Below are 56516 nucleotides of genomic sequence, written 5' to 3'. Positions count from 1 at the left end.
GGCGTGGCGCAGGGTTCACGAACTGCTCAGAACTGGTCCCCGGGTGGAGGTTTGCTTTGCGACTTCTCTTGGTAGTGTTCTGTTTGCAACAGGTGCAAGTTCCAGCAGGTCTGACGCCCGCGGAGTTTGTGATCCAACGGCGTTTCTTCTTAGTGGTCCACCACGGGTCGGAGCGACGTGTCACCCGCATCTGCTGCGGAGTCGTCGAAGTGACGGCTTCTCGTTCTGACAAGGAGTACCAGCACCATGGCTCAAGGCACTGTGAAGTGGTTCAACGCCGAGAAGGGCTTCGGCTTCATCGCGCAGGAGGACGGCGGCGACGACGTCTTCGTGCACTACTCGGCCATCCAGACCCAGGGCTACAAGTCCCTCGACGAGAACCAGAAGGTCGAGTTCGACGTCACCCAGGGTCCGAAGGGTCCGCAGGCGGAGAACGTCCGCGCGGTCTGACCTCTGGTCGGCACCTGTCTCGACAGGGCTTTGCGCACGAGGCTCCATCCCTCACGGGGTGGGGCCTCGTGTCCGTTCCGGACCGTGACGGTTCCGGACCGTGACGGTTCCGGACCGTGGTCGTTTCAGGGGAGGCCCCTGACAAGAATTGGTGAGAACCCGGCAGAATGGCGGCGCCCGGTTTGGTGGCGTCACCAAGCGGGGAAGGAGCAGCGGATGGAGCAAGGCCCGCTCGATCCCGACAACGCCGAAGGAGAGGGACTCGTGCGCGATCAGTTCGACGTCACGCTCGAGGACTCTGACCTGCTCGGCGAGGTGGAGCTCACCACCAACCTGATCATCGCCGCCAGCGAGTCCGAGGACCACCTGAGCGAGGACCAGATCGACACGATCCTCGGGGTCCACGAGGACTGAGCCCACGATCGTGGCCGCAGGCCCCCGCGCTCTCGGAGCGCGGGGGCCTGCGGCCGTTTCCGGGCCGACCGGCGAGCGAGCCTCGCCCATACCCCATAGGGGTATGTTGGAGGTATGGACCACGGACCCCACCAGCACGGGTACATCCAGAACAAGGACGACCACCTCAAGCGCCTGCGCCGCATCGAGGGCCAGGCGCGCGGCCTGCAGCGCATGGTCGAGGAGGAGCAGTACTGCATCGACATCCTCACCCAGGTCGCGGCGATGACGAAGGCGCTCCAGGCGGTCTCGGTGAGCCTGCTCGAGGAGCACCTGAACCACTGCGTCGTCGACGCCGCCCGCCAGGGCGACGACGAGGCCCGGGAGAAGGTCGGCGAGGCCGTCGACGCCATCCGCCGCCTGGTCCGGTCCTGAACCCCACTTTCCCAGAGGAGCACCCGACATGAGCGAGACCACCACCTGGACCGTCACCGGCATGACCTGCGGGCACTGTGAGGCGTCGGTGCGTGAGGAGATCTCCGAGATCCCCGGCGTCACCGCCGTCGAGGCCCACCACCAGACCGGTGAGGTCGTCGTCACCAGCGACGCGCCGCTCGACCGGGACGCCGTCGCGGCCGCGGTCGAGGAAGCCGGCTACGCGCTGACATGAGCACCCCGGTCCGCATCGGCGCCTTCGTCGCCGTGCTCGCGGTCGTCTTCGGGCTCGCGCTCGGCGTCGGCCGTGCGGTCGGCCCCTGGGAGGACACCGAGCCCGCCGAGTCGGCCGGGCACGGGCACGCCGAGGACGAGGCCGGAGCCGCTGACCATGGGGACGAGCACGGGAGCGGCGACCCCGCGGGCGCAGCGGCCGCGGTCGCCGGGCTTGCGGTGAGCGCCGACGGGCACACCCTGGTGCTCGCCGACCCGGTCACCACGCCCGGTCGCCAGCAGTTGGCCTTCACGGTGGCCGACGCCGACGGCGCGCCGGTGACGGCGTACGACGAGGCGCACGAGCGCGACCTGCACCTGATCGTGCTGCGCCGCGACCTGACCGGCTTCCAGCACGTCCACCCGCGGCTGCGTGCGGACGGCACCTGGACGGTCCCGGTGGACCTGACCACCGGCGCCTGGCGGGTGCTCGCCGACTTCACCCCGACCGGCGGCGGACCGCTGGTCCTCGGCGCCGACCTGCTGGTCGGCGGCGACTACGACCCCACGCCGCTCGGCGCCGACGCACGCAGCGACCGCGTCGACGGCTACGAGGTGACCCTGGACGGCGCGCTGCCGGTCGGTCGCGAGGCCCCGGTGACCCTCACGGTCTCCCGCGACGGCGAGGGCGTGCGCGACCTCCAGCCCTACCTCGGCGCGCACGGGCACCTGGTGGTGCTGCGCGAGGGCGACCTCGGCTACCTGCACGCGCACCCGGTCGACGTCGAGGACGCCGGGTCGGGCATCACGTTCGACACGACCTTCCCGAGCGCGGGCCGCTACCGCCTCTTCCTGGACTTCAAGCACGCCGGCGTCGTGCGCACCGCGGTGTTCACGGTGAGCGTCGGCACGGAAGGAGGACCCGATGGCCAGTCCCACGACGACTCCGGGCACGGGCACTGAGCGGTCGACCGACACCGAGCTGGCGATCACCGGCATGACGTGCGCGTCGTGCGCGAACCGCATCGAGCGCAAGCTCAACAAGCTCGACGGGGTCACCGCGACGGTCAACTACGCCACCGAGAAGGCGCGGGTCACGCACCCGCCCTCGGTGGGGACCGACGTGCTGCTCTCGACCGTCGAGGCCGCCGGCTACTCCGCCACCGTGCCGCAGGCCGCCTCGCGCGGCGCCGGTGCGGACGCGGCGAGCGAGGACCCCGCCGACCGCGAGCTCGACGCGCTGCGGCAGCGGCTGATCGTCTCGGCGCTGCTCACCGTCCCGGTGGTGGCGCTGGCGATGGTGCCGGCCTGGCAGTTCGACGGCTGGCAGTGGATCTCGCTGACCCTCGCCTCCCCGGTCGCGGTGTGGGGCGCGTGGCCCTTCCACCGCGCCGCCTGGGCCAACCTGCGGCACGGCTCGACCACGATGGACACCCTGGTCTCGGTCGGCGTGATCGCGGCGTACACCTGGTCGGTGGTCGCACTGGTGTGGGGCAGCGCGGGGGAGATCGGGATGACCCACCCGTTCCGGATCGCCGTCGAGCGCACCGACGGGATGGGCAACATCTACCTCGAGGCCGCCACCGGGGTCACCACGTTCCTGCTCGCCGGCCGCTGGTTCGAGAAGCGCTCCAAGCGTCGCGCCGGGGCCGCGCTGCGCGCCCTGCTCGACCTGGGCGCCAAGGACGTCGCCGTACTGCGTGGCGCCCCCGGCGCCGAGACCGAGGTGCGGGTGCCGGCCGAGGAACTGGCCGTCGGCACCCGGTTCGTGGTGCGCCCCGGCGAGAAGCTCGCCACCGACGGCGTCGTGGAGTCCGGCACCTCCGCCGTCGACGCCTCGATGCTCACCGGCGAGCCGGTGCCGGTCGAGGTCGGCCCCGGCGACGAGGTCGTCGGCGGCTGCGTCAACGCCGGCGGGCGCCTCGTCGTGCGCGCCACCCGGGTCGGCAGCGACACCCAGCTGGCCCAGATGGCGCGGCTGGTCGAGGAGGCGCAGGCCGGCAAGGCGTCCGTGCAGCGGCTCGCCGACCGGGTCTCCGGGGTCTTCGTGCCGGTCGTGATCGCGCTCGCGGTGGGCACCCTCGGCTTCTGGCTCGGCACCGGCGTCCAGACCTCCGCCGCCTTCACCGCCGCCGTGGCGGTGCTGATCATCGCCTGCCCCTGCGCGCTCGGGCTGGCCACACCGACCGCGCTGCTGGTCGGCACCGGACGCGGCGCCCAGCTCGGGATCCTGATCCGGGGGCCGGAGGTGCTGGAGTCCACCCGTCAGGTCGACACCGTCGTCCTCGACAAGACCGGCACCGTCACCACCGGCGTGATGGCGCTGGTCGACGTGGTCGCCGACGGCGCCACGCCGGAAGAGGTACGCCGCCGCGCGGCGGCGCTCGAGTCGGGCTCGGAGCACCCGATCGCGAAGGCCGTGGTGGCCGGCGCCGAGGCGCCGCTGCCGGCGGTCGAGGGGTTCGCCAACGTGCCGGGCCTCGGGGTCAGCGGCACCGTCGAGGGCTGCGAGGTCCTCGTCGGTCGACCGGCGCTGCTCGCCGAGCGCGGTCTCGAGGTGCCCGCCGTCCTGGCGGCCGCGCTCGACGAGGCCCGCGGCGCCGGGCGCACCCCGGTCGTCGTCGGCTGGGAGGGCCGCGCCCGCGGGGTGCTGGTCGTCTCCGACACCGTGAAGGAGACCTCCGCCGAGGCGGTCGCCGAGCTGCGCCGCCTGGGGCTGCGCCCGCTGCTGCTCACCGGCGACAACGAGCAGAGCGCCCGCACGGTCGCCGACGCCGTCGGGATCGAGGACGTGGTCGCCGACGTGTTGCCGGCCGACAAGGTCGACGTCGTACGCCGCCTGCAGGAGCAGGGCCGGGTCGTGGCGATGGTCGGCGACGGCGTCAACGACGCGGCCGCGCTGGCCCAGGCCGACCTCGGCATCGCGATGGGCACCGGCACCGACATCGCCATCGAGGCCAGCGACCTGACCCTGGTGCGCGGCGACCTGCGCGTCGCGGCCGACGCCGTCCGGCTCTCGCGGCGCACCCTGGGCACCATCCGGGGCAACCTGTTCTGGGCGTTCGGCTACAACGTCGCCGCGCTGCCGCTGGCCGCGGCGGGGCTGCTCACGCCAATGCTCGCGGGGGCGGCGATGGCGCTGTCGTCGGTGTTCGTGGTCTCCAACAGCCTGCGGCTGCGGCGCTTCACGTAGGGCGCGGTACCGGCCCGGGGCGGTAGGGCGGTCAGCAGGTCGCGAAGAGGACCGGGCCGGTGCTGAGGTCGGAGAAGACCGCGGCGCCGTCCACGGGGTCGAGGGCGAGCCGCACCAGGGTGCCGTCGGCGCTCACCTCGCCGAGGTCGAAGCGCTCGGCGAAGGTGCCGCCCTGGCCCGGCGCCGGCCCCGCAGCGAGGACGGCGCGGGCGTCGGCGTTGCGCCGGGCGCGCTCGTCGTCCTCGAACGACATCGCCACCACCACGTCGCGCCCGGGGCGCACCGCCATCGCGAACGCGCGCACCGGGCTGATCCCGCCGGCCTCCTCGACCAGCCGGTCGGCGCTGGCCTGGTCGATCTCGTCGGCCTGGCTCATCGCCAGCGCCGTGCAGGTGTGCCGTCCGGTGTAGACCGCGGCGGTGAGCGCGTCCCCGGCGGCGTCGGCCACGTCGTCGACCTCCTCGGGGGCGCCGAGGTCGCTGGCGAGCACCGCCTCCAGGTGGGCGGCGCTGTCGCTGGTGCGCACCACCCCGGCGTCGGCGTCGAGCGCGACGTACTGGAGCACGGGGGAGCCGGGCTCGCCGGTCTCCGCGGAGATCCGCGCGACCAGCTCCTCCCCGCCGCGCCACACGCCGTCCTCCTCGCCGGGCCGCTCGTAGCCGAGCCCGGCGAGCCGGTCGGCGAGCTCGTCGACGTCGGTGTCCTCACCCAGGGCCGCCACCACCAGCACGCCGTCCTCGGCCTGCGCGAGCAGCTCCCAGTCGAGGTCGGCGGGGGACCAGCCGTAGTCGGCGCGCAGCAGCTCGGCGGACTCCTCGAGCGCCGAGGCGGCGGTCAGGTCGGCGTCGTAGCCGTCGTCGAGCAGCGTGCGCAGCGCCCGGGCCGAGGAGTCCTGCGGCACGTCGAGCGCGCGGCGTACGCCTGCCCAGTCGGTGAAGGAGTAGCGCTCGGCGGGGGCGGCGAGGTCGAGGGCGCGGGCCAGGTCGCTGCGGTGCGCGTCGCGCCACCACCGCACACCCACGACGGCGAGCGTGGCCACCACGAGCACGGCGACGACCCCGAGCACCATCCATCGCCTGCGCACGCGCCGACCCTAGCGAGCCGGGGAGGATGGGCGGGTGCTCCACACGGGATCCCCCACACTGGATCCATGGTGCAGCCTCGCGAGGTGTTCTCGGCCGGCGTCGTCGTGTTCCGCCCCGGGCGGCAGGTGCTGCTCGTGCATCGCGCCCGCTACGACGACTGGTCCTTCCCCAAGGGCAAGCTCGACCCCGGCGAGCACCGCACCGTCGCCGCGGTCCGCGAGGTGGAGGAGGAGACCGGCCTGCGGGTGCGGCTGGGTGTGCCGCTGGGCCGGCAGCGCTACCCGATCGCGGGCGGGCGCACCAAGGTCGTGGACTACTGGTGCGGGCGGGTGCTCGGCGACGACGACGTGAGCAGCTATGAGCGCAACGAGGAGATCGACGACGTCGCGTGGTGCGGGATCGACGAGGCGCTGGACAGGCTGACCTACCCCTTCGACCGCGACACGCTGCGCGAGGCAACCCCGAAGCGGCAGCGCACCGAGGCGCTCGTGGTGCTGCGCCACGCCCTCTCCCGGCCCCGCAAGACCTGGCACGAGGTCGACACCGCCCGCCCGCTGACCGACGAGGGGCGTCACCAGGCCGCCGCGCTGGTGCCGCTCCTCGCGGCGTACGACGTGCGCGAGGTGGTGAGCTCGAGCGCGACCCGCTGCGTCGAGACCGTCGCGCCGTACGCCGCCGCGCGCGGCGTCATCGGCGGCGACCCGTGGCTGCTCGACGCGCTCACCGAGGAGGAGGCCACCGCGGAGGGGGTCGCCCGCGCGGTCGACGACCTGGTCTCGCTCGTCGGTGAGCGGCGGGTGGGCGCGGTGCTGTGCACGCACCGCCCGGTGCTGCCGCTGGTCTTCGACCGCCTCGGCGTACCCGACCCCCGGCTGGCGAAGGGCGCGATGCTCGTGGCGCACCTGCGCCACGGCCGGGTGGTCGCCACCGAGGAGCTGCCCTGACCCCTGGCCCGGGGCTCCAGACCTCCCCGGGCCTGCCGAGTGTGACCGACCTGCCGGTCGCCGTTCACCCGTCGTTCACCAACGGCCCAGGGTCCGGACACCTCGACTGCCTAGCGTCGTCGACGTCAACAGTCGAGGAATCAGGAGTCACGGAGTGAACCGAACTTCTCTGCGCCGGGCGCTCGTGCCGGGTGCTGCAGCTCTGGCGATCGCGCTCAGCGGGTGTGCGGCCGCCAACGACACGGGGGCCTCCACCTCCGAGTCGGACCTGGCCGGCAACCTCGCCGGCGGCGGGGCCTCCTCCCAGGAGGCCGCGCAGGCCGCCTGGATGGCCGGCTTCTCGGTCGCGCACCCCGACGTGACCGTCACCTACGACCCGATCGGCTCCGGCGGAGGTCGCGAGAACTTCATCTCCGGCGCCTTCCCCTTCGCGGGCTCCGACGCCTACCTCACCGACGACGAGGGCGAGCTCCGCGCCGCGACCGAGCGCTGCAACGGCACCGCCCCGATCGAGATCCCCAACTACGTCTCGCCGATCGCGGTGATCTACAACCTCGAGGGCGTCGACGACCTCAAGCTCTCCCCGGAGACCCTCGCCGGCATCTTCGCCGGCACCATCACCTCCTGGAACGACAAGGCGATCGCCGCCGACAACCCCGGCGCCGACCTGCCGAAGGCGGCCATCAACGCGGTGCACCGCTCGGACGAGTCCGGCACCACCGAGAACTTCACCGACTACCTCGACGCCGTCGCACCGAAGGTGTGGACCGAGGGCCCGCTCGAGGTCTGGCCCGCGCAGTACGGCGGCGAGGCCGCGCAGGGCACTGCGGGCGTGGTCTCCGCGGTCAAGGAGGGCACGAACTCCATCGGCTACGCCGACGCCAGCCAGGCCCAGGGCCTCGACGTCGCCCAGGTCAAGGTCGGCGGTGACTTCGTCGGCCCCACCGAGGAGGCGGCGGCGCGGATCCTGGAGGTCTCCCCGCGGGTGGAGGGCCGCGACCCCAACTCGGTGGTCTTCGACCTCGACCACACGACCGACGAGGCCGGGACCTACCCGATCGTGCTGGTCTCCTACCTCCTGGCCTGCGACAACTACGACAGCGACGAGGCCGACGCCGGCGAGCTGACCAAGGCCTACCTCGAGTACGTCCTCAGCGACGAGGGCCAGCAGCAGGGCGCCGAGGAGGCCGGCTCGGCGCCGCTCGCCGAGGGCCTGCGCAAGGAGGTCACCGCGATCGTCGACGGCATCACCGTCGGCTGATCGCTCAGCGTCCTCGCTCGAGGGTCCGCGCCTGACGGGCACGGACCCTCGGGTGCGTGAACCACACGAGTCACTCCAGCACCACAGCAGCCAGACAAGAAGGGCACCAGGTGTCGACCACCCCCACGCGCACCCCCACGCGCACCCCCTCACGGGCGTCCTCGGGGACCTCCACGCGTCGCGGTGACGCGGTGTTCGCGGGCCTGGCCCGCGGCGCGGGCCTGCTCATCGTCCTCGCGCTCGCCGGCGTCGCGATCTTCCTCATCGTCGAGGGCGCCCCCGCGCTGGGCGCCGATCAGGACCAGCTCTACGGCAAGGAGAGCCTGACCCTCTACGTCTGGCCGCTGCTCTACGGCACCCTGCTCGCGGCGCTGCTGGCGATCCTGATCGCGGCCCCGCTCGCGATCGGCCTGGCGCTGGTGATCTCCCACTACGCGCCGCGCCGCATCGCCCGCAGCCTCGGCTACCTCGTGGACCTGCTCGCCGCGGTGCCCTCGGTGGTGTTCGGCCTGTGGGGCATCCAGGTGCTGGCGCCGACGATCTTCCCGGCGTACCAGTGGCTGGCCGACCACCTCGGCTTCCTGCCGTTCTTCGAGGGACCGGCGACCACCGGGCGCACGATCCTCACCGCCGCGATCGTGCTCGCGGTGATGGCGCTGCCGATCATCACCGCGATCTGCCGCGAGGTGTTCCTCCAGACCCCGCGGATGCACGAGGAGGCGGCGCTCGCCCTCGGCGCGACCCGCTGGGAGATGATCCGGATGACGGTCTTCCCCTACGCCCGCTCCGGCATCATCTCCGGGATCATGCTCGGCCTCGGGCGCGCGCTCGGCGAGACGATGGCCGTCGCGATGGTGCTCTCGGTCAGCGGCGCGGTCACGGTCAACCTGATCTCCTCGCAGAACCCCTCCACGATCGCGGCCAACATCGCGCTCAACTTCGGCAACGCCTCCGGCATGAAGATCAACGTGCTGATCTTCAGCGGGCTGGTGCTGTTCGTCGTCTCGTTCATCGTCAACTTCCTCGGTCGCTGGGTCGCCGCCCGTGGCCAGGTGAAGGGCTGAGCCGCCATGACCGACACCCTGACCCCGGTGCAGGACGAGCAGGGCTCGCTCCCGTTCCAGGCGCCGCAGCTCCCGTCGTACGCGCCGCTGCTGGCGGGCCTGATCTGCTTCGGCGCCGCCGGGCTCGCGGGGCTGTTCCTCGGCTGGGGACTGGTCGCCGTCGTGCTGGTCGGGTGGGTGCTGCTCGTGCTCGGCCTGCCGGCGTGGTCCTCGGTCGTCGAGGGCGGCCGCAAGGCCACCGACCGGCTGGTGACCACCGTCGCCTGGTCGGTCTTCGCGCTCGCGATGGTGCCGCTGGTGAGCCTGGTCTATGAGGTGGTCAGCCGCGGGTACGGCGTGCTGTCCGCGCAGTTCTTCACCTACGACATGCGCGGTGTGCTCGGTGAGGGCGGTGGCATCTACCACGCGCTGATGGGCACGCTGATCATCACCGCGATGGCCACGATCATCTCGGTGCCGATCGGCGTCCTCGCCGCCGTCTACCTGGTCGAGTACGGCGCGAAGAGCCGGCTGGCGCGGATGATCACGTTCCTGGTGGACGTGATGACCGGCATCCCCTCGATCGTGGCCGGCCTGTTCGCGTTCGCGCTGTTCACGATGATCTTCGGGCCCGGGGTGCGCTTCGGCATCGGCGGCGCGGTCGCCCTGTCGGTGCTGATGGTGCCGACGGTGGTGCGCTCGACCGAGGAGATGCTCAAGCTGGTGCCGGCCGAGCTCCGCGAGGCGTCGTACGCCCTGGGCGTGCCGAAGTGGCGCACGATCGTCAAGGTCGTGCTGCCCACCGCGCTGGGCGGCATCGCCACCGGCGTCACGCTGGCGATCGCGCGCGTCGCCGGCGAGACCGCGCCGCTGCTGATCATCGTCGGCAGCACCACCGCGCTGAACCTCAACCCGTTCGACGGGCGGATGGCGACGCTGCCGGTCTTCATCTACAGCTCGGTGACGACCGGCGGCAAGTACAACCTCGAGCAGCTCGACCGGGCCTGGGGCGCCGCGCTGGTGCTCGTCGCGATCGTGATGCTGCTCAACCTGCTGGCCCGTGCGATCGGCGCACTGTTCGCGCCCAAGACCGGCCGCTGACCCCCGTTCTTCGACACTGATCCAAGGAACCCACTGATGGCCAAGAGCATCGACGTCTCGGACCTGAACATCTACTACGGCGACTTCCTCGCCGTGCAGGGCGTCAACATGACGATCCGGGCCCGCGCGGTCACCGCCTTCATCGGCCCCTCCGGCTGCGGCAAGTCGACCTTCCTGCGCTCGCTGAACCGGATGCACGAGGTGATCCCGGGCGCCCGCGTGGAGGGCAAGGTGATGGTCGACGGGCAGTCGCTCTACGACCCCGGCGTCGACCCCGTCGCCGTACGCCGCCAGATCGGGATGGTCTTCCAGCGGCCCAACCCGTTCCCGACGATGTCGATCTATGACAACGTCCTGGCCGGCAACAAGCTGAACTCCAAGCGGATGAAGAAGGCCGAGGCCGACGAGATCGTCGAGCGCTCGCTGCGCGGCGCCAACCTGTGGAACGAGGTCAAGGACCGCCTCGCCAAGCCCGGCATGGGCCTCTCCGGCGGTCAGCAGCAGCGCCTGTGCATCGCCCGCGCCATCGCCGTCGAGCCGCAGATCCTGCTGATGGACGAGCCCTGCTCCGCCCTCGACCCGATCTCCACCTCCGCCGTCGAGGACCTGATCCACGAGCTCAAGTCCGACTACACGATCGTCATCGTCACCCACAACATGCAGCAGGCCGCCCGCGTCTCCGACGACACCGGCTTCTTCAACCTCAAGGGCGCCGGCCAGCCCGGCCACCTGGTGGAGTTCAACCCCACCAAGAAGATGTTCACCAACCCCGACAACGAGTCGACCGAGGCGTACATCTCGGGTCGGTTCGGGTGAGGTGGGTCGGGGGCTCGTCGGGCGACGTGAGGGGATAGTCCGCCACACCAGGGTCGTCTTTCGCCCGATTCACGACCCTGGTGTGTCGGACTATCGCCTGGGGGCGACTCCGAGCCACTAGTCGTCCCCACCCCGCCCTCCCGGTCGTACGCCGGGGGAGCCTGTGGGCGAGGCGCCCGGGAGGGGCCGCGCCGGACGCAGGCTCGGCGGGTGCGGCGAGTCGAGCGAGCAGGTCCCGGTGTCCACCCGGGCCACCCCGAGGTGGTGGTCCCGGTGCCGATCGACCCCACCGGGCGGGCCGGCCCGACGCGCGGGCAGGCCCGCGGGCCGCGCTGGCGGCGTACCTCGGCGGGGATGTACGTGCCCGCCGACGTGGACAGCGGCCGGGTCGAGCAGCGGATCGTCGAGGCCGCGGCCGTGCTCGGGCCCCACGGAGCGGTCACGGGGTGGGCGGCGCTCCGTTGGGCAGGAGCCCGGTGGTTCGACGGGAGCGACGGCCGGCCGGTGGTGCTCGCGACCCACGTCAACCTCCGCCCGGATCCTCGCTGGGTCCCGTGCAAGGAGGGGATCGACCCACGCGACCACGACCGGGTCGACGGGCTGCCGGTCACCACCGCCGTGCGCTCGGCGTGCTTCGAGGCGCGCCACGCCCCGGACGTCGCCGCCGCGGTCGTGGCGCTCGACATGGCGGCGTACTCCGACCTGGTCTCGTTGGAGGAATGTCGGGTCTACACCCAGTGGCGCCTGCGCACCTGGACCGGGGTTCCCCAGCTGCGCGCGGCGCTGGCGCTGGCCGATGAGAACTCGTGGGCGCCCACCGAGTCGGCGATGCGCCTGGTGTGGACCGACGCCGGCGGGATGCCCCGCCCGCGTTGCAACCGCCCGGTCTTCGACCTCGACGGGCGCCACCTCGGCACCCCTGACCTGCTCGACGCGGAGCTCGGGGTCGTGGGGGAGTACGACGGCAAGGACCACCTCTCCAGCGCCAGGCGGGCCAGTGACCTGGCGCGCGAGGAGAGGTTCCGCGCCCACGGGCTCGAGCCGGTGACGATGGTGGGGGCCGATCTGGCCAACCCGGCCGCGTTCGTGCTCCGGCTGCGCGCGGCGTACCAGCGCGCCTCGCGGCGGCCGGGGTCCGAACGCCGGTGGACCCTGGCGCGTCCGCCGTGGTGGATCCCGACCGAGACGGTCGCGCAGCGGCGCGCGCTCACCCCCTGGGACCGGGAACGGTTGCTGCGGCACCGGCGCCCCGAGGGATAGTCCGACACAGGAGGGTCGTGAAAACCGGGATTCACGACCCTCATGTGTCGGACTATCCGGATCGCGCCGGCCACACCCCCCCACAAACACACAAGGACCGCCGGTCACCCGACGGTCCTTGTGTGTCAGCAGCTCTCTCAGAGGAGAGCGAGCCTCACGGCAGCTGGAAGACGTACTTGCAGATCCAGTAGAGCACCGCGGCGACGGCGCCGGCCATCGGGAAGGTGAGCACCCAGGCGGCGACGATGGAGCGGGCGACGCCCCAGCGGACGGCGGAGAAGCGCTTGGTGGCGCCGGCACCCATCACCGCGGAGGTGATCGTGTGGGTGGTGGAGATGGGGGCCTCGAAGGCGAACGCGGTGGTGTAGAGGACACCGGCGGCGATCGTCTCGGAGGCGAAGCCGCGGGCTGGGTCGAGGTGGATGATGCGGCGCCCGAGGGTGCGCATGATCCGCCAGCCACCGGCCCAGGTGCCGGCCGAGATGGCGGCCGCCGCGGCGAGGATGACCCACAGCGGCAGGGGGTCGCCGGCGGTGGCGTAGCCACCGGTGAGCAGCGCCAGGAAGATGACACCCATCGTCTTCTGGGCGTCCTGCAGACCGTGGCCCAGCGCCATCGCGGCCGCGGAGACGGTCTGGGCGATGCGGAACCCGCGCTGCGTGCGGTGCGGGTTGCGGCGCCGGAAGACCCACATGATGCCGAGCATGAAGGCGAACGCGGCCATGAAGCCGAAGATCGGCGAGGCGATCATCGGGAGCAGGACCTTGTCGACGATCGCGCTCCACTTGACGTACGACCCGGAGGCCAGCGCAGCGCCGACCAGGCCGCCGATGAGGGCGTGGGAGGACGAGGAGGGCAGGCCGTAGTACCAGGTCACCAGGTTCCAGGTGATCGCACCGAGCAGGCCGGCCATCACGATGACCAGGCCGTGTGAGTTCGCTGAGACGGAGATGACTCCGGCGACGGTGTTGGCGATCTCCTGGCCCAGGAAGGCGCCGACGAAGTTCATGACCGCGGCCATGCCGAGCGCGACCCGAGGGGTCAGCGCGCGCGTCGAGACGGATGTGGCGATCGCGTTGGCGGCGTCGTGGAACCCGTTGGTGTAGTCGAAGACCAAGGCGACGACGACGACCGCGATGACCAGCGCGAGGGTTGCGGACACGCGCTCAGGACTCCTTGACGGCGATCTGCTCCACCGTGTTGGCGACCTTCTCGAAGGCGTCGATCGCTTCCTCGAGGGACTCGATGATGTCCTTGAGCTTGAGTACGTCGATCGTCTTGTACTCGCCGCTGAACAGGTGGGCCAGGATCCGGCGGTGGTTCTTGTCTCCGGTGTTCTCGAGGCGGTTGATCTCGATCCAGTAGTCCGACAGGGACCCCGGGTCGGTCAGCTTCGGCATCGCCTGGGCGGTGAGCTCGGCGCACCGCTGGAGCACCTCGACCTGCTCGGAGACCCGCGGCGGGAGCTCGTGGACCTCGTAGAGCAGGATCATGTCGACGACCTCGTCCATCAGGTCCATGACGTCGTCGAGGGCCGAGCCGAGGGAGTAGATGTCCTCCCGGTCGAACGGCGTGACGAAGGTGCTGTTGACCTTCTTGAACAGCGAGTGCGTGGTCTCGTCGGCGGCGTGCTCGGCGTCGCGCATCTTCTGCGCCACCGCCTCGCGCTCGTCGCCCGCGGACAGCATCTGCGCGAGCAGATCGGCGCCGGTGACGAGGTGGGTGGCCGACTCGGTGAAGAGGTCGTAGAACGCATTGTCGACGGGGCGGAATCGCAAACCCACGGAATACTCCTGGAGAGGCGGAGAAGGTCGGACTCATGCTAGGGGGTCGCTGGCCCGCGCTTGCAAACCAGACCCCCCGGATGCGCGGCCCAGGGGACCGTCTGCTCTCATCCCGTCGTACGTCGGGCGCGGCGACGCGTGATCAGCGTCTCCTGCAGGTGCCGGCTCCCGGCGTTGTGGGTCCACTCCCCGTCGGGTCCCAGCTCCCACCCCGAGGCGTCCGGGGCGAACGCGAGGTCGAAGATCTCCCCGACGCTCGCGATTGCGTCCGCGCGCGGCAGGCGCACCAGCACCTCGACGCGCCGGTCCAGGTTGCGGTGCATCATGTCGGCCGAGCCGATCCAGGCGACCGGCTCGCCGCCGTTCTCGAAGAGGAAGACCCGGCTGTGCTCGAGGAACCGGCCCAGCACCGAGCGCACCTCGATGGTCTCCGACAGCCCGGGTACGCCGGGGCGCAGCGCGCAGATGCCCCGGACCAGCAGCTGCACCGGTACGCCGGCCTGGGAGGCGAGGTAGAGCGCGTCGATGATCGCCTCGTCGACCACCGAGTTGGCCTTGAACCGGATGCGGGCCGGGCGCCCCTCGCGGTGGTGGGCGATCTCGCGGTGGATCTGCTCGATCAGCCCGCTGCGCACGCTGTCGGGGGCGACCAGCAGCTCGTCGTACGACGCGTTGCGCGACCAGCCGGAGAGGTTGTTGAACAGGTGCGCGACGTCCTCGCCGATGGTCTCGTCGGTGGTGAGCAGCCCGAGGTCCTCGTAGGTGCGTGAGGTCTTGGGGTTGTAGTTGCCGGTGCCGATGTGGGTGTAGCGCCGGATGCCGTCGGGCTCCTCGCGCACCACCATCGCCAGCTTGCAGTGCGTCTTGAGCCCCACCAGCCCGTAGACGACGTGGCAGCCGGCCTGCTCGAGCTGGCGGGCCCAGCGGATGTTGGCCTCCTCGTCGAAGCGGGCCTTGATCTCCACGATCACCAGCACCTGCTTGCCGGCCTCCGCCGCGTCGACGAGGGCGTCGATGATCGGGGAGTCGCCGGAGGTGCGATACAGCGTCTGCTTGATCGCCAGCACGTGCGGGTCGGCGGCGGCCTGCTCGAGGAAGCGCTGCACCGAGGTCGCGAACGAGTCGTACGGGTGGTGCAGCAGTACGTCGCGGCGCCGCAGCGACTTGAACACGTCGACCGGCGCGGCCGACTCCACCTCGGCGAGGTAGGGGTGGGTGGTGGGCACGAACGCGGGATACTTCAGCTCCTCGCGGCCCAGGTCGGCGATGCCGTGCAGCCCGCGCAGGTCCAGCGGGCCGGGCAGCCGGACCACCTCCTGCTCGGAGACGCCGAGCTCGGTGACCAGCAGCGCGAGCACCGACGGCGAGATCGTCTCCTCGACCTCCAGGCGCACCGGCGGGCCGAAGCGGCGGCGCAGCAGCTCCTTCTCCAGGGCGGCGAGGAGGTTCTCGGCGTCGTCCTCCTCGACCTCGAGGTCCTCGTTGCGGGTGACGCGGAAGGTGTGCACCTCCAGCACGTCCATGCCCGGGAACAGCCGCTTGAGGTGCTCGCGGATGACGTCCTCCAGCGGCACGAAGCGCTGGTTGCCGAGCGGCACGAAGCGGGCGAAGATCGGCGGCACCTTGACCCGGGCGAAGTGCTGCTTGCCGGTCTTGGGGTTGCGGATCAGCACCGCGAGGTTGAGCGAGAGCCCGGAGATGTAGGGGAACGGGTGCGCCGGGTCGACGGCCAGCGGGGTGAGCACCGGGAAGATGCGCTCCTTGAACAGCCGCTTGCAGGCGCGCTGCTCCTCGCGGTCGAGGTCGTCCCAGCGCACCAGCTGGATGCCCTCCTCGGCGAGCTCGGGCACCACCTGCTCGCGGAACACCCGGGCCTGGCGCAGCGACAGCTCGCGGGCGGTCTGCCAGATCGCCTCGAGGGTCTCGCGCGGCATCATCCCCGACGCCGCGCGGACCGCGAGGCCGGCGGCGATGCGCCGCTTGAGCCCGGCGACGCGGACCATGAAGAACTCATCGAGGTTGCTGGTGAAGATCGCCAGGAACCGGGTCCGCTCCAGCAGCGGCAGCGAGGGGTCCTCGGCGAGCTCGAGCACCCGCTGGTTGAACTTCAGCCAGCTCAGCTCGCGGTCCAGGAACCGGTCGTCGAAGCCCCTGACCGCCGCGATCGCGTCGGGGGCGGGCTCGTACGGCGGCTCGACGTCGAACGGCTCCTCCGGCGGGACGTCGGCGGGCGCGGACGGCGAGAGCTCGGCGGACATGGGTCGAGTGTGGCACCGCTGGGGGAACACGGGGAGTCCAACAGACGACCGGAACCTTGCCGCGGCGGCGATACCCGTGGGTAGGTTGCCGCTGTGACCCGCGACACGACCACGCCGTTCCTGCTCGATCCGCCGGCCCGTCCGGCCCGGTCAGTACGCCGCGGCGCCCGCGCCCGGCTGACGCCGCTGCTGGCCCGGGCGGAGGCCGCCGCCTTCGCCGGGGCGCTCAACCTGCCCCCGCGGGTGCAGCGGGTGCTGGCCGGGAGGCCGGTGGTGCGCGAGGGCCAGACGCTCGCGGTGGACACCCAGTTGATGCTGCGGCTCCAGCAGCTGGCGCGCGAGCCGGCCGCGGAGTCGCTGCCGGTGGCGGCCGGGCGCCGCGCCATCGTGCGCCAGTCCCGGCTGGCCGGCGGTCGGCCAGGCGTCGGCGGCGTACGCGACCTGCGGCTGGGGGATGCCGGGGACCCCGCCGCGCTGCGGGCGCGGCTCTACACCCCGACCGCGCACCCGTCGCTGACCCGGCAGGGCTGGGCGCCGGGCACCCCGGGTGCGCTGAGCCCGCTGCTGGTCTTCTTCCACGGCGGCGGCTTCATCTACGGCGACCTGGAGTCCCACGACGCGTCGTGCCGGCTGCTCGCCGAGCACTCCGGGGTGAGGGTGCTGGCGGTGGACTACCGGCTGGCGCCGGAGGAGCCGTTCCCCGCGGCGTACGACGACTGCGTGGCGGCGTACCGCTGGGTGGTCGAGCACGCCGCCGACCCGGCCGCCGGCCTCGACGTGGACCTGACCCGGATCGCCGTGGGCGGCGACTCGGCCGGCGGCAACCTGGCCGCGGCGGTGGCGATCGTGGCCGCGCGCGAGGGGCTGCCGCTGGCCTTCCAGCTGCTGGTCTACCCGATGGCCGACGCGGAGGGGCGGCTGGCGAGCCGGCGGACCTTCGGCTCGGGGTTCTTCCTGAGCACGGAGTTCATGGACCTGGCGACCGCCAGCTATCTCCCCGACCCCGCGACCCGCGCCGACCCGCGGATCTCGCTGCTGCACGCCGACCTGCCCGCCGGGCTCGCCCCGGCCTACGTCGCCACCGCCGGCTTCGACCCGCTGCGCGACGAGGGCGAGGCGTACGCCGCGCGCCTGGCCGCCGCCGGCGTACCCGTGGAGACCCGCCGCTTCCCCGACCAGATCCACGGGTTCTTCAACGTCGTCGGCGCCGGGCGCACCGCCCGCGCCGCGCACCGCGAGATCGCCGGGGTGCTGCGGGAGGCCCTGCGCTGAGCCCCGTGAGGGGAGAGGCAACTACCCGCCGCCGGGGGCAGAACGACCGCCCTCAGCGCCCCTCGTCGAGCAACCGCGCGAGGTAGACGCCGTACCCGCTCTTGGTGAGCTCGGCCGCGCGGGCGGCGAGCTGGTCGTCGTCGATCAGGCCCATCCGCCAGGCGACCTCCTCGGGTGCGCCGATCTTCTGGCCCTGCCGGTGCTCGATCGCGCGCACGAAGTCGCTGGCGTTGGCGAGGTCGTCGAAGGTGCCGGTGTCCAGCCACGCGGCACCGCGGGGGAGCACCTCGACGTGCAGGCGCCCCTGCTCGAGGTAGCGCCGGTTGAGGTCGGTGATCTCGAGCTCGCCGCGCTCGGAGGGCTTGAGGTCGCGGGCCAGGTCGACCACGCCGGCGTCGTAGAAGTACAGCCCCGGCACCGCGTAGTTGCTGCGCGGGTGCGCGGGCTTCTCCTCCAGGGAGAGCGCCAGCCCGGCGTCGTCGAACTCCACCACGCCGTACGCCGTGGGGTCGGCGACCCGGTAGCCGAAGACCACGGCGCCGTCGACGTCGTGGAAGCGGCGCAGCCGGGTGCCGAGGCCCTCGCCGTAGAAGAGGTTGTCGCCCAGCACCATCCCGACCGGCTCGGAGCCGATGTGCCGCTCGCCGATCATGAACGCCTGGGCGAGGCCGTCGGGGCTGGGCTGGACCGCCCAGGAGATCTCGATCCCGAACTGCGAGCCGTCGCCGAGCAGCCGCCGGAAGAGGTCGGCCTCGTGCGGCGTGGTGATCACCAGGACCTCGCGGATCCCGGCCAGCATCAGCGTCGAGAGCGGGTAGTAGATCATCGGCTTGTCATAGACCGGCAGCAGCTGCTTGCTGACGCCGAGCGTGATGGGGTGCAGCCTGGAGCCGGTCCCGCCGGCGAGGATGATGCCGCGCATGGAGCGAACTGTAGGCACGACCGGGACCTCGGTGCCTAGCATCGAGCACATGAACCGCATCCTCGTGACCGGTGGCGCCGGATTCATCGGCTCCAACTTCGTGCATCACCTCGTCGCCCGGACCGACGCGCGGGTCACCGTGCTGGACCGGCTGACCTACGCCGCCAGCCGCGAGGCGATCGACGCGCTGCCGTCGGACCGGGTCTCGCTGGTGGTCGGCGACGTGGCCGACGGGGCGGTCGTCGACCCGCTCGTCGCCGAGCACGACGCGGTGGTCCACTTCGCCGCGGAGTCCCACAACGACAACTCGCTGGCCGACCCCTCGCCGTTCATCCACACCAACCTGGTCGGCACCTTCACCCTGCTCGAGGCGGTCCGCAAGGCCGGGACCCGGCTCCACCACGTCTCCACCGACGAGGTGTACGGCGACCTCGCGCTCGACGACCCGCAGCGCTTCACCGAGGCCACGGCGTACAACCCCTCCAGCCCGTACTCCGCCACCAAGGCCGGCTCGGACCACCTGGTGCGGGCGTGGGTGCGCAGCTTCGGGGTGCAGGCGACGATCTCCAACTGCTCCAACAACTACGGGCCCTGGCAGCACGTCGAGAAGTTCATCCCGCGCCAGATCACCAACGTGCTCGCCGGCGGCCGGCCCAAGGTGTACGGCGCGGGGCTCAACGTGCGCGACTGGATCCACGCCGAGGACCACTCCGCCGCCGTGTGGACGATCCTCACCCGCGGGCGCATCGGCGAGACCTACCTGATCGGCGCCGACGGGGAGCGCACCAACCTGGAGGTCGTGCGCGCGATCCTGCGCCAGCTCGGGCGCCCGGAGGACGACTTCGACCTGGTGACCGACCGCGCCGGGCACGACCTGCGCTACGCGATCGACTCCACCAAGCTGCGCACCGAGCTCGGCTGGGCGCCGGCGTACGCCGACTTCGAGGCCGGGCTCGCCGCCACCGTCGAGTGGTACGCCGCGCACGAGGACTGGTGGCGCCCCCACAAGGGCGCGGTCGAGAGCGCCTACGCGGCGAAGGGCCAGTGACGGTGACGGAGCCTGTCGCGACCCTTCGCGTGGAGGAGACCGCGATCCCCGGCCTCCTCGTGGTGCAGCTGCCCGTGCACGCCGACTCCCGCGGCTGGTTCAAGGAGAACTGGCAGCGCGAGAAGATGACCGCCCTCGGGCTGCCCGACTTCGGGCCGGTGCAGAACAACATCTCCTTCAACGCCCGGCGCGGCGCCACCCGCGGCATCCACGCCGAGCCCTGGGACAAGCTGGTCTCGGTGGCCACCGGACGGGTCTTCGGCGCGTGGGTGGACCTGCGGGCGGGCGACAGCCTCGGCACCGTGGTCCACCTCGAGGTCGGTCCCGGCACCGCGGTGTTCGTCCCGCGCGGGGTCGGCAACTCCTACCAGGCGCTCGAGGACGCGACGGCGTACTCCTACCTGGTCAACGAGCACTGGCGCCCCGGCACGACCTACCCCGCCGTCGCGCTCGACGACCCGGCGCTCGCGATCCCGTGGCCGGTGCCGCTCGCCGAGGCCGACGTCTCCGAGAAGGACCGGCACAACCCCACCCTCGACGCCGTGGAGCCGATGGCCGGGCGGCGCACGCTGGTGCTCGGCGGGCACGGCCAGCTCGGGCAGGCGCTCGCGGAGGCGTTCCCGGGCAGCCACGTCGTGGGCCGCGACGAGCTCGACGTGACCGACCCCGAGGCGCTGGCCGCCTGGCCGTGGGGGGAGTACGACGTGGTGATCAACGCCGCCGCCTGGACCGGCGTCGACGACGCCGAGACGCCGGACGGGCGGGCCGGGGCGTGGGCGGCGAACGCCCAGGCGCCCGCCGCGCTGGCCCGGGTGGCCACCGAGCACCGGCTGACGCTGGTGCACTACTCCTCCGACTACGTCTTCGACGGCACCCGCGAGGTGCACACCGAGGACGAGCCGCTGAGCCCGCTCGGCGTCTACGGGCAGACCAAGGCCGCGGGCGACGTCGCGGTCGCGACCACCCCGCGGCACTACCTGCTGCGCACCTCGTGGGTGGTCGGCGCCGGCGGCAACTTCGTGCGGACGATGCAGTCGCTGGCCGCCCGGGGCGTCTCGCCGAGCGTGGTCGACGACCAGATCGGCCGGCTGACGTTCACCGACGAGCTCGCGCGCGCCACCCGGCACCTGCTCGACGTCGGCGCGGCGTACGGCACCTATCACGTCAGCAACGCCGGCGACCCGCTGTCGTGGGCGGGGCTCGCGCGGGCGGTCTTCGCGCTCAGCGGTCGCTCGGGCGACGACGTGACGCCGGTGAGCACCGAGGAGTACGCCGCGGGCAAGGCGATGGCGCCCCGCCCGCGCCACAGCGTGCTCGACCTGACCCGGATCCGCGCCACCGGCTTCGAGCCGGAGGACCAGCTGGTCGCGCTGCGGCGCTACTGCGCGGAGTCTCCGGGCTGAGGCGTGCCGGTGACGGAGTAGGTAGTTCGTGACGCGAGGGACTGTGGACAACGCTCTCCACAGTCCCCAACGTCACGAACTACCCGAGATCTCAGACCTCCGGGCGCCACCGGCGCAGGAGCGCGGTGAACTCGACCGGGTCGACCATCTTCGCGTCGATGACCAGCGGCGGCATCGCGGGACGCTCCAAGCGGGCCTCCCAGCCGGGCTCGCCGGGGGTGCCGGCGAGGGTGACGCGGGTGCGCTCGTCGGTGAGGTCGACATGGTGGTGCTCGCCGTCGGCGCGGACCTCGACGAGGCCGTTGCCGATCCGCACGAAGCGGCGCGAGGTCAGCACCCGCACGCCGAGCACCAGCAGGAGGAGCGCGAGGACGCCGCCGATCACCGCGAGGTCGTTGGCGACCCGACCGTCGACCACGAGGTACGCCGTCGCGCCGGCCGCGGCGAGCGCGAGCAGCACCAGCAGCCAGCCGAACACGGCGCCGCGGCGGCGTCGGTAGCGCACCGGCTTCTCCGCGGGCGCGTCGTCCGGGCGCGAGACGATCGGGGCCTCAGGAGTCGCGGGCGCGGGCGCCGCGTGGCGCGGGGCCCCGCCGAGCAGCTGCTCGCGGGCCTCGGCCAGCTCGACGGCCAGGGCGGCCGCGCGCTCCTCGGCGGCGATCCGGTCCTCGAGGGCGTACTCGGCGAGCTCGGCCTGGTGGCGCACCGAGGACTCGACGGCCTGCCGGTCGATGGCGCGCGCCTCGGCGGCGTCCTCGACCTCGGCGCGCAGCCGGGCGTGCTCGGCGGCGTCGCGCTCGGCGGCCTCGCGGGCGGCGAGCGCGGCGGCGAGCTCCTCGGTGCGTGCGGCGAGCTGCTCCTCGGCGCGCTGGCGGGCCTCGGTGGCCTGGGCGGCGAGCTCGGCGTGCGCCTGGGCCTCCTGCTCGGCGGCGACCCGGGCCACGACGGCCGCGGTCGCGACCTCCTCGGCCTCGAGCCGCGCGGCGTGGGCTGCCTCGAGGTCGGCGGCCAGCGCGCGGGCGGACTCCTCCGCGGCGGTCCGGGACTCATGGGCGAGCCGAGCGGTCTCGCTCGCCTGCTCGGCGGCGGCGTGGGCGGCGCTCTCGCCGGCCGCGGCCTGCCCGGCCAGGGTGGCCTGGGCGGTGGCGGCGGCCTCGGCCTCGGTGCGGGCGACCAGTGCGGCCGCGGCCTGCTCGGCGGCGCTGGCGGCGTCCTCCTCGGCGGCGAGCCGCGCGGCGTGCGCCTCCTCGGCGGCCCGCGCCTGGGCCCGGGCGGCCTCGTCGGCGAGGGTGCGGGCGGCGAAGGCCTCCTCGGCGGCGCGCTCGGCCACCGCGCGGGCGTCGTACGCCGCCTGGGCGAGTCGGGCGTGCTCCGCGGCGGCGGTCTCGGCCGTCTGGCGGGCCTCGGCCTCGGCGCGGGCGAGCGCGCCGGCGGCGGCGGACTCGGTGTGCGCGGCGTGCTCGGCGGCGGCCGCACGTCCGGCGAGCGCGGCCTGCTCGGCGGCCGCCTGCTCGGCGGCGCGGCGGGCCTCGTGGGCCTGGGCGGCGTCCACCGCGGCGGCGCCGGCTGCCTGCTCGGCGGCGGTGCGCGCGGCGTGCGCCTCCTGGGCCAGGCGTGCGTGCTCGGTGGCGGCCTCGTCGGCGGCGGTGCGGGCGGCCGCCTGCTCGGCGGCCTTCGCCTCGGCCGCCTCGCGGGCGGCGGCCTGCTCGGCCGCGGCGGTCTCGGCGACCTGGCGCTCCCGGGCGGTGGCCGCGGTGCGGGCGAGGTGCTCCTCGGTGGCGGTGGCCGCGCTCGCCACGGCGGCGCGCAGCGCCTCCTCGGCGGTGGTGCGCTCGCCCTGGGCCTGGGCGGCGACGCTGGCCTGCTCGGCGGCGGCCTGCTCGGCCTCGCCGCGGGCGGTGTGGGCCGCCTCGGCCGCGGCGGCGGCCTCGCGGGCGGCCTCCTCGGCCCGGGTGCGGGCCTCGAGGGCGGCCCGGGCGGCGTCGGTCTGCTCGCGCGCGACCTGCTCGGCGCGCTCGCGCGCCTCCTCGGCCCGCTGGGCGGCGGCCTCGGCCTGCTCGTGCAGCGCGGCGGCCGCGGCGGCGGCCTCGGCCTGGGCGCGGGCGGCCTGCTCGGCCTGCTCGCGCAGCCGGGCGGCCTCGGTGCCGGCCGTCTCAGCGGCGGTGCGCTCGTCGGTGGCAGCGGCGGCGGCCTGCTCGGCGGCGGCGCGTGCCGCGAACGCCTCCTCGACGGCGGCCGCGCGCTCGGTGAGCGTTCGGTCGGCCGCCTCGCGGGCCGCGATCGCCTCGCGGGCGGCGTCCTCGGCGACCAGCCGCTCGGCGCTCGCCTCCGCGGCGGCCAGCTCGGCGGAGCGGCGCAGCGCGGTGGCCTGCTCGGCGGCGGCCTGGGCCTCGCCGAGCCGGGCGGCGTACTCCTCGGGGCTGAGGAGCGGAGCCGGGGGTGGGGTGGGCTCGGGGGGCACGGTGGCCCGGTCGCGACGCCGCCAGCGGCGCCCGCCGGTCTGGTCGGATTCGTCGAGTGAGGTGGCCGCGTTCATCGGCGCTGAGCGTAGTCGAGCCCCGCCGCCGGGGGCCCACTGGTCGAGCCGGTGGGCCGACCTCAGCCGCGCCGGTACTGCACGTGCGTGTCCACGTCGTCGTGGCGGAAGCCGAGACGGGAGTAGACGGCGATGGCGGGGGCGTTGTCGGACTCGACGTAGAGCAGCACCTCGCGCACCCCGGCGTCGGTGAGGTGGTGCAGGCCGGCGAGGGTGAGCAGGGAGCCGAGTCCGCGTCCCTGCGCGGCCGGGTCGATGCCCACGACGTAGACCTCGCCGAGCTCGGGGGAGTGGCGCTTGGTCCAGTGGAAGCCGAGCAGCCGGTCCGAGCCGGCCTCGGTGGCGACCAGCAGCCCCGCGGGGTCGAACCAGTCCGCGCGCATCCGCTCCTCGAGCTCCGCGGCGTCCATCGCGCCCTGCTCGGGGTGGGCGGCGAAGGCGGCGGCGTTGACGCGCACCACCTCCTCGGCGTCCTGCGGCCGGTAGCCGCGCACCTCGATCCCGGCCGGCACCGTCAGCGCCGGCAGCGGGTCGCTCGCGTCGCGGCGCATCACCCACAGGTCCCGCACCCGCTCGAAGTCGTACGCCGCGGCGAGCGCGGCCGCCCCGGGGTGGTTGCCGTGCGACCAGGCGAGCAGCTGCGCGGGGCCGGCGGCCTCGGTGTTGGCGAGGACGTGCTCGAGGAGTGCCCGCCCGACCCCGCGGCGGCGGGCGGTCGGGCGCACGACCAGGCTCAGGTCGGCGCCGACCAGCAGCGCGAAGCCGTCCTCGCTCTCCCAGGCCCGCACCCGCTCGTGGTGGGCGAGCGCCCGCCAGGTCGCCTCGTCCAGCGGCGCGGCGCCGTCCGCCTCCTCCGCCTCGTGGGCGATCTGCTCGATGCTCATGCCCCCACCCTGTCACGCGGCCTGGAGCGGCCAGTCCCACCGTGCGATGCCGGTCACGAGGGCCCGGTCACCGGCCGATAGGGTCGCGGGGGCCTATCCCCTGTACCGATGCTTGGAGTGCCCGCGTGGAGTTGCGTGACTACCTGAGGCTGCTTCGGCGGCGCTGGCTGATGATCCTGTCCGTCACGGCGGTGGTGCTGGCGGCGGCGGCGACGTTGACGTTCACCGCGACGCCGCAGTACCAGTCCTCGGCGCAGCTCTTCGTCTCCACCTCCAGCCAGAGCGGTGGCAGCGACGCCTACCAGGGCGCGCTGTTCTCCGGGCAGCGGGTGACCTCCTACGCCCAGCAGGTCAACACGACCCAGCTGGCCGACTCGGTGATCGCCGACCTCGACCTCGACCTCACCGCCGCTGAGCTCACGGGCAAGGTGTCGGCCTCGGTGCTGCCCGAGACCGTGATGGTCAAGATCACCGCGACCGACCCGGAGCCCGCGCTGGCCCAGGCGATCGCGCAGTCCTACGCCGAGCAGCTCTCCGCCTGGATCGAGGAGATCGAGACGATCGGCGGACGCACCCCGATCCGCGCCAGCCTCTCCGACGCGGCGTCCCTGCCGAGCGACCCGTCCTCGCCGCAGCCGGTGCGCAACCTGGGCCTCGGCCTGGTGCTCGGCCTGCTGCTGGGTGTCGGCCTGGCGCTGCTGCGCGAGCTGCTCGACACCAGCGTCAAGGACCCGGCCGAGGCCACCACGCTCACCGCGGCGCCGATGCTCGGCTCGATCGCCTACGACGCCGCGGCCCGCACCGAGCCGCTGATCACCTCGCTGCCCACGACGGCGCCGCGCGCCGAGGCGTTCCGGGTGATCCGCACCAACCTGCAGTTCCTCGAGGTCGACCACGCCGAGAAGGTCGTGGTCGTGACCTCGGCGCTGCCCAACGAGGGCAAGACCAGCACCTCGCTCAACCTGGCGCTGTCGCTGGCCCAGGCCGGCAAGAAGACGCTCCTCATCGAGGGTGACCTGCGCCGCCCCAAGGCCAGTGCCGCGCTCGGCCTCGACCACGCCGTCGGCGTCACCACCGTGCTGGTCGGCAAGGTCAGCCTCGAGGAGGCGATCCAGAAGCACCCGGGCACCGACCTGAGGGTGCTCAGCGCCGGGGCGATCCCCCCGAACCCGGCCGAGCTGCTCCAGTCGCACGCGATGACCGAGCTGCTGGCCAAGATCCGCAACGACTTCGACGTCGTGATCATCGACGCCCCGCCGCTGCTCCCGGTCACCGACGCGGCCCTGCTGGCCTCGCACGCCGACGGCGCGCTGCTCGTGGTCCGCTACGGCTCCACCACCCGCGACCAGCTCGCGCAGTCGGTCGAGCGGCTCGCCAGCGTCGACGCCAAGGCGCTGGGCCTGGTCATGAACATGGTGCCCGCGCGGCGCAGCGGCAGCTACGGCTACGGGTACGGCTACGGCTACGCACCCGAGACCGCCGACGCCGGCAAGCACCAGAAGGCCTGACACCCTCGCGGGTGCGTCCTCAGCGAGGGCGCACCCCGAGCAGCGCGGCCGCGCCGGCGCCGTCGACCGGCTCGCGCTGGGCCAGGCGCCCCAGCGCGACCGCGCGCTCGACGAGCTGGGCGTTGGAGGTCACCGGCACGCCGGGGGCGTAGGACAGCACGTCCTCCATGCCGACCCGCAGGTGCCCGCCCATCGACAGGGCGCCCAGCGCGACCGGCAGCGTCGAGCGGCCCACCCCGGTGGCCGACCAGCTGGTCACCTCGGGCGGCAGCATCCCGACCGCCGCGACCAGCGCAGGTGCGGTGCCGGGCATCCCGCCGGGCACGCCCATCACCAGGTCGCAGTGCACCCGCCCGCCGTACGGCAGGCCCTCGGTGTCGAGCAGCCGGCGCAGCGCGGCGACCTGGCCGAGGTCGAAGAGCTCGAACTCCGGCACCACCTCGCGCTCCCGGCTGAGCCGGTAGAGCTCGCGCACGAACGGCCAGGGGTTGAGGAACACCTCGTCGCCGAAGTTCACGGTGCCCATCGTCAGGCTGCACGAGTCGGGTGCGGCGTCGAGCACCCGCAGCCGGTCCTCGAGCGGGTCGTGCACCGAGCCGCCGGTGGAGAGCTGCACGACCAGGCCGGTGCTCTCGCGCAGCGCGGTCACGGTTTCGGTGAGCCGGCCGAGGTCGAGGGTGGGGCGGTGCTCGTCGTCGCGGATGTGCACGTGCACCATCGCAGCGCCCGCGACCTCGCAGGCCTTGGCGGCGACGACCAGCTCCTCCAGCGTCGTGGGGAGCTGAGGGACGTCGCCCTTGGCCGTCTCGGCGCCGGTGGGGGCGACGGTGACGAGGAGAGCGTTGCGGGGGAGCGGGCGGGAGTCCGGGGCGGCCGTCATCCCGGCATGCTGCCAGAGACCGGGGTGCGAGAACATGCATCCGTGCGAGCGGTGATCCAGCGTGTCCTGCGGGCGAGCGTGCGGGTGGTCGACGACGAGAGCGTCGACCCGGTCGGCGAGGTGGTCGGCGAGCTCGCCGGGCCCGGGCTGCTGGTCTATCTCGGCGTCACCCACGACGACGACGCGCGGGACGTCGCGTGGACGGCGCGCAAGGTCTGGGACCTGCGGCTGCTGCGCGAGGAGCGCTCCGCCTCCGACGTCCGCGCCCCGGTGCTCGTGGTCAGCCAGTTCACGCTGTACGGCGACGCCCGCAAGGGTCGGCGCCCCACCTGGCAGGCGGCCGCGCCCGGCCCGGTCAGCGAACCGCTGTACGACGCGTTCTGCGCCGAGCTCCAGCGCCTCGGCGCCCACGTCGAGTGCGGCGTCTTCGGCGCCGACATGCGGGTCGAGTCGGTCAACGACGGCCCGATCACCCTGGTCCTGGACAGCCCCCGGCCGCAGTAGGCGCGGACGTCAGTAGACGAGCGCCTGCACCCCGTCGCGCAGCGCCTCCTCGGCGAACACCGCCGCACCCGCGATCCGCACCCCGTCGGCGACGTCCGCCGCGGTGATCCCACGCCGGGTGGCGCACTGGGTGCACACGGTCACCGCCCCGCCACCCAGCACCACCTCGAGCAGCGTCGCCACCGGCGTCGCGTGCTTCAGCCCGAGGTCGAGCCCTCGGTCGGGTACGGCTGCCCACACGGCATCGCCGGTCAGCCACAACGATACTTCAGCCCCCGCCGCGACGGCGGCACCGGCGACCGTGAAGGCTTGGTTGGACCGCTCGGGGTCGTCGGTGCCGCAGGTGACCTTGATGAGAGCGGGGCGAGGCATGTTCGGAGGCTATCTTCCGATGCGGGATTCGAACCCCTTGCGCGACGTGGTGGGCCGCCTATTGACAGATGATTGTGCTGCTATCCCGGCCGTGTGCGTCTTGCAGATCGAGCGGTTTGTTGTGGCGGGTGAGCCGCGGGGGCATGTGACGCGATCGCCAGCGGTGCTTCGCGGGCGGCCCAGCGGGGCGGCCAGCGTCCCGGTACCCTCCGGATCGTGAGCAAGCCGGCGCGCCAAGTCATCGATCCCTCCCCACTGGTGACCCGACTGTGGGGGACCTTCTTGATCCTGGCTCTTTCGGGAGGCATCGCGGCGGGATGGGCTCACTTCAGTTCCCGAGTCGACGAGACTGTCGGCGCCTCAAGCGCGATAAGGGCCCCGAAGGGGCCGTGCGATCACGATCCTGTGGCCGCCGTGCCTGACCTCCGCGATGGCGACGTGGTCGCCGCGGCGATCGGCGATTCCTTCATGTACGGGCAGGGTGCTGAACGGCCTAGCGGTGGGTACATCGACCAAGTTGCCGATGCTGTCGCCTGGGACTTCAGTCCATTCCCGAATCGCGGGGCGGGCTACGTGCATTACGGCATGGATCGCAAGGGCTGGGACTACGGATTGATGGCCGAGCGGAAGGTCGTGCCACTCAATCCGGACGTCGTTTTCATCCAGGGGAGCCCCAATGATCTCCCCGAGCCCGGCGTTGAGGATCGGGCTCACCAGGTGTTCCGCTACCTCGCGCGTGAGCTTCCGGACGCCGCAATCGTCGTGCTGGGGCCGATCCCCGCGCCTGACGTTCGGCCGGAACTCGAGCGCCTGAACGGGGAGATCCGCGACGGGGCAGCTTGCGCCGGTGTGCACTTCATCGACGCGTTCGACCGCGGCTGGAGCATTGAGCACCGTCCAGACGGTGACGTGCACCCCACGCAGCGCGGTCACGATCGACTCGCGCAGGAAGTCCTATCCGGTCTCCGCGACTTCGCTGCGTGAGGCCGGGCGACGCCGGCTCCCGGCCGAGCGTGTCCAACGTTCAGGCGTCAGGGCGCGGTCGCGGGCTGCGGTAGCGTACACGGGTGCTGGAACGGGGAGATGGGTCGCCAAGCGCGGCAAAGCGAGTCGGGGCTTACGCGGCTTACGGCTTGGGTTCCGTCCTACTTGTGTACGTCGCCCTGCTGGGCGATCAGCCTGCTGCCGGCGTGGTCGGACTAGTACTAGCTGTGCTGCTCTTCCGCGATTGGCGTGTGTGGGCGACGCTCGCCGCCGCGACCCTGCCGTTCGCTGCCCCTCTGGTGGTCTCGGCTGGCGGTCTCGGGCTGGCGCTGTGCGACATCTTCGCGGTGCTTGCCCTGGCGTCGTACTACAGCCAAGGCAAGCACCGCGACTTGCCGTGGCGGCCGCTCGCGGCGGTGGCCGTGCCGGTCGCCGGGGCGGCGGTGTACTTCATCGTCGCTGGGCTCCAGGTTGTCGGCGTGCATCCGTCCATCCATACCGCGCTGACGCTGGTCCAGCGCATCGAGCTGGTCGTGGTGTGGCTGGTCTTGGGCGCCGTGATTTACCAGGGCAAGGCCTTGCGGCCCGTGCTGATTGTCTACGTCGCCGGATCGCTCCTGCTGGCCTTGGCTTGGTACGCCGCACCCGGCAGCACTGGGGTGCTCGGCGTGCAGAAGAACCCGGCGGGGTCGGTCATCGTGGTTGCGATTCTGATCGCCCTTATTATGTGGAAGTCCACTTGGCGGCTGGTGCCGGTCGTGATTCTTGTCGGCGGGCTGGCGTGCACCGGCAGCCGGGGTTCGATGGTCAGCCTCGCTGTCGCGGCCCTCGTGCTGCTGGCGCTCGGTCGCTCGCTGAAGACGAGCGTCATCGCTCTCGCTGGCATGGGGGCCGCAGCCTGGGCAGCGCTCGCCTTCCTCCCGGCCGCAATGGTAGACCGCATCCTGAACCGCAGCAGCGAGGGCCGATACAACGCAGACCTGCGAGACGTGTTCGTCGAAGACGCATTGACGCAGTGGTCACACCACCAGTGGACCGGTGTCGGGATCGGCGAGTACCAGCAGTACTTCTCGGCCATCATCCGAGTTCCTACCACCGACCCGCACAACGTGTACGCCCTAGCGCTGGTCGAGGGCGGGTGGCCACTGCTGCTCGGATTCCTCTTCCTCATGGGCGTGACGATGGTGTGGCTGGTTCGCCATTTCCGAGTGTCTCCGCTGATCGTTCTCGCGATCTGCGCGAGCGCCGCCACCTTTGTGCACGCCTACATCGACGTGTACTGGGTGCGCGGGACGCCCTCCCTGGCCTGGCTGTTGGTCGGCATCGCAGGTGGCGCAATCGCCGCGAGCATGTCGGCCGAGCTGGAGCCCAAGCCCGAGCACGAGCCAGTCCAGATAGGCCGACCTGCGACGCCTATGCGGCGGTGACCTGCCTCCATCCAGGGCAACCCCAGTACCATCCGTCGTTGCGTTGCGTTGCGTTGCGCTCGTAGGTCGTGGCGTCGATGGCGCGAAACGACTGGTGACTGCGCTCGTGGTGCGTGCCAGCGTTCACCCGCGTGGTTGTCGGCACACCCGCCTTGCCGGACGGTCCCTGCTAGTTGGGGCTGGGGCGCTAGGCGGATCGTGGTGCCGTAAGCGTAGGTCGTCATCGGCTCATGGGGCGGGTGGCGCTATCGGTGCCGATGGTGTGCGTAGTCGGCGGCACGGACAAGGGGCGCCCCACGCCGTGGCGCGCGTGTCGCGTCGCGTGAAGCCGAGGTTCGTCTCGGATCGGCTGACGACGACCGCGCCGGCGCCGGTCTCGGGAAGCCGCGGGCGCTGCCGAAGACGTGGCGGGGGTGATCTTGCCCTGCGCGAAGGCCTGCGGCTTTGGTCGTGACGATGACGGTGGCGACCGCCAGTTGGGCGGTTATGCCGAGGTCCGGACCCTTGGCGGTGCCGTCCGCGTCGACTGCGTATCCAGCGCAGCTCACAAGGTCGCCGGAGTCAACGACGTTGCCGGCTCGGTCCACCTCCTCGGCGCTTGAGGCGGTGATCGGGATGTGGAGGCTCTGGATGTAGTCGATGACCTCGACCAGCAGTTGCCGCGCGCTCGCTCCGAAGGATGTTGCGGAGTGGACAAGGACGACCAGCAGTTCCTTGGCGACTACGCCCCCGTTGATGGCGGCGAGGCTGCTGCTGTCCCGACCTCGATGCGCTTGATCACTAGTCGCCGATTGGCGCGACGGGGGAGCCAACGCCGCCGAGGACCTACTTGTAGCGCAGGGATCGCGCCGTCGCCCGGCGAGCGCGCTGGACTCCCCGTTGAGCGCCCGGAGCGCCCGGATGTGGTCGGGCGGGTCAGACCCTCGACCACGGGCGCGACAAGCGAACTGCGCATCTCGGTGCCGATCAGCGCGTGGTCGGTGGAGTTGAGGTTGGCGTGGGTCTTGGGGGTGGTTGTCGATCTCGTAACCGGCGTCGCGCAGACTGCGGATCTCACTCGACGTCGTGCGAGAGCGGACGCCGACTTCGCTGGTGACGATGCCAAACGTTCCCTTGATTCCGGCCGCGTCGAGGGTGGGCTTCACCAGCGTGAGGTGGGTCTTGTCCCCGTCATCGAAGGAGAACACCGCCAGGGGCCCGCTCGTCACCAAGTGGCACAAACTAGTGCAGATCACGACGTGCGCGAGCGGTCCCAGAACGAGGTAGCACGATCAGGCGGCGTCCCTCCCTAGACTGGACCCCATGCCCTTCGAGATCCCCCAGAACCTCCACCCCGACTGCGGCCCGATCGCGTGGCTGCTCGGCACGTGGCAGGGCAACGGGCACGGCGACTACCCCTCGATCGAGAAGTTCCAGTTCGGCCAGGAGCTGATCTTCACCCACGACGGGCGCCCGTTCTTCCACTACATGTCCCGCGCCTGGATCATCGACGAGAACGGCGAGAAGGTCCGCGACGCCGCCCTTGAGAGCGGGTTCCTGCGCGCCCAGCCCGGCGGCAAGGTCGAGTTCGTGCTCAGCCACAACACCGGCATCTCGGAGATCTGGTACGGCCAGGCCGAGGGCGGCAAGCTCGAGCTGCACACCGCCGGCGTGGCCTTCACCGAGACCGCCAAGGAGGTCACCGCCGGGCACCGCATGTACGGCAACGTCGAGGGCGACCTGCTCTACGCCTACGACATGGCCGCCACCGGCCACGAGCTCCAGCCCCACCTGTGGGCGCGGCTCAAGCGTGCGTGAGGACGAGGGTGCCGTGACCGAGGAGCTGCGCGACCGGCTGCGGGGGAAGGGCTACCGGCTCACCCCGCAGCGCGAGCTGATCCTGCGCGCGGTGGAAAAGCTGCGCCACGCCACCCCCGACGAGGTGTACGCCGAGGTGCAGGCCTCCTCCAGCGCGGTCAACCGCTCCACGGTCTACCGCACCCTTGAGGTGCTCGAGGAGCTCGGTCTGGTGCGCCACGCGCACATCACCGACCGGGCGCCGACCTACCACGCGGTCGGCGACCACGAGCACTTCCACCTGGTCTGCCGGAATTGCCAGGGCGTCACCTCGGTTGACCCCCACGTGATCGCCCCCGCGATCGAGGCGCTGCGCACCAGCCACGGCTTCGCGCCCGACGTGGGCCACCTGACCGTCTTCGGCACCTGCGCCGCCTGCCAGTCCACCTCGGAGGACACCCCGTGACCAGCCCCCGCCCCGCCAGCCCGCTGCTCGCCCTGCCCGGGGCGGTCGCCGGCAACGGCCCCGACGCCCCGGTCGCCGCCCACTACGGCAGCCTCTACGGCGAGCAGCGCACCCTCGAGGCCGGGGAGGGGTTCGTGGATCTCTCCCACCGCGACGTGATCCGGATCAGCGGTCCCGACCGGCTCACCTGGCTGCACTCGCTGACCACCCAGTTCCTCGAGGGCCTGGCCCCGGGCCGGTGGACCGGCGCGCTGATCCTCAGCCCCCAGGGCCACATCGAGCACGGCTTCGTCGGCGTCGACGACGGCGAGGCGTTCACCGCCCACACCGAGCCCGGCGCCGGCGCCGCCCTGGCCGGGTTCCTCGACCGGATGCGCTTCATGATGCGCGTCGAGGTCGCCGGCGTCAGCGAGGAGCTCGCGGTGACCTGGCGCCCGAGCCGCGCCGGCGACGACGCCGGCTGGTACGACGCCTACGAGCTCGTCCCGCGCGAGCAGCTCATGGCCTACGCCGAGGCGGCCGGGCCGGCCGCTGGCACCTGGGCCTTCGAGGCGCTGCGGATCGCGCGCGGCGAGCCGCGGGTCGGCGTCGACACCGACGCGCGCACCATCCCCAACGAGGTCGGGCTGATCGGGCCGGCGGTGCACCTGGAGAAGGGCTGCTACCGCGGCCAGGAGACGGTGGCCCGGGTGCACACGCTCGGTCGTCCGCCGCGGCGCCTGACGCTGCTGCACCTCGACGGCTCCGAGAACGTGCTCCCCGAGGTCGGCGCCGACCTCACCAACGACGACGGCAAGGTCGTGGGGCGGGTCGGCAGCTCGGCGCGGCACCACGAGCTCGGCCCGATCGCGCTCGCGCTGGTCAAGCGCAACGTGCCGCTCGACGCCCAGCTGCTCGCCGGCGGGCTCGCCGCCGCGCAGGAGGTCATCGTGGACCCCGAGGTGGGCCTGCACGTCCGCCCGCTGCGCTGAGCTCAGGCAGGGTCACCCGGGGGAGTCAGCCGGGGGAGTCGAGCGGAGCCGGTCGAGCGCGTCCTCAAGGTCGGTGCGGTGCGGGATCCAGCCGCGGGCGAGCTCGGCGGCGAACATCTCCGTGAGTGCGGCGAGCTCGTCGGTGGTCACCAGTCGCTCGACCGTGAACGGCTCCGGCGTGCTGTGGGTCAGCGCCATTGGTCCCCTCCCCGGGTCCGGTTGCCAAGACGCCCCGCCTGGCGTACAGGCGGGGCGTCACCCACGTCGCTACCTCAGAAGGCCCTCCAGCGACGTGAGGGTGCGGCGGTCCCAGTAGACCCCCGCCATGTGAGGTCGGTCATACCCCAAATGGGGTATCTCTTCGCGCAGGACGGCGAACAAGCCACGCAGGGAGGGAGGTCCGACTAGACCCGCTCGTCGACCGCCTCCGCCGGCACCGCCGACTCCGTGGAGTCCTTCTCCTTGGAGGGCAGCACGAAGCGGTAGCCGACGTTGCGGACGGTGCCGATCAGCGTCTCGTTCTCGGGGCCGAGCTTGGCGCGCAGCCGGCGCACGTGGACGTCGACGGTGCGGGTGCCGCCGAAGTAGTCATAGCCCCACACCTCCTGGAGCAGCTGCTGGCGGCTGAAGACGCGCCCCGGGTGCTGGGCGAGGAACTTCAGCAGCTCGAACTCCTTGAAGGTCAGGTCGAGGGCCCGCCCGCCGATCTTGGCGGTGTACGTCGCGTCGTCGACGACCACCTCACCGGAGCGGATCACGTGGGCGTCGGGGTCGGCGGCCTCGCGGCGGGCGGCGAGCCGGGCGATGGCGAGCTTGATCCGCGCCTCCAGCTCGGCCGGGCCGCAGGTGTGCAGCACGACGTCGTCCATGCCCCAGTCGTGGCTGACCACGGAGAGCCCGCCCTCGGTGACGATCAGCAGCACCGGCACGTCGGTGCCGGTGGTGCGGATCAGTCGGCACAGGTCGCGTGCCTGGGCGAGGTCCTGGCGTCCGTCGACCAGCAGCAGGTCGGAGTCGGGCGCCTCGAGCAGTGCGCTTCCCTCGGCAGGCAGGATCTTCACCTGGTGGGGGAGCAGTGAGAGGCCGGGCAGTACGCCGGAGGACGGCTGCAGGGCGCTGGTCAGGAGCAGAAGGGTGCTCACAGTGGTCTCCTCCCGAAGGGGCGGGGACCGAAACGCAACGCTGGGCTCCGGCCTGTAACTGGGGAGTTTAGGTAACGTCCCCGTCATGGTGAAGGTCCCCGGTCGTGAATGAGACGCAGGTCATCAGGATTCGCTACTGGGCGGCGGCCCGTGCCGCCGCCGGCGTGGCGGAGGAGGAGGTCCGTGTCGAGGGCCCGGTCCGCTTGGGCGATCTGGTGAGCGAGGTGCTCGCCCGGCACGGCGACAGCCGGCTGCGCGACGTGATCGCCGCGTGCTCGGTGCTGCTCGGCGAGCAGCCGGTCGGCAGCCGCGACCCCGACGAGGTGATGGTCGCGCCCGGCACCTCGGTGGAGTTCCTGCCGCCGTTCGCGGGCGGGTGACGCGCGTCTCGTAGCCGCGTCACCGCGGCGTAACAGGACCACAACATTGCAGGACGTCGGCGTTCCTACGGTGCGGTCTCCCGCATCCCTCCGCCGCCGTTCGGGCGACCGGTGGAGGCAGTCCTCGAGGAGTGCCCCTTGCACAACTACCTGCGCCGACGCGCAGCAGCCGGCCTGTCCGTCGCGCTGCTCGCTGGCTCCCTGGCCGGCATGGCTCTGGCCCCGGCCGCCTCCGCGGCCGAGCCCGTCCTCGCCTCCGGGTCCGACTGGAACGTCGTCCCCGCGCCCGGCGGCTACCTGGTCACCGTCGAGCTCGACGAGCCGCTGCCGATGCGCTCCGACGCCCCGACGATCGTGGTCGACGGCGCGCCGGTCGGCGCCGCCGTCGAGTCCGCCGACGGGCTGTCGCTGACCGCGTTCACCGCCGACCCGGCGGTCGCCGACGCCGAGAGCGCCGAGGCCGGCTGGGCGAGCGAGTCGGTCCCCGGCGCCACCGCCCCCGACCGCGCGGTCGAGGTGCCCGACGCGCCGGCCCCGTCGGAGATCTCCGCCGACCCGGCCGCCCACGGCGACCACGCCTGGACCGAGTCGATCTACAAGTTCGGCGACCAGGCGATCGACCTGGCCGCCATCGGCGGCGTCCGCGGCGAGCTCGAGGGCAAGGTCTACCTGCCCACCACCGGCGGCCCGCGCCCGACCGTGCTCCTCCTGCACGGCCGGCACACCTCCTGCTACGGCACCGGCCCCACGCACAGCAACCGCTGGCCGTGCGCCACCTCCCCGGACAACGAGCTGCGGATGTCGATCCCCAGCTACGCCGGCTACGACGGCACCGCGCAGGCGCTGGCCAGCCACGGCTACGCGGTGGTCTCGATCTCGGCCAACGCGATCAACTCCAACGACAACCAGCTCGCCGCTGACCGTGGTGCGGTCGCCCGCGGCCAGCTGCTCCTCGACACCCTGGAGATGCTCCGCAAGGCCAACGCCGGCGAGAAGGTCGCCTTCCATGACGCATGGACCGATCGCACCCTCACCCTCGACGAGGCGCTCGTCGAGGGCGCGCGCTCGTATGAGCTGCGCCGCGAGGGCTTCGTCAACGGCGCCCCCGACCTCGACCCGGTCACCGCCGCCGACCTCGTCAGCCGCTTCGACCTCAGCACCATCGGCATGATGGGCCACTCCCGCGGCGGCGAGGGCGTCACCGCGGCCGCCACCCTCAACCAGGGCCTGGACAAGCCGTGGGCGATCGAGTCGATCCTGCCGCTCGCCCCGGTCGACTTCGGCCGGATGACGGTGCCGAACGTGCCGATGAACGTCGTGCTGCCCTACTGCGACGGTGACGTCTCCAACCAGCAGGGCCAGCACATGCTCGACGACTCGCGCTACGCCTTCGGTGACGACGTGCTGCGCTCGGGCACCTGGGTGATGGGCGCCAACCACAACTTCTTCAACACCGCGTGGACCCCGGGCGAGTACAAGTACAGCGTCAGCGACGACTGGAGCGGGACCAACCCGACCAGCGCGCGGGCGACCGAGCCGGTCTGCGGCACCGCACCCAGCACGGCTGACACCTCGATCCGCCTCTCGCCGTCCGAGCAGTACGAGCTCGGCAACGCCTACATGACCGCCTGGTTCCGCGCGACCCTGGGTGGCGAGGAGCGCTTCCTGCCGCTGTTCGACGGATCCGGCACGGTCCCGGCCTCGCTCGACGGCGCCGACGTGCGCACCGTCGCCACCGCGCCCTCCTCGGCGCGCTCGACGATCACCTCCTTCGAGAAGGCCTCCTCGCTGGTCCGCCCGCTCGGCGGAGCCACCGCCGCGCCGTGCGCCAGCATGGGCGCCCGCACCACGGTGCAGTCGCTGGCCGCGTGCAGCACCGAGCTGGCCTCCAGCCAGCTTCCGCACTGGACCCCGGCCACCAACGGCGGCAACGTGCCGGCGACCCCGGTGACCCGCTTCACCTGGACCGGCGCCGACGGGGAGCTGCGCGTCAGCGTCCCGGTCGCGCGCCGCGACGCCCGTGACTTCGACCGCCTCTCGGTCAAGCTCGCCGCCGACGAGACCGTCGAGACCTCCACCGATCTGGTGCTCTCCGTCGTCGACGGCGCGGGCAAGACCTTCAGTGCCCCGGTCTCCGAGCTCAGCCCCTACGCCCTGGTGCGGATGCCGACCTCCAGCAGCAGTGCGGCCGCCACGACGTTGAAGAAGATCGTGCTCCAGCAGGTCAACGTCGCCACCGCCGACCTCGCGGCCGCCGGACTCGACGTCGCCAACCTGCGCGAGGTCCGTTTCGCCGCCGCTCCCGGCGCCGAGACGGGTGCGGCGTACCTCTCCGACCTGGCCTTCGAGAGCTCCGCCGTGGGCACGCCCACGGTGAAGCGCGAGCCGGTGGTCAGCGTCTTCGCCCCCGGCGTGGACGAGGGCGACGCCCCCGGCACCTACGACCTCGCCGTGCACCTCGACGCCCCGGCGTCGGTCCCGGTCACCGGCTACGTCTCGCTGCTCGGCTCGGCCACCAGCCGCGCCGCCGCGGCGATGGAGAAGGTCACCTTCGCCCCCGGCGAGACCTGCCAGGTCGTCACCGCGCCGCTGCCCGGCGACACCACCGCGAGCAGCACCAACGGCACCTCCGTGGTCGCCAGCGTCATCAACACGGCCAACGCGGTGATGGGCCACGACGCGATCGTCTTCACCACCATCCGTGAGGACGACGGGGTCACCGGGGACGCCACCGAGCTCCCGGCCTACGGCACTCCCGGCGACGTCTGCTCCGAGCGGGCCGCGGTCGTGGCGGGCGGAACCGTCACCACGCCCGAGGCCGTCACCGCGGGCACCGACGTCGAACTGTCGGCCGGCGGCTTCCGGGCGGGCGAGGCCGTCACCTTCGCCGCCCCCGGCCTGGAGCCGGTGACCGTGGTCGCCGCCGCCACCGGCACCGCCACGGCCAGCGTCGCGCTGCCCGCGGACCACACCCGGCGCTCGGTCCCGGTCACCGCCACCGGCGCGGGCACCGGCCGCACCGCCACGGGCGAGCTCGTGCTCGCCAAGCGCGCCTCGACGATCGCGGTCGAGCTCGACACCGCGAGCAACGTGTTCGGCACCGCCGGCACCGTCACCGCCCGCGTCGGCGAGACCTCCGGTGAGGTCGAGTTCGGCTACGGCGACACCACGGTCATCGTGCCGGTCGACGTCTCCGGCATGGCCACGCACCGCCTGCCGGCCGCACTGCCGGCCGGTCGGCACACGATCACCGCGCGCTACCTCGGCACCGACGAGGCAGCGGCCGACGAGGCGATTGCGTCGTACCGCGTCACCAAGAAGGCGACCAGCACCTCGGTCACGGTGAACAAGAGCGTCCGCAAGGGCAAGGCGCTCGCGGTGCGGGTGCGCGTCGGCGGCGCCGTCGCCGACACCGCGATCACCGGAAAGGTCCGGATCAAGGTCACCGGCGCGCTGACGACGACCCGCACGGCCCAGGTCGGCCCGAAGGGTGCGGTCACCTTCACCCTCACCGCGCCCCGCAAGGGCAAGAAGCTGACCGTCGTCGCGTCCCACCTGGGTGGCGGCAGCTACGCCGGCAGCAAGGCTCCGGCCGCCACGGTCACGCTGCGCTGAGCGCAGGCTGACCCAGCGGGGCGAGGAGCCCCGGGAGAGACACCCGCGAGGGCGGGGGATCGTCAGGTCCCTCGCCCTCGTCGGCGTTCTCGCCGCGGCGCGTCAGCGGGGCCGGCCGAGCGCGAGGCAGGCCGCAACCCCGAGGCCCCAGAACGCGAAGACGGGAAGGTCACCGACGTTGATTCCGTGCCCGTGGCTGAGCGGGATGAGGGGCCGGCCCGACCACGGTCCGTGACCGGCGATGAGCAGCATGGCGAGTGCTGTGAGGCAGAGCGCGGCGACGAGGGCGAGGGTCATCCGCAGCACCCGGTCATCGTAGGGCGCACGGCACGGAATGGGCGGGCCCGCGCGGGGGTTGGGACCACCGTGACCCCCGGCATCTGGATCGCCCTCGGCGCGCTCGTGCTCGCCCTCGCCTTCGGCGGCTACCGCGCCCGCACCGACGGGCGCTTCCGCGGTGCGACCCGCACGGACGAGAAGACGGTGTCAGGGGCCCCGGGCGCCGAGACGGCAGCTGTCCCCGAGGCGCCACGGGCCTGGGACGCGGTGGCAACCGCGCTGCCCGCCGAGCGGCTGGGGGAGCGGGCGACGCTCGTGCAGTTCTCCACCGCGTTCTGTGCGCCGTGCCGGGTCACCAAGCGGGTGCTGGGTGAGGTGGCCGAGATCGTCCCGGGCGTGCGGCACGTCGAGGTGGACGCCGAGCACCACCTGGCGCTGACCCGCGAACTCGGCATCCTGCGCACGCCCACGACGCTGGTGCTCGATGCGAGCGGCCGCGAGGTGTCGCGCGCGGCCGGTGCGCCGCGCAAGGAGCAGGTCGTCGCCGCCTTGGGACGACTGGCCGACGACTGATGTCCACATCGTGGTCCTGTAGTCCACTATCCGAGACCGAGGTGCGGTCGGTGGCGGCGACTCCCTACGGTGGTGCCATGTCCTCGACCTGGTTGACCAAGCGGCGCGCAGTGGACCACTGCCGCGTGCGCTCGTCCCTGTGTCGACTCTCCTGAAGGCACCCGGTCTCCTTTAGTCGATCAGTTTTCTGCACTAATCTTCGACGAAGGCGTTCCACGCGGCGTGCCGAGACGAAGGCCCGCGCGTCACCCCTTCACGCAGGAGATCGACATGTCCACGACTGCCTCCACCCCCACGCGGGTGGCCGAGACGCGCCTCGACCCGCGCGGCCCGCAGTTCAGTGCCGCAGTGACCGCACTGCTGCTCCTCGTGGTGCTCGTGGCGCCCACCGGCGTGGCGACCGTGCTGGTCGCCGTCCAGGCGGCGCTCTTCGCGCTCGGCGCCCTGCGCGGCGTCCAGCACACGCCCACCGCCTGGGCCTTCCGCACCTGGGTGCGCCCCCGCCTGGCCCCGCCCAGCGACCTCGAGGACGCCCGCCCGCCGCGCTTCGCTCAGGCCGTCGGTCTCGGGTTCGCGCTGGTCGCCCTGGTCGGGTTCCTCGCCGGCGCCGAGCTGCTCGGCCAGGTGGCCACCGGCTTCGCGCTGGTCGCCGCGCTGCTCAATGCGCTCTTCCGGTTCTGCCTGGGCTGCGAGCTCTACCTGCTGCTCCGCCGCCTGGCGCCTCGTCCGTCCTGACGTCACTGCTACACCCAGACCCCGCGTCGCCTGACGCAATAGAAAGGTAGATACATGAGCCGCGAGAACGCCCTCGTCTCCGTCCAGTGGGTGGAGGACCACCTCGACGACCCGAAGGTCGTCGTCATCGAGGTCGACGAGGACACCGCGTCCTACGACCGCAGCCACATCCGTGGCGCGATCAAGCTCGACTGGACCACGGACCTCCAGGACCAGGTCCGTCGCGACTTCGTCAACAAGGAGCAGTTCGAGGCGCTGCTCTCCGAGCGCGGCGTCTCCAACGACGACACCGTCGTGCTCTACGGCGGCAACAACAACTGGTTCGCGGCCTACGCCTACTGGTACTTCACCCTCTACGGCCACAACGACGTCAAGCTCATGGACGGCGGCCGCAAGAAGTGGGAGCTCGACTCCCGCGAGCTGGTCTCCGAGGTCCCCACCCGCGAGAAGACCACCTACGTCGCCACCGAGCAGGACCACTCGATCCGCGCCTTCCGTGACGAGGTCGTCGCCGCGATCGGCACCCAGAACCTGGTCGACGTGCGCAGCCCCGACGAGTACGCCGGCCGCCTCATGGCCCCCGCCCACCTCCCGCAGGAGCAGGCCCAGCGCGCCGGCCACATCCCCACCTCGGTCAACGTGCCGTGGAGCAAGAACTGCAACGACGACGGCACCTTCAAGTCCGACGAGCAGCTCGCCGCGCTCTACAACGAGGTCGGCTTCGACGAGGGCAAGGACACCATCGCGCTGTGCCGCATCGGCGAGCGCTCCTCGCTGACCTGGTTCGTCCTCCAGGAGCTGCTGGGCAAGAAGAACGTGAAGAACTACGACGGCTCGTGGACCGAGTACGGCTCCCTCGTCGGCGTGCCGGTCGTCCTCGGCGACGAGCCCGGGGAGGCCTGAGCATGTGCGGTGCAACTGCGGGCGGCCTGTCGCTCGACGGCGTGAACGTCGCCAAGGAAGCCATCATCCAGGGCCAGGTGCTGCGTGACGGCGAGCCCGTCGGCAACGCGTACGTGCGCCTGCTCGACGCCACCGGCGAGTTCACCGCCGAGGTCCCCACCTCGGCGACCGGGCACTTCCGGTTCTTCGCGCACGACGGGGAATGGACGCTGCGGACCCTGGCACCGAAGGCCGAGCCGGTAAACCGCACGGTCATGGCACAGACTGGGGCGATCGTAGAGGCGCAGATCTCGGTCTGAGTTATTGCGGCGTGCGGCGCTATCGGAGTTCCATGGTGCCCGCACGCCGCACCGGCCAGGTTCCCCGACTGCAACCATGGGAGACCTCAAAACCCGCGGGAAGCAGGTGGGTCCAGTTCGGCGACGCGGCCAATGGTCGGATTTGCTGCCGGCGTCGACCGAGGAGAAGTGGATCCATCCGACGTCGAGGCGAGTCAACGCGCGTTATGGCATCATATGCAGCGCCACCGCGCGTCCCACGTGCGTGTTGACACTTCGCTCGTTAGTCGGACTGTTTCTGCAAGGCCCAGTCGTCTGCGATCAAAAACGGAATGGAGCCTTTCTGCGTGAACTCAGATAATGCCCGATGCGATATCTTGGTGTTGGGGACGGCGGATTGGCAGCAGCCAATCGCAACGAACCAGCATTATGCGGTCCGAGAGTTGGCGGCAGAGCACGCCGTCACTTATGTCCAGTCGATGGGCCTCCGACGACCCGAACTAAGAATGCGCGACGTTAAGCGGGTCGCGAGGCGCTTGATTCGATCGGCGATACCGGCGTCGAGTCCGCCTCGCCGCGACGTCCCGTCTAGTGTCAGGGTGCTGACGCCGTGGGTATTTCCGCGTCACTCAGGCTACGTCGCAAAGATCAATCGCCTGATCCTGCGCTTTCAATTGCGTCGTTGGATCAGGGGCGGCGGCCCTGCCCCGAAGGTCCTATGGCTTTACACGCCTGTTGATTATGGCCTTTCCGCGCATGCTGCGTCGACTATCTATCACTGTGTAGACCTGCTTCGCGAAGTTGAGGGAATCGATTCGACGGTGATCGACAATGCCGAGGCGTCCCTTGCGGCGGGGATCAACATTCACGCGGCCGGCTCGAGTCCGGCGGTAATGGAGCACCTGAAGCGCCAAGGGTTTGAGAATCTCAGTTACTGGCCAAATGTGGCTGACGTCGAGACCTTCGCGTCGCATTCTGCGAACCCTCGGCGTCCGCGGGTGATCTTTGCCGGGAATATGACGGCGGCGAAGGTCGACTTCGCGGCATTGGAGGATCTGCTGGCTGTTGGCATCGATTTGCACCTCGCCGGACCGATCGCTGAGGGCGGTGGGTCGGCGGTCGGCGCGATGGAACGTTTAGTCGAACGAGGTGCCACCTATCACGGGTTGCTGGATCTGGCGGCCTTGGCTGAACTCCAGAGCACCTTTACTGTGGGGTTGATACCTTACCGCGCGAACAAATACACGGCCGGCGTCAGCCCCTTAAAGACGTACGAGTATCTCGCATCTGGACTGCGGGTTGTTTCGATGGGCGTCCCGTCAGTTCGAGCTGTCGAAGGAATGGTCGACGCCGTCGGCGCAGACGAATTCGTACCTCGAGTGCAACAGGTCGTCAACGATCTGCCAACGGACGAAACTGTCGAGGCGCGCCTTGCTCATGCTCGCGTGAGGTCGTGGGTCGCCCGTGGGGCCGAGATGAGAGAACTAGTCACGACTGTCACACGTCCGTCATCGCCCCTTCTGGGGTCGACCAACAGTGATGCAGTGGCAGACCGTCCAGATATTAGAGATTGAGAGTGCCCCCCGCAATGAACTCGGATGAGCCCACCGCGGAACTACCCGTTGCGACGGTTATCGCGCAGTCCAATGTTCCGGGTGGGGCGGAAGCCTATCTCTGCCGGCTCTACGGCGAACCTGGGTCAAAGTTCGTACGGTCTAGTCTCATTGGATCACTGCCGAATTGGACAGGCAGCCAGATCGATCTTCAACTCGGTCCGAAATGGTCAAAGCGCACGATGCTGCGTGGGGTTCTCAAGATGCGGCGAGAACGGGCACGAGTAATACGGGCCGCACAGCAGTCTGTATCTGACTATTACCACATGCAGTTCAAGCGCGAACAAATAGCTTTCACGAAGGCAGTCTCGCTCTTGGCCCCAGTTGTCTGGACTGAGCACGGTCGACTGCCGACTGGGAGAGCCGCCGCGCCCATACGATGGGCATACAGCCGCGCCGCTAGGTCCGCAAGTTTGATCATATGCGTATCGAACGAGGTTGCGAGCGACGTTCGGCGGCTAGTCGGCCCCGGAGTTCCTGTGGAAGTTATCGAAAACTGCGTCAACACCGAGTACTTCCGCGAACCTACACCCGAAGAAAAGGCGACCGCTCGCGCGGCGTTGGACCTAGGTGACACCCCGACGGTTCTTTGGATCGGCCGCACCGACGCTGGCAAGCGGCCGATGTTGGCAATCCGCGCAGGTTGGGAATGGCGGGGGGCCACCCTAGTTGCTGGCCGCGGTTCAGAGGACGAGTCTCTCAGGGATGCCGCGGCGGGTTCGGATCGGATTCGGCTTATGGGTCACGTTACGGATACGCGAACGCTTTACTGGGCGTCCGATATCTTCATGTTTACGTCCACCGGTGCCGGCGAGGGGTATCCGACGACCACCATGGCTGAAGCCGCCGCATGTGGCCTCCCTGCCGTGACGCACGTCGGGTCGGGCGCGGAGCGAGTAATCTCCGAGATGGGCGGTCATGTTGTTCCCGATGGAGACGATGTCAATGGTTGGATTCGTGCCTTCGAGGGTGCCCTCAGCAATTCTCCGGAGGCTCGCCGAACTTGGGTCGAAAGTCACTCGTTGACGTCCTGGATTGCTCAGCATCGTGGGGCGCTTGAGCGAGTCATGAAAGCCGTTGGGTAGTGGCTATCACCATCTTTGGGCTGGCGTCGGCTATCCCGGCATCGTCGCTGTGCTCGGGAGCCATAAGTACGCGGCACTTATCCTTATGGCTGGGGACGTGCTGACGGCAATCTCTGCAATTTCGTTTGCGGCGCAGCCTGATCGCTTCGTCACCTTCGGTGCGTCGCTGGCTGCACTTCTAACGGCGACGATGATCGCTGGCCCGGACTTGTCGACTTTGATGCTATGGATAGTTGTTGGCTTCGCGTTGACGGCTCGAGCTGCTGTGAATCGTCAAGGCAGGAACGATTCGTGCGATACCTATTGGCCTATAGTTCGGGGAGTTTAAGTGAATCTAGCGGAGCGCATGTTCTCGCTGTACGGTACGCGGCTCGAGCCAGTTGGATACTTGGCTCTAAAGTTCTTAGGCGTTGAGATCCCAAGGAGATGCCCGATCGGCCTTGGTCTCCGTCTGCCACACGGGGCGGTCGGATTGGTGGTCCATGAGTCGACGGTGATCGGTCGGGGCGTGTATCTGTTTCAAGGAGTCACGATCGGGCGGGCGGACCAAGATCCGTATGGGGCGCTTTCGGGCTCTACATCTGGTGGCGTGATCATTGAGGACGAGGTCGTCCTGGGAGCCGGTTCCAAAGTTCTGTTCCGTGGAGGCCAGACGCTGGTCCTGCGACGTGGCACGATTGTTGGTGCCAACGCGGTCGTTCTGCGTAGCACGGGAGAAGGAGAAGTCTGGGCGGGCGTTCCTGCGAAGCGTGTGGGGGTGACTGGCCGCGCCGCCGGTGAAAAGTGACGTGGGCACGGCCCAGCAGGGTGGTCGGCGTGGTGTTTCGTCTGCAGCTGACACCGCTCGTTTTAGGCATGGTCCTGGTTGCGGTCTCCTCGATCTTGCTTGTGCCGACGCTAATCGAGGCGGTTGGAGCGTCCGCGTGGGCTGCATTCGCAGTGGGTCAGGCGGTGGGCGGTTTCTGCGCGGTCCTCATTCTCTACGGTTGGGGCGTCGAGGGACCGGCTTTGGTCGCCCGGGCAAGTGTCGGTGACCGCCGTCGGTTGGTTCTGAGTTCGCTTCGCTTGCGATGGAGCATTTCTGCTCCCGTCCTGATTACGGGCGGATTGCTTTTGCTCGCATTGACTGATTCGCACCGAGTGCTGGCTGTCGCCGGCATGCTTACGAACGGCCTTGCGGGCCTTGGTATGACCTGGTTCTTTCTTGGCGTGAAGGACGGGTGGTCGGTCTTCATCACGGATTCTATGCCGCGATCCCTCGGAAATGTGCTGGGCATTCTTCTCCTTCAAGAGGACTCAGAAACTGCCTTTGCGTCGGGGATGGCAGTCTTGGTCTTAGCGCCGCTATTCGGCTGTCTTCATGGTTGGTTGCGAGCAACGAATAGCGTAGGATGCGCGCTTCGGCAGGCGTTTGCGCACTCACCCGACGACTCAATCGGCGCCTTGCTTGGTAGAGGAAAACATTCGGTTTCGACTAGTTTTACTGGGTCGATCTATACACTTTCCCCCGTGATCATTATCGCAGGGTCGGGTGCGCCCTCGGCCCCCCTTTTTGTTCTTGTAGACAAGGCTCAGAAGCAACTTCTGTCTGCATTCGCTCCGGTGGCCAACGTGCTGCAGGCGTGGGTTCCTCGGGCACGCGAGAAGGAACTCCTGAAACGCGTTTTTGTGGCCGCGTTGGCTGCAGCGTTATTCGCGTCCGGAAGTTTGATGTGCTCGGCTCTCTTTGGTGTCCCTGCGTTGGAATGGCTTAGCGCGGGGACGGTCAGCGTTTCGTCCAGTGTGGCGGCGTGGGCAGGTCTCTACCTGGGGCTTGCGCTCGCCGAGGTCATTCTCGGGCGGTCATGTCTCGTGGCTATTGGCGCGGTGTCTCGTCTTTCATTCTGGTCTTTTGTGGGGGCGGCGATTGGTCTGGCACTCTTACTTCCCGCGGGCATGGCGTGGGGGGCCGCCGGCGCGCTAGGGGCGGTATCCCTCGGGCAGGGCGTCCGAGTCTGCGGTTATCTTTTCGTAATTTGGTCATGGAAGAGGAGAGGGTGACTATGCGCTTGGGGGTACTTAATTCGATTCTCGGCTCTCGAATGCTGCCGTTCCGTCTGCGGACGCTGGCACTTCGTGGCTTGGGGGTTCGCATTGCGCTAAGGTCCAGAATATTCCCGTGCGTTTCGATTAGGTCGACGAACCTGACCGTGGGTCGACGCTCGACGGTCAATGAGGGCACGGTAATCGATAATCGCGCGCCCGTATTCATTGGCAGCAATGTCGGCATCGGAATAGGCGTACGAATTGTTACAAGCTCGCATGACATGAGTGATCCTCGTGTGCGTGCAGGTGTCGGTCTATCCATGCCAATCTCGATTGGAGACGGGGCGTGGATTGGTAGCGCGGCGACGATTCTGCCCGGTGTCACAATTGGCGCAGGTGCGGTTGTCGCTGCTGGTGCGGTAGTGACGAAGGATGTCGCGGCTAATACGATAGTTGGCGGTGTTCCGGCTAGGGTGATCAGAGATCTGGGCCGGTAAAATGGCAATGCCAGGCAGGCGCGGATATGCTCGGGTGGATTGCTTTGGATGTTCGGAACATTAAAGTTCGATAATAGTCGCGAACTGATTGGACGGCTGAGGGCGTGACGTTCTTCTCCGGGGTTGGTCTACGTCTCCGCAAGATGGAAGGTCTCCCTCGCGATCTGAAGACCTTGACAATGTCCGATGCTACGTCCGCATTCCCTGAGCCGAGCAAGTTTCTGCTGACTCGTTGAGATCGACCTCGTTGTGATCGGCCTAATCGCGCCGTGCTTCCGTGACGGGCGTCGGCGCTGGCTGGTGGTGCCTAGGGTTCGGCGACGAAGGTAGCCGACGAAACATCGTGCCTCGGCCCTTCCCGAACTACTTCGGCGGCGTCCGACGACCTTGGTCGCGACCAGTCGGCGCTATGTGTGTACCGGCCACGGGCACACGGGTGACGCCGAGGGACACCAGAGGGGTGAGCCACGAATCGAAGCTCTCGCGCCGCCGGCCGCGGCGCGCTCGAGGCGATGATCGTGCAGCAGTCGCAGTTGGCCGCGTCGCCGAGGGGATTGGCGCCCCGTGGGACACCGCCAGCGCCGCCGCCCTGGCCCTAAAGACAGGCGGGTGCTGATCAATGACTCTACTTGCTTCGATGGCGTGAGCGTTCTCATCGTTGTCTTGTACGTGCGGCGCCACGCCAGACGGCTATAGGGACGTGAGCGTGATGACCGCAGCGCACCCCGATCCGCAACGGCATCGGTCTACGGTGGTTATACGTCATGGTCGAGGGCTGCTCGAAGCGGAGGTTGGAGACCCGGCCTGCGGCTCAACCGCTGTCCGCAGTTCGAGGCGGTCGCGGTGGACGGATGCGTCGGTTGCAAGCACGCCGCGAGCGAGGAACTCCCGGACTCGCTGGCGGTGCTGTCCCCTAGCAGCTACGCGTGGGGATCATGGTTGACGTGCCGTGCTTCAGTTGGCGCCGATCTGTGATCAGTGGCCAAAATGCGAATCGGCGAAACGACTCAGCCCTGGCTGCCAAGTCGTTTCGCCGATTGTGGTGCCTATGGCAGGATCAACTAGCGCTGTTGATCATGCCAGCGCCAACGGTGATTCCAGTTGCCTCGTCGATGAGGATGAAGGAGCCGGTGGTCCGGTTCTTCGAGTACGGGTCGCAGAGCAGCGGCACGGTGGTACGCAGCTGCACGCGGCCGATCTCGTTGACGCCGAGCTCCTTGGTCTCCTGGTCGCGGTGCAGGGTGTTGACGTCCAGGCGGTACTGGATGTCCTTCACCAGGGCCCGGGCGGTGCGGGTGGTGTGCTTGATGGCCAGCTTCTGCCGCGGCTTGAGCGGGGTGGTGGTCATCCAGCAGATCATCGCGTCGATGTCCTGGCTGGGCTGCGGGGCGTTCTTGACCCGGGCGATCATGTCGCCGCGCGACACGTCCACGTCGTCCTCGAGGCGGATCGTCACGCTCATGGGCGGGAACGCCTCGGTGATCTCGCGGTCGAACAGGTCGATGCCGGCGATCTTGGAGGTCATGCCCGAGGGCAGCACGACGACCTCGTCGCCGGGCTTGAGGACGCCGCCGGCGACCATGCCGCCGTAGCCGCGGTAGTCGTGGTGCTCGTCGGACTTCGGGCGCACGACGTACTGCACCGGGAAGCGGGCGTCGATCAGGTCGCGGTCGGAGGCGACGTGCACGTGCTCGAGGTGGTGCATGAGCGTGGGACCGGAGTACCAGGCCATGTTCTCGGAGCGGTTCACGACGTTGTCGCCCTGGAGCGCGGAGATCGGGATGACCTCGAGGTCCGGGATGTTGAGCTTGGTGGCGAACTGGGTGAACTCGGCGTGGATCTTGTTGTAGACCTCCTGGTCGAAGTCGACCAGGTCCATCTTGTTCACCGCGAGCACCAGGTGGGGGACCCGCAGCAGCGAGAGGATCACTGCGTGACGGCGCGACTGCTCGGTCAGGCCCTGACGGGCGTCGACGAGCACCAGGCCGAGGTCGGCGGTGGAGGCGCCGGTGACCATGTTGCGGGTGTACTGCACGTGCCCGGGGGTGTCGGCGATGATGAACTTGCGGTTGGGCGTCGCGAAGTAGCGGTAGGCCACGTCGATGGTGATGCCCTGCTCGCGCTCGGAGCGCAGACCGTCGGTCAGCAGCGCGAGGTCGGTGTAGTCGTAGCCCTTGGAGGCGCTGGTGGCCTCGACGGCCTCGAGCTGGTCCTCGAAGATCGACTTGGAGTCGAGGAGGAGCCGGCCGATGAGGGTCGACTTGCCGTCGTCCACGGAGCCGGCGGTGGCGAACCTCAGCAGGTCCATCTTGTCGCTCTTGATGGTGCCCATCAGAAGTAGCCTTCCTTCTTGCGGTCCTCCATGGCGGCCTCGGAGAACCGGTCGTCGCCACGGGTGGCGCCGCGCTCGGTGACCCGAGCCACGGCGACCTCGTCGATGATCTCCTCGATGGTCGAGGCGGTGGACTCCACGCAGCCGGTGAGCGTCAGGTCGCCGACGGTGCGGAACCGCACGGTGCGCTCCTCGGCGACCTCGCCGGGACGGCACGGGTTGAACGGCGACTCGGTGAGCAGCATCCCGTCGCGCTCGAAGACTCGGCGCTGGTGGGAGAAGTAGATCGAGGGGATCTCGATGCCCTCGCGCCCGATGTAGTCCCAGATGTCCAGCTCGGTCCAGTTGGAGATCGGGAAGATTCGCATGTGCTCGCCCGCGTGGATGCGCCCGTTGTAGAGGCTCCACAGCTCGGGGCGCTGCATCTTCGGGTCCCACTGGCCGAACTCGTCGCGGTGGGAGTAGACGCGCTCCTTGGCGCGGGCCTTCTCCTCGTCGCGGCGGCCGCCACCGAAGGCGGCGGTGAAGCCGTTCTCCTCGATCGCGTGGAGCAGGGTGCCGATCTGCATGCGGTTGCGGCTGGTCTTGCCGTCGTCGACGACGACGCCGTTGGCGATCGCCTCCTCGACGCTCGCGACGATCAGGCGCACACCGAGGCGGTTCACCCAGTTGTCGCGGGTCTCGAGGACCTCGGGGAAGTCGTAGCCGGTGTCCACCTGGAGCACCGGGAACGGGATCTTGGCCGGGTAGAAGGCCTTCTCGGCAAGGCGCATCATCACGATGGAGTCCTTGCCGCCCGAGAACATCAGGACGGGCTTCTCGAACTCGGCGGCGACCTCACGGAAGATGTGGATCGACTCCGCCTCCAGCTGGTCGAGCTGGCTCAGCCGGTAGTCGGCATGCGTTTCGGTCATGAAAACAGGGGACCTCTCATCGGGGTAGCAGCGGCCATCGTAGCGGCGGGTCGGCGCGGAGACTCAAACCGGACTCCTGCAGAGTGTGGTGAGTCACGGCAAACAGTCGGACAGCGTCCCGCCTGGTGGTCGCGAGATGTGCGTTGTATTACCCCCGGACGCGGTGTGAGACGGGCTACTCAAACACCCCTACGATGCGGCCATGCGTATCTCCGTTTTTGGTTGTGGCTATCTCGGTGCCGTGCACGCGGCGTGCATGGCAAAGCTCGGGCACGAGGTGGTCGGCGTCGATGTCCTCCCCGAGCAGGTGGCCGCGCTCTCACGGGGGGAGGCGCCGTTCTTCGAGCCGGGGCTGCCCGAGCTGCTGACCGAGGCGGGCGCGTCCGGGCGCCTCGCGTTCACGACCGACGCGGTCGCCGCTGCCGAGGCGACGGTGCACTTCATCTGCGTCGGCACCCCGCAGAAGCCCGGCGAGAACGCCGCGGACATGCGGTTCGTGAACTCGGCGGTCGACGCGGTGCTGCCGCTGCTCAAGGCCGGCGACGTCGTGGTCGGCAAGTCCACGGTCCCGGTCGGCACTGCCGAGGAGATCGCTCGGCGCATCCACGACGCACAGCCGGAGGCCGAGCTCATCTGGAACCCCGAGTTCCTCCGCGAGGGCTTCGCCGTCAAGGACACGCTGCACCCCGACCGGTTCGTCTACGGCGTGGCCGACACCGAGCAGGGCCGGGCCGCCACGGCCACCCTGGATGCGGTCTACGCGGACGCGCTCGCCGACGGCACGCCGCGCATCATCGCCGACCTCGCAACCGCCCAGCTGGTGAAGGTCGCGGCCAACTCGTTCCTCGCCACCAAGATCTCCTTCATCAACGCCATGGCCGAGCTGTGCGAGGCCACTGGCGCCGACGTCACCCTGCTCGCGGACGCGATCGGCCACGACGTTCGCATCGGGCGGCGCTTCCTCAACGCCGGCGTCGGCTTCGGGGGTGGCTGCCTGCCCAAGGACATCCGAGCGTTCATGGCGCGCGCCGGCGAGCTCGGCGTGGACCAGGCGCTGAGCTTCCTCAGCGAGGTGGACTCGATCAACATGCGCCGGCGGGTGCGGATGGTGGACCTGGCCCGCGAGCAGTGCGGCGGCTCGATCGTCGGTCGCACCGTCGCGGTGCTCGGCGCGGCCTTCAAGCCCGACTCCGACGACATCCGCGACTCGCCCGCGCTCAGCGTGGCGGCGCAGATGCAGCTCCAGGGTGCCAAGGTCACCGTGACCGACCCCGTGGCGATCCACAACGCCCGCAAGAAGTGGCCCGAGCTGGCCTACGCCTCCACGGTCAAGGAGGCGGTGCAGGACGCCGACGTCGTCATGGTGCTCACCGAGTGGCCCGAGTACGTCGCCCTCGACCCCGAGGAGCTCGCACCGCTGGTGCGGGGCAAGCAGATCATCGACGGGCGCAACTGCCTCGAGCCCGCCACCTGGCGCGCCGCGGGTTGGGCGTACCGCGCTCTCGGGCGCCCCTGAGTCTCGCCAAGCGAAACGGGCCCTGGACACCTCGCGGTGTCCAGGGCCCGTTAGCGTTGCGGGACTTGCGCGAGGCCTGTCAGACGGGCGTCGATCGCTCTGTGCCTCAGGTGGATCCGCTGGGGCCGGAGTCGCGTGCTGTCGGCACCGGCTCGCCGTACTGCGGGGCGTCGAGCTCGGCCACCGTCGGGGCGCCGAACATCGGCAACCCTTGGCCCTTGCGAAGGAATCCCCAGATGAGCGGGACCAGGAACACCATGGCCAGGCCGACGCCGGCGATCAGCATCGGGTAGGTCTCCTCCACACCGAGCGGCGCCCAGCCGGCCTTGTCGAGCAGCGCGACGCCGGACATCGTCAGCACCACGACGATGGCGCGGCGGATGAACGACTGCGGCACCCGCGGGGCGATCTTGGAGCCGAGGATCGTGCCGGGCACCGAGCCGGCGATCAGGGGCAGCAGCAGCGCGAAGTCGAGGCCGTGCAGCGCGATGTTGGAGATCGCCGCGGCGAGCACCAGCGGGATGGCCTGCACCAGGTCGGTGCCGACCAGGCGCACCGCGGAGAGGCCGGGGTAGAGCATCAGCAGCGCGATCATGATGACCGAGCCGGAGCCGACGCTGGTGATGCCGACGAGCAGGCCGCCGAGGGCGCCGACCAGCAGGGTCGGGATGGGGCGGATCGTGGGGTCGGGGTCGCCGGTGGGTCCGCCGGCGCGCACCCGGCGCAGGTTGATGTAGAGCCGCAGGGCATAGGTGGCGGCCGCGAGCAGCAGCGCGAAGCCGATCCACAGCTTGAGGACGTCGTCGAGGTCCTCGGGGTCGGTGAACCAGGCCAGCACGTGCGGGCCGAGCAGGGCGGTGGGGACCGACCCGAGGATCAGCCACTTCGCCATCTGGAGGTTGGGTGAGCCCTCGCGGGCGTGCACCACCGCGCCGCCGGTCTTGTAGACCGCCGCGGCGGTGAGGTCGGCGGTGACCACGGTGGCGGTGTCGCCCACGCCCAGGAAGATCAGCGCCGGGGTCATCAGGGCGCCGCCGCCCATGCCGGTGAGGCCGACCACGATGCCGACGACGAAGCCAGCGATCAGGATCGAGAGCGCGCTGAGGGTGGCGAGCTCGAAGAGAAGGTCGTTCACGCGCGGGGCTCCGCTCCGGTGAGGGCAGGGACGATGTGGCGCAGGTGGGCCTCGATCACCGCGGCGGCGGTCTCGGCGGCATCCGGCCCGCGACGGTAGGGGTCGGCGACGTCGAGGTCGGCCGAGGCGGTGCCGCGCTGCTCGGCCACGGCCGTGAGCAGCTTGCGGCCGGTGAGGCCGGCGCCGACGGTGCGCACGGCCTCGTCGAACTGTCCCAGGGTGAAGACCTTGCGGAACAGCGCCGGGTGGTCATCGAGGATGAACGCGCGGTGCGCGGCCTCCGCGGTGAGGACCAGGTCGTGCTCGTCGAGGAGCTCGCGGGTGAGCGGGCGGCTGCGGAAGGTGTCGTGGTCGACGACCCCCCGAGGGCCGAAGGTCGTGGCCATGACCTCGTCCATCGGGTGCTCGGGGAAGCCGTGGGTGCCGGCACTGGTGAAGGTGACGCTGGCGTCGGGGCCGGCCAGGTGGCGGGCGAGGCGCTCCATGAAGGGGGAGCGGCAGATGTTGGCGGTGCAGACGAAGAGGACCTTGAGGTGGTCTGCTGACGGGGTTTCGACAGGCTCGACTCCCGGGTCGGTCAGGTCGAGGTGGCCGGAGGTGCGCAGAGCGGCCAGGACGTCGGCGAGGGCGGCGTCGATGGTGCGGCCGGTGGTGTCGACGACGACGTCGGCGTCGGCGGGGACCTCGTAGGGCGAGGAGATGCCGGTGAACTCGGGGATCTCGCCGCGGCGGGCCTTGGCGTAGAGGCCCTTGCGGTCACGGCGCTCGCACTCCTCCAGCGGGGTGGCGACGTGGACCAGGAAGAAGGCGCCGCCGGCCTCCTCGACCATGCCCCGGACCTGCTGGCGGGTCTCGTCGAACGGCGCGATCGGGCTGCAGACCGCGACCCCGCCGTGGCGCGAGATCTCCGCGGCGACCCAGCCGATGCGGCGGATGTTGGTCTCGCGGTCGGCCTTGGAGAAGGACAGGCCGGCCGAGAGGTTGCGGCGGACGACGTCGCCGTCCAGGGAGGTGACGGTGCGGGTGCCCTGCTCGAGGAGGCGGTCCATCAGCGCGCGGGCCAGGGTGGACTTGCCGCTGCCGGACAGGCCGGTGAAGAAGAGGACCAGGCCCTGGCGGTCGGCCGGGGGCTGGTCGCGGTCGACGATCTCCGCGACGCCGGCCGGGAGGTCGCCGTCGTCGTCGCTCAGCCCGAGCACCCGGTCGGGGCCGGCGTAGGTGGCCACCACCTGGAGGCCGAGCTCGTGGTCGACGGCCGCGTCGCCGCGGGCCGCGAGCGGCACCGCCACCACCACCGCGTCGTCGAGGAGGTCGGCGGCGCGGAGCGTCGCGCGCAGCAGCGCCACCGGGGACAGCAGCGGGGTGCCGTGGCCGACCAGCGCCAGGAGCGCCACCGGCCCGGCCGCACGCAGCGTGTCCAGCTGGGCGAGCGTCAGCGCGTCGGTGACCGGCACGAACGTGCGGTCGGCGTACTGCTGCCGCACGGTCGCGGGGGCGAGGTAGAGCCGGCGGAACGGGCCGAACTGGGCGTGGGTCAGCGGCTCCACCTGTCCGCCGGGGACCGTGACCCGGGCGAGCGGCAACCCCTCGGGGTCGACCAGCTCCACGCCGCCTGCCTCGGTGGCGGCGGCCTCGACGTCGCCCGGCAGTGTCAGGGTGACCGGGCTGCCCGGCTGGTTGAACGCCGTGGTCGGGCTCAGGGCCCCGGTGACGAGCAGCTCGAGGTCGTCGAGCTCACGTGCGGTGGGGCAGAACTGTGGCAGCGGTGGGGTCGACACGGCGGCAATCCTGTCACGGGAGCGCTGGCATGCTGGCAGCCATGTCACTGCCTGTCGTCGCCGAGGTCGTCCGTTCCGGATTCGTGGAGGGCCGCCACCACGGCTCGGTGGTGGCCCTGGACGCCGCCGGCCGGGTCGACTGGTCGCTCGGGGACGTGGCCTCGCCGATCCTGCCGCGCTCGTGCAACAAGCCGCTGCAGGCGCTCGCGATGGTCCGCGCCGGTCTCGACCTGCCGCCGCGGCTGCTGGCGCTGGGATGCGCCTCGCACTCCGGGGAGCAGATCCACGTCGACGGGGTGCGCGAGATCCTGGCCGGCGCCGGGCTCGAGGAGACCGCGTTGCGCAACCCCGCGGACCTCCCCCTCGACGCCGGGGAGCGCGAGCGGCTGCTGCGTGACGGCGGCGCCGCCGATGCCGTGCACATGAACTGCTCGGGCAAGCACGCCGCGATGCTGGCGACCTGCGTGGTCAACGGGTGGGACACCGCGACCTACCTCGATCCCGGGCACCCGTTGCAGGTCGCGATCCGGACCACCTTCGAGGAGCTGACGGGCGAGCCCGCGGTGGTCGCGGTAGACGGCTGCGGCGCCCCGCTGCTGTCGGCCTCGCTGACCGGGCTGGCCCGCGCGTTCGCGCTGTTGGCCACCGCGACCGACGGGGCGGAGCGCCGGGTCGCCGACGCGATCCGCCGGCACCCGGAGTACGTCTCCGGCACCCGCCGTGACGAACGACTGCTGCTGGGCGCGCTGCCCGGCGCGATCGCGAAGTTCGGCGCCGAGGCGTGCGAGGTGGTCGCGCTGGCCGACGGGCGCGCGTTCGCGCTCAAGATCGAGGACGGCGGCGACCGGGCCCGGCCGGTGGTGATGGCGGCCGCCCTGGTCCGCAGCGGGATCGATGCCGTGCAGGGCGTGGACGGCGCGGCGCTGCGTGCCACCGGGGAGGCCCCGCTGCTCGGCGGAGGTCGGGTCGTGGGCGAGGTGCGGGCGACCCTCTAGCGCGTCTGCTTGCCCTGGCAAGCGGAGTTTCCTGCGTAATATCGAGGTTTCATGACCCCATGCGCTTGCAATTGCTAGCAGCAGCAAGCAGGATGGGGGCATGGCAAAGGGCAAGGTCGGCAAGACCGTCGAGGGGCTGGGGGACTACCTGCGGGAGCAGCGCACGTCCGCGCAGCTCTCCCTGCGGCAGCTCGCCGAGCTGGCCGGGGTCTCCAACCCCTACCTGAGCCAGATCGAGCGCGGCCTGCGCAAGCCCTCCGCCGAGGTGCTCCAGCAGATCGCGAAGGCGTTGCGGATCTCCGCCGAGCAGCTCTACCTGCGGGCCGGGATCCTCAGTCCGGAGGACGGGGCCGGCGGCTCGGTGGAGCTCGCGGTCCTCAACGACACCGGGCTGACCGAGCGGCAGAAGCAGTCACTGCTCGACGTCTACGCCTCGTTCCTCGCGCTCAATGCCGCCGCGCCGCGCGACGCGGGCGACGACAGCTAGCACCCCGACGGCCCGACATGGGGTCGGGCCGCACCCATCCGAAGGAGGCCGTCATGGCCAGGACCACGTCTGAGACCAAGCTCGACCTCAAGAACCTCGACCTGCGTGCGGGCGCGACCCGCACCCTCTACGCCGGTGCCGGCGTCGCGGACCTCGCGGTCTCGACCGTGCGGGGCTACGTCGCCCAGGTGCAGCAGAGCGTCACCGCGATCGACCTCGACCCGCAGGCGCTGCGCAAGCAGGCCGCCACGGCCGTCAGCACCCGCGTCGAGGAGCTCGGCAAGGACGCCCGCGAGCGCCGCAGCGCCGTCGAGGCCCGGGTCGCCGAGCTCCAGTCCGAGGCGCTCGCGCTGCCCGCCCGCCTCCAGGGGGTCGTCGACGACAACGTCGCGACCGTCGTCGATGCCTACGGCGAGCTCGCTCAGCGTGGCGAGGCGCTGCTGACCCGGATCCGGCGCCAGCAGTCCACCCAGGAGGCCGTGAGCGCGGCGAAGACCATGACCGCCAAGGCCAAGACGACCCGCACCCAGGGCGCGGCGGCGACGAAGTCGACGGCCAAGAAGGCGACCTCGACGGCGAAGAAGTCGGCGACGGCGACCCGCAAGACCGCCGCCACGAAGTCGAGCGCGCCGAAGAGCAGTGCGAAGGCGACCGTCACCGCCGCGAAGAAGACCGCGTCGGCGGTCGGCAACGCCGCGACCGACGCCGCCGCCAAGGTCGGCGACTGATCCTCACAGCCCTCACGCACCACCACGAGGCCCGCGGACCCCGGTCCGCGGGCCCCGTGCGCGTTCGGGCCCGTCGCGGGTCGACGCTGCTCTGTAGGCTGGAGGGGTGATGGACATCTTCGCGATCGAGGGCATGGTCGGCCTGCTGGTGCGGTTCGGCCTGCTGGTGGTGGCGATCTTCGCCTTCGTGATCAGCCTGATGCACCCCGCAGAGGAGTACACCGCCGCCGGCAAGTGGACCAAGCAGGGGTGGACGATCCTCCTCGGCCTCGGCGTGCTGTTCTCCTTCGTGCCGATCCTGCCGTTCTTCCTCAGCC

The 56516-nt window shown here is 70.9% G+C and carries 54 protein-coding genes (1 of these 54 only partly in view); 37 read left to right on the top strand and 17 right to left on the bottom strand.

Translation table 11 applies throughout. From position 1 onward, the window contains the following. Positions 1-246: 246 nt before the first annotated feature. The 6 genes from HBO46_RS18525 (at position 247) to HBO46_RS18500 (ending at position 4684) form a co-directional block, all read left to right on the top strand. Positions 247-450 (top strand): cold-shock protein, encoded by a 204-nt coding sequence (locus HBO46_RS18525; RefSeq protein WP_068108172.1) that lies wholly within the window; start codon positions 247-249, stop codon positions 448-450. A 216-nt stretch (positions 451-666) separates the two neighbouring features. Continuing rightward, positions 667-864: a hypothetical protein gene (locus HBO46_RS18520; protein WP_166132900.1), complete on the top strand. Its 198-nt coding sequence runs from the start codon at positions 667-669 to the stop codon at positions 862-864. A 114-nt stretch (positions 865-978) separates the two neighbouring features. Beyond that, the gene (locus tag HBO46_RS18515) at positions 979-1278 is read left to right on the top strand and encodes a metal-sensitive transcriptional regulator (RefSeq protein ID WP_166134334.1); all 300 of its coding nucleotides are present in this window, start codon (positions 979-981) and stop codon (positions 1276-1278) included. 28 nt (positions 1279-1306) lie between these two features. Beyond that, on the top strand, positions 1307-1513 hold the full coding sequence (locus HBO46_RS18510) for a heavy-metal-associated domain-containing protein (protein ID WP_166134332.1): 207 nt from the start codon (positions 1307-1309) through the stop codon (positions 1511-1513). After that, the gene (locus HBO46_RS18505; RefSeq protein ID WP_166134329.1) at positions 1510-2454 is read left to right on the top strand and encodes a hypothetical protein; all 945 of its coding nucleotides are present in this window, start codon (positions 1510-1512) and stop codon (positions 2452-2454) included. The genes HBO46_RS18510 and HBO46_RS18505 overlap by 4 nt, the downstream gene beginning before the upstream one ends. Beyond that, the gene (locus tag HBO46_RS18500) at positions 2417-4684 is read left to right on the top strand and encodes a heavy metal translocating P-type ATPase (protein ID WP_166134327.1); all 2268 of its coding nucleotides are present in this window, start codon (positions 2417-2419) and stop codon (positions 4682-4684) included. Before HBO46_RS18505 ends, HBO46_RS18500 begins: the two co-directional genes overlap by 38 nt. A 31-nt stretch (positions 4685-4715) precedes the next feature. On the opposite strand, the gene HBO46_RS18495 is transcribed toward HBO46_RS18500, so the two are convergent. Further along, the gene (locus HBO46_RS18495; RefSeq protein WP_166134324.1) at positions 4716-5768 is read right to left on the bottom strand and encodes a nucleoside hydrolase; all 1053 of its coding nucleotides are present in this window, start codon (positions 5766-5768) and stop codon (positions 4716-4718) included. A 66-nt stretch (positions 5769-5834) separates the two neighbouring features. On the opposite strand from HBO46_RS18495, the gene HBO46_RS18490 reads away from it, so the two are divergent. The 6 genes from HBO46_RS18490 (at position 5835) to HBO46_RS18465 (ending at position 12194) form a co-directional block, all read left to right on the top strand. Continuing rightward, positions 5835-6713 carry an NUDIX hydrolase gene (locus HBO46_RS18490; RefSeq protein WP_166134322.1) on the top strand — a complete coding sequence of 293 codons (879 nt, stop codon included), beginning with the start codon at positions 5835-5837 and terminating at the stop codon, positions 6711-6713. 154 nt (positions 6714-6867) lie between these two features. Further along, positions 6868-7974, top strand: coding sequence for a phosphate ABC transporter substrate-binding protein PstS (gene pstS, locus HBO46_RS18485; protein ID WP_166134320.1), 1107 nt, complete (start codon positions 6868-6870; stop codon positions 7972-7974). A 110-nt stretch (positions 7975-8084) separates the two neighbouring features. Next, the gene (gene pstC, locus HBO46_RS18480; RefSeq protein ID WP_166134318.1) at positions 8085-9038 is read left to right on the top strand and encodes a phosphate ABC transporter permease subunit PstC; all 954 of its coding nucleotides are present in this window, start codon (positions 8085-8087) and stop codon (positions 9036-9038) included. A 6-nt stretch (positions 9039-9044) separates the two neighbouring features. Next, complete coding sequence (gene pstA, locus HBO46_RS18475) at positions 9045-10118, top strand: phosphate ABC transporter permease PstA (RefSeq protein ID WP_166134317.1); 1074 nt, start codon at positions 9045-9047, stop codon at positions 10116-10118. A 36-nt stretch (positions 10119-10154) separates the two neighbouring features. Then, positions 10155-10934, top strand: a complete 780-nt coding sequence (pstB, locus tag HBO46_RS18470) for a phosphate ABC transporter ATP-binding protein PstB (RefSeq protein WP_166134315.1) — start codon at positions 10155-10157, stop codon at positions 10932-10934. A 210-nt stretch (positions 10935-11144) separates the two neighbouring features. Beyond that, positions 11145-12194: a hypothetical protein gene (locus HBO46_RS18465; RefSeq protein ID WP_207950233.1), complete on the top strand. Its 1050-nt coding sequence runs from the start codon at positions 11145-11147 to the stop codon at positions 12192-12194. 154 nt (positions 12195-12348) lie between these two features. Here the strand turns inward: HBO46_RS18465 and HBO46_RS18460 are convergent, their stop codons facing one another. From HBO46_RS18460 to HBO46_RS18450, 3 genes are all read right to left on the bottom strand, one after another. Next, on the bottom strand, positions 12349-13356 hold the full coding sequence (locus tag HBO46_RS18460; protein ID WP_166134313.1) for an inorganic phosphate transporter: 1008 nt from the start codon (positions 13354-13356) through the stop codon (positions 12349-12351). Positions 13357-13360: 4 nt separating this feature from the next. Next, a complete protein-coding gene (locus tag HBO46_RS18455; RefSeq protein ID WP_224769237.1) occupies positions 13361-13978 on the bottom strand; it encodes a DUF47 domain-containing protein in 618 nt (205 codons plus the stop codon). Between the two features lie 107 nt (positions 13979-14085). Further along, on the bottom strand, positions 14086-16236 hold the full coding sequence (locus HBO46_RS18450) for an RNA degradosome polyphosphate kinase (protein WP_166134311.1): 2151 nt from the start codon (positions 16234-16236) through the stop codon (positions 14086-14088). Positions 16237-16329: 93 nt separating this feature from the next. On the opposite strand from HBO46_RS18450, the gene HBO46_RS18445 reads away from it, so the two are divergent. After that, positions 16330-17508 carry an alpha/beta hydrolase gene (locus HBO46_RS18445; protein ID WP_224769236.1) on the top strand — a complete coding sequence of 393 codons (1179 nt, stop codon included), beginning with the start codon at positions 16330-16332 and terminating at the stop codon, positions 17506-17508. Positions 17509-17560: 52 nt separating this feature from the next. Here HBO46_RS18445 and rfbA read toward each other — a convergent pair whose 3' ends face one another. Then, a complete protein-coding gene (gene rfbA / locus HBO46_RS18440; RefSeq protein WP_166134309.1) occupies positions 17561-18430 on the bottom strand; it encodes a glucose-1-phosphate thymidylyltransferase RfbA in 870 nt (289 codons plus the stop codon). 49 nt (positions 18431-18479) lie between these two features. Between rfbA and rfbB the strand changes: the two genes are divergently transcribed. Further along, positions 18480-19478: a dTDP-glucose 4,6-dehydratase gene (rfbB, locus tag HBO46_RS18435; protein WP_166134307.1), complete on the top strand. Its 999-nt coding sequence runs from the start codon at positions 18480-18482 to the stop codon at positions 19476-19478. Positions 19479-19480: 2 nt separating this feature from the next. After that, positions 19481-20881: a sugar nucleotide-binding protein gene (locus HBO46_RS18430; RefSeq protein WP_224769235.1), complete on the top strand. Its 1401-nt coding sequence runs from the start codon at positions 19481-19483 to the stop codon at positions 20879-20881. Between the two features lie 91 nt (positions 20882-20972). On the opposite strand, the gene HBO46_RS18425 is transcribed toward HBO46_RS18430, so the two are convergent. Further along, positions 20973-23417 (bottom strand): hypothetical protein, encoded by a 2445-nt coding sequence (locus tag HBO46_RS18425; protein WP_166134303.1) that lies wholly within the window; start codon positions 23415-23417, stop codon positions 20973-20975. Positions 23418-23479: 62 nt separating this feature from the next. Then, complete coding sequence (gene mshD / locus HBO46_RS18420) at positions 23480-24301, bottom strand: mycothiol synthase (protein ID WP_166134301.1); 822 nt, start codon at positions 24299-24301, stop codon at positions 23480-23482. 125 nt (positions 24302-24426) lie between these two features. On the opposite strand from mshD, the gene HBO46_RS18415 reads away from it, so the two are divergent. Next, positions 24427-25809 carry a polysaccharide biosynthesis tyrosine autokinase gene (locus tag HBO46_RS18415; protein WP_166134299.1) on the top strand — a complete coding sequence of 461 codons (1383 nt, stop codon included), beginning with the start codon at positions 24427-24429 and terminating at the stop codon, positions 25807-25809. 19 nt (positions 25810-25828) lie between these two features. On the opposite strand, the gene HBO46_RS18410 is transcribed toward HBO46_RS18415, so the two are convergent. Next, positions 25829-26689 carry a BKACE family enzyme gene (locus tag HBO46_RS18410; protein WP_166134297.1) on the bottom strand — a complete coding sequence of 287 codons (861 nt, stop codon included), beginning with the start codon at positions 26687-26689 and terminating at the stop codon, positions 25829-25831. Positions 26690-26731: 42 nt separating this feature from the next. Here HBO46_RS18410 and dtd point away from each other — a divergent pair, with 42 nt between their 5' ends. Further along, entirely contained in the window at positions 26732-27193 is a 462-nt protein-coding gene (gene dtd, locus HBO46_RS18405; protein ID WP_191480173.1) for a D-aminoacyl-tRNA deacylase, read from the top strand. Between the two features lie 9 nt (positions 27194-27202). Here the strand turns inward: dtd and HBO46_RS18400 are convergent, their stop codons facing one another. Further along, positions 27203-27565 carry a DsrE family protein gene (locus tag HBO46_RS18400; protein ID WP_166134293.1) on the bottom strand — a complete coding sequence of 121 codons (363 nt, stop codon included), beginning with the start codon at positions 27563-27565 and terminating at the stop codon, positions 27203-27205. Positions 27566-27781: 216 nt separating this feature from the next. Here HBO46_RS18400 and HBO46_RS18395 point away from each other — a divergent pair, with 216 nt between their 5' ends. Together HBO46_RS18395 and HBO46_RS18390 are read left to right on the top strand one after the other, a co-directional pair. Continuing rightward, entirely contained in the window at positions 27782-28549 is a 768-nt protein-coding gene (locus HBO46_RS18395) for an SGNH/GDSL hydrolase family protein (protein ID WP_166134291.1), read from the top strand. A gap of 167 nt (positions 28550-28716) precedes the next feature. After that, entirely contained in the window at positions 28717-29976 is a 1260-nt protein-coding gene (locus HBO46_RS18390; protein WP_166134289.1) for an O-antigen ligase family protein, read from the top strand. 245 nt (positions 29977-30221) lie between these two features. On the opposite strand, the gene HBO46_RS18385 is transcribed toward HBO46_RS18390, so the two are convergent. After that, positions 30222-31163: a polysaccharide deacetylase family protein gene (locus tag HBO46_RS18385; protein WP_191480172.1), complete on the bottom strand. Its 942-nt coding sequence runs from the start codon at positions 31161-31163 to the stop codon at positions 30222-30224. Between the two features lie 115 nt (positions 31164-31278). On the opposite strand from HBO46_RS18385, the gene HBO46_RS18380 reads away from it, so the two are divergent. The 3 genes from HBO46_RS18380 to ygfZ are packed head-to-tail and all read left to right on the top strand — an operon-like array spanning position 31279 to position 33189. Continuing rightward, positions 31279-31773, top strand: coding sequence for an FABP family protein (locus HBO46_RS18380; RefSeq protein ID WP_166134285.1), 495 nt, complete (start codon positions 31279-31281; stop codon positions 31771-31773). Further along, the gene (locus tag HBO46_RS18375) at positions 31766-32218 is read left to right on the top strand and encodes a Fur family transcriptional regulator (protein WP_224769234.1); all 453 of its coding nucleotides are present in this window, start codon (positions 31766-31768) and stop codon (positions 32216-32218) included. Before HBO46_RS18380 ends, HBO46_RS18375 begins: the two co-directional genes overlap by 8 nt. Further along, positions 32215-33189, top strand: coding sequence for a CAF17-like 4Fe-4S cluster assembly/insertion protein YgfZ (ygfZ, locus tag HBO46_RS18370; protein ID WP_166134283.1), 975 nt, complete (start codon positions 32215-32217; stop codon positions 33187-33189). Before HBO46_RS18375 ends, ygfZ begins: the two co-directional genes overlap by 4 nt. 12 nt (positions 33190-33201) lie before the next feature. Here ygfZ and HBO46_RS18365 read toward each other — a convergent pair whose 3' ends face one another. Together HBO46_RS18365 and HBO46_RS18360 are read right to left on the bottom strand one after the other, a co-directional pair. Continuing rightward, positions 33202-33387, bottom strand: coding sequence for a hypothetical protein (locus HBO46_RS18365; RefSeq protein WP_166134281.1), 186 nt, complete (start codon positions 33385-33387; stop codon positions 33202-33204). Positions 33388-33593: 206 nt separating this feature from the next. Then, on the bottom strand, positions 33594-34331 hold the full coding sequence (locus HBO46_RS18360; protein WP_166134279.1) for a winged helix-turn-helix transcriptional regulator: 738 nt from the start codon (positions 34329-34331) through the stop codon (positions 33594-33596). A gap of 104 nt (positions 34332-34435) precedes the next feature. On the opposite strand from HBO46_RS18360, the gene HBO46_RS18355 reads away from it, so the two are divergent. Both HBO46_RS18355 and HBO46_RS18350 read left to right on the top strand, forming a co-directional pair. After that, on the top strand, positions 34436-34711 hold the full coding sequence (locus HBO46_RS18355; protein WP_224769233.1) for a MoaD/ThiS family protein: 276 nt from the start codon (positions 34436-34438) through the stop codon (positions 34709-34711). A gap of 138 nt (positions 34712-34849) precedes the next feature. Beyond that, positions 34850-38326 (top strand): alpha/beta hydrolase, encoded by a 3477-nt coding sequence (locus tag HBO46_RS18350; RefSeq protein ID WP_166134277.1) that lies wholly within the window; start codon positions 34850-34852, stop codon positions 38324-38326. Between the two features lie 102 nt (positions 38327-38428). Here the strand turns inward: HBO46_RS18350 and HBO46_RS18345 are convergent, their stop codons facing one another. Further along, positions 38429-38632, bottom strand: coding sequence for a hypothetical protein (locus HBO46_RS18345; RefSeq protein ID WP_166134275.1), 204 nt, complete (start codon positions 38630-38632; stop codon positions 38429-38431). 60 nt (positions 38633-38692) lie between these two features. Between HBO46_RS18345 and HBO46_RS18340 the strand changes: the two genes are divergently transcribed. From HBO46_RS18340 to HBO46_RS20820, 8 genes are all read left to right on the top strand, one after another. Continuing rightward, positions 38693-39178 (top strand): thioredoxin family protein, encoded by a 486-nt coding sequence (locus tag HBO46_RS18340; RefSeq protein WP_166134273.1) that lies wholly within the window; start codon positions 38693-38695, stop codon positions 39176-39178. A gap of 270 nt (positions 39179-39448) precedes the next feature. Next, positions 39449-39913: a DUF4395 domain-containing protein gene (locus tag HBO46_RS18335; protein ID WP_166134271.1), complete on the top strand. Its 465-nt coding sequence runs from the start codon at positions 39449-39451 to the stop codon at positions 39911-39913. A gap of 54 nt (positions 39914-39967) precedes the next feature. Continuing rightward, complete coding sequence (locus tag HBO46_RS18330) at positions 39968-40816, top strand: sulfurtransferase (RefSeq protein ID WP_166134269.1); 849 nt, start codon at positions 39968-39970, stop codon at positions 40814-40816. Positions 40817-40818: 2 nt separating this feature from the next. Then, positions 40819-41115 carry a DUF1416 domain-containing protein gene (locus HBO46_RS18325; protein ID WP_166134267.1) on the top strand — a complete coding sequence of 99 codons (297 nt, stop codon included), beginning with the start codon at positions 40819-40821 and terminating at the stop codon, positions 41113-41115. A 578-nt stretch (positions 41116-41693) separates the two neighbouring features. Beyond that, positions 41694-42668, top strand: coding sequence for a glycosyltransferase family 1 protein (locus HBO46_RS18320; RefSeq protein WP_166134265.1), 975 nt, complete (start codon positions 41694-41696; stop codon positions 42666-42668). 14 nt (positions 42669-42682) lie between these two features. After that, positions 42683-43792, top strand: coding sequence for a glycosyltransferase family 4 protein (locus tag HBO46_RS20900; RefSeq protein WP_166134263.1), 1110 nt, complete (start codon positions 42683-42685; stop codon positions 43790-43792). Positions 43793-44608: 816 nt separating this feature from the next. Beyond that, a complete protein-coding gene (locus HBO46_RS18310; protein WP_166134262.1) occupies positions 44609-45832 on the top strand; it encodes a hypothetical protein in 1224 nt (407 codons plus the stop codon). After that, positions 45814-46314 (top strand): acyltransferase, encoded by a 501-nt coding sequence (locus HBO46_RS20820; protein WP_166134260.1) that lies wholly within the window; start codon positions 45814-45816, stop codon positions 46312-46314. The genes HBO46_RS18310 and HBO46_RS20820 overlap by 19 nt, the downstream gene beginning before the upstream one ends. A gap of 1057 nt (positions 46315-47371) precedes the next feature. Here the strand turns inward: HBO46_RS20820 and HBO46_RS18300 are convergent. Both HBO46_RS18300 and cysD read right to left on the bottom strand, forming a co-directional pair. Then, positions 47372-48646 (bottom strand): sulfate adenylyltransferase subunit 1, encoded by a 1275-nt coding sequence (locus HBO46_RS18300; protein ID WP_224769232.1) that lies wholly within the window; start codon positions 48644-48646, stop codon positions 47372-47374. Beyond that, complete coding sequence (gene cysD, locus HBO46_RS18295) at positions 48646-49560, bottom strand: sulfate adenylyltransferase subunit CysD (RefSeq protein WP_166134258.1); 915 nt, start codon at positions 49558-49560, stop codon at positions 48646-48648. Before cysD ends, HBO46_RS18300 begins: the two co-directional genes overlap by 1 nt. Before the next feature lie 202 nt (positions 49561-49762). Here cysD and HBO46_RS18290 point away from each other — a divergent pair, with 202 nt between their 5' ends. Next, on the top strand, positions 49763-51076 hold the full coding sequence (locus tag HBO46_RS18290) for a UDP-glucose dehydrogenase family protein (RefSeq protein WP_166134256.1): 1314 nt from the start codon (positions 49763-49765) through the stop codon (positions 51074-51076). A gap of 106 nt (positions 51077-51182) precedes the next feature. Here the strand turns inward: HBO46_RS18290 and HBO46_RS18285 are convergent, their stop codons facing one another. Together HBO46_RS18285 and cysC are read right to left on the bottom strand one after the other, a co-directional pair. Continuing rightward, positions 51183-52211 (bottom strand): sulfite exporter TauE/SafE family protein, encoded by a 1029-nt coding sequence (locus HBO46_RS18285; protein WP_224769231.1) that lies wholly within the window; start codon positions 52209-52211, stop codon positions 51183-51185. Next, positions 52208-53989 (bottom strand): adenylyl-sulfate kinase, encoded by a 1782-nt coding sequence (gene cysC, locus HBO46_RS18280; RefSeq protein WP_224769230.1) that lies wholly within the window; start codon positions 53987-53989, stop codon positions 52208-52210. The genes HBO46_RS18285 and cysC overlap by 4 nt, the downstream gene beginning before the upstream one ends. Before the next feature lie 41 nt (positions 53990-54030). Here cysC and HBO46_RS18275 point away from each other — a divergent pair, with 41 nt between their 5' ends. The 4 genes from HBO46_RS18275 to HBO46_RS18260 form a co-directional block, all read left to right on the top strand. Further along, positions 54031-54984, top strand: a complete 954-nt coding sequence (locus tag HBO46_RS18275) for an asparaginase (protein WP_166134254.1) — start codon at positions 54031-54033, stop codon at positions 54982-54984. Positions 54985-55084: 100 nt separating this feature from the next. Then, positions 55085-55471 (top strand): helix-turn-helix domain-containing protein, encoded by a 387-nt coding sequence (locus HBO46_RS18270; protein WP_166134252.1) that lies wholly within the window; start codon positions 55085-55087, stop codon positions 55469-55471. Positions 55472-55524: 53 nt separating this feature from the next. Continuing rightward, positions 55525-56199 (top strand): hypothetical protein, encoded by a 675-nt coding sequence (locus tag HBO46_RS18265; RefSeq protein ID WP_166134250.1) that lies wholly within the window; start codon positions 55525-55527, stop codon positions 56197-56199. Between the two features lie 109 nt (positions 56200-56308). Beyond that, a protein-coding gene (locus HBO46_RS18260; RefSeq protein WP_224769517.1) for a DUF2516 family protein crosses the window boundary here: on the top strand, positions 56309-56516 show its 5' portion. Its footprint extends 74 nt past the window's final position; 208 of the gene's 282 nt are visible here — the first part of the coding sequence; it begins with the start codon at positions 56309-56311; its stop codon lies beyond the right edge, outside the window.

Origin of the sequence: Nocardioides ochotonae (assembly GCF_011420305.2) — a bacterium.
GTDB classification, from domain to species: Bacteria; Actinomycetota; Actinomycetes; order Propionibacteriales; family Nocardioidaceae; genus Nocardioides; species Nocardioides ochotonae.
Note: the sequence above shows the minus strand (reverse complement) of the source record. Positions and strands in the feature narration are given on the sequence as shown.

Bases quoted from the DNA above. Each gene is read 5' to 3' on its own strand.
- HBO46_RS18525 (WP_068108172.1), top strand. From the start codon at position 247: ATGGCTCAAGGCACTGTGAAGTGGTTCAACGCCGAGAAGGGCTTCGGC.
- HBO46_RS18520 (WP_166132900.1), top strand. From the start codon at position 667: ATGGAGCAAGGCCCGCTCGATCCCGACAACGCCGAAGGAGAGGGACTC.
- HBO46_RS18515 (WP_166134334.1), top strand. From the start codon at position 979: ATGGACCACGGACCCCACCAGCACGGGTACATCCAGAACAAGGACGAC.
- HBO46_RS18510 (WP_166134332.1), top strand. From the start codon at position 1,307: ATGAGCGAGACCACCACCTGGACCGTCACCGGCATGACCTGCGGGCAC.
- HBO46_RS18505 (WP_166134329.1), top strand. From the start codon at position 1,510: ATGAGCACCCCGGTCCGCATCGGCGCCTTCGTCGCCGTGCTCGCGGTC.
- HBO46_RS18500 (WP_166134327.1), top strand. From the start codon at position 2,417: ATGGCCAGTCCCACGACGACTCCGGGCACGGGCACTGAGCGGTCGACC.
- HBO46_RS18490 (WP_166134322.1), top strand. From the start codon at position 5,835: ATGGTGCAGCCTCGCGAGGTGTTCTCGGCCGGCGTCGTCGTGTTCCGC.
- pstA (WP_166134317.1), top strand. From the start codon at position 9,045: ATGACCGACACCCTGACCCCGGTGCAGGACGAGCAGGGCTCGCTCCCG.
- pstB (WP_166134315.1), top strand. From the start codon at position 10,155: ATGGCCAAGAGCATCGACGTCTCGGACCTGAACATCTACTACGGCGAC.
- HBO46_RS18450 (WP_166134311.1), bottom strand. From the start codon at position 16,236: ATGTCCGCCGAGCTCTCGCCGTCCGCGCCCGCCGACGTCCCGCCGGAG.
- rfbA (WP_166134309.1), bottom strand. From the start codon at position 18,430: ATGCGCGGCATCATCCTCGCCGGCGGGACCGGCTCCAGGCTGCACCCC.
- rfbB (WP_166134307.1), top strand. From the start codon at position 18,480: ATGAACCGCATCCTCGTGACCGGTGGCGCCGGATTCATCGGCTCCAAC.
- HBO46_RS18425 (WP_166134303.1), bottom strand. From the start codon at position 23,417: ATGAACGCGGCCACCTCACTCGACGAATCCGACCAGACCGGCGGGCGC.
- mshD (WP_166134301.1), bottom strand. From the start codon at position 24,301: ATGAGCATCGAGCAGATCGCCCACGAGGCGGAGGAGGCGGACGGCGCC.
- HBO46_RS18410 (WP_166134297.1), bottom strand. From the start codon at position 26,689: ATGACGGCCGCCCCGGACTCCCGCCCGCTCCCCCGCAACGCTCTCCTC.
- HBO46_RS18400 (WP_166134293.1), bottom strand. From the start codon at position 27,565: ATGCCTCGCCCCGCTCTCATCAAGGTCACCTGCGGCACCGACGACCCC.
- HBO46_RS18380 (WP_166134285.1), top strand. From the start codon at position 31,279: ATGCCCTTCGAGATCCCCCAGAACCTCCACCCCGACTGCGGCCCGATC.
- HBO46_RS18365 (WP_166134281.1), bottom strand. From the start codon at position 33,387: ATGGCGCTGACCCACAGCACGCCGGAGCCGTTCACGGTCGAGCGACTG.
- HBO46_RS18335 (WP_166134271.1), top strand. From the start codon at position 39,449: ATGTCCACGACTGCCTCCACCCCCACGCGGGTGGCCGAGACGCGCCTC.
- HBO46_RS18330 (WP_166134269.1), top strand. From the start codon at position 39,968: ATGAGCCGCGAGAACGCCCTCGTCTCCGTCCAGTGGGTGGAGGACCAC.
- HBO46_RS18325 (WP_166134267.1), top strand. From the start codon at position 40,819: ATGTGCGGTGCAACTGCGGGCGGCCTGTCGCTCGACGGCGTGAACGTC.
- HBO46_RS20900 (WP_166134263.1), top strand. From the start codon at position 42,683: ATGAACTCGGATGAGCCCACCGCGGAACTACCCGTTGCGACGGTTATC.
- HBO46_RS20820 (WP_166134260.1), top strand. From the start codon at position 45,814: ATGGAAGAGGAGAGGGTGACTATGCGCTTGGGGGTACTTAATTCGATT.
- HBO46_RS18300 (WP_224769232.1), bottom strand. From the start codon at position 48,646: ATGGGCACCATCAAGAGCGACAAGATGGACCTGCTGAGGTTCGCCACC.
- cysD (WP_166134258.1), bottom strand. From the start codon at position 49,560: ATGACCGAAACGCATGCCGACTACCGGCTGAGCCAGCTCGACCAGCTG.
- HBO46_RS18290 (WP_166134256.1), top strand. From the start codon at position 49,763: ATGCGTATCTCCGTTTTTGGTTGTGGCTATCTCGGTGCCGTGCACGCG.
- HBO46_RS18275 (WP_166134254.1), top strand. From the start codon at position 54,031: ATGTCACTGCCTGTCGTCGCCGAGGTCGTCCGTTCCGGATTCGTGGAG.
- HBO46_RS18270 (WP_166134252.1), top strand. From the start codon at position 55,085: ATGGCAAAGGGCAAGGTCGGCAAGACCGTCGAGGGGCTGGGGGACTAC.
- HBO46_RS18265 (WP_166134250.1), top strand. From the start codon at position 55,525: ATGGCCAGGACCACGTCTGAGACCAAGCTCGACCTCAAGAACCTCGAC.